Origin of the sequence: Clostridium sp. AF21-20LB, assembly GCF_003478795.1 — a bacterium.
GTDB lineage: Bacteria > Bacillota > Clostridia > Lachnospirales > Lachnospiraceae > Otoolea > Otoolea fessa.
The window spans coordinates 1-57,671 of the sequence record NZ_QUGD01000007.1; the positions used below are offsets into that span (position 1 = coordinate 1).

Here is a 57,671-nt window from a genome sequence, read left to right on the forward strand (position 1 = left end):
TTAAAGAAATTGATGAAAGCAGTAATGAAGCATTTATTATTAATGCACTGTTCGAACCGATGAAGAATATGTCATTTGGTGTAGGCATAGATAGAAGTAAGAGTATTAATGCACTGTTCGAACCGATGAAGAATATGTCATTTGGTGTAGGCATAGATAGAAGTAAGAGTATTATTACATCAGACAAGCCAATATATGTTTGCGGTAGTGATTTTCCATGTGAAGAGTATGATGAAATAATATTTCCAGTATCATCAGAACTATGTTTATTTTTATTTGGAAATGAAAATAAAGCAAAATATCGGAAAAATTTTTTGTTCCCCATTGGAGATGAAATCAAACAAGAAATTATAAAATCTATGGCTGCTTCTTCATTTGGGAAATTATATTCGAATCACATTTTAACTAAAATGGAACGAAAATATATAAAAGAAGTAATAAGTGAATCAAGTGCGAGAAGGTGAGTAAGATTTGGCGAAACTAATTATTGGAGAAAATGATTTAAAAACATGGTGCAAAAAGAACAATAGAGAAAATTTGTTAATAGAATGGGATTACAATGCTAATAATGGTTTGAAAAATAAATTTGGATGGGATGTTTCAACTCCTGATCTTGTTATGCCTAATTCAAATATTAAAGTTAGTTGGATATGTGAAAAAGGACATAAATATGAAGCAACTATAGGAAATAGAACCGTTAATGATCATGGCTGTCCATTTTGTTCGGGTAGCAAATTGTTAATAGGATATAATGATTTTGAAACATGGTGTAAGAATAATGGTAGAGAAGATTTGTTAAAAGAATGGAATTATGAAAAAAATAATGGGATGAAGCCATGTGATATTATTCAAGGTGGAGCAGGAAAGAAATATTGGTGGGTTGGTGCTTGTGGTCATGAATGGGATGCTGTTATTTCAAGTAGAATTACAGCTAGACAAGGGAAAACTCGATTTGTAAAAACGGCGGGATGTCCATATTGTAGTAATCCGCCTAAAAGAATTTTAGTTGGTTTTAATGATTTAGAGTCATGGTGCAAAAAAAATCAAAGAGATAATATTTTAAAGGAATGGAATTATGAAAAAAATGAAATTCTGCCTACAGAGGTAACCTTTGGAAGTGGAAAATATGTATGGTGGAAATGTAATAAAAATCATGAGTGGAGAACGCAAGTTCATAATAGGACTGAAGGTTCAAAAACAAATTGCCCTATCTGTGCTAGAACTCAGACTTCGTTTCCAGAACAGGCTGTTGCGTTCTATTTGAGAAAAGAATATGAAGTATTACAGAGATACAGAATAAAAGGATGTGAAGTGGATATATTTCTACCTCAATTTAATATTGCCATAGAATACGATGGTTCTATGTGGCATTCGGGTAAGGAGAAAGAAAAGAAAGATTTTGAAAAAACAAAGAAACTTGTTTCAGAAGGTATAAGATTAATTAGATTGCGAGAAACGAAGGACAATACTTCTGTCTATGAAACGGATGGACAAGTTGTCATTGAATTTATTGCAATGAATGGTAAATATGTCACCAATGAATTCGAATGGGCATTAACAGAACTATATAAAGTAATCAATTCTATTACCAATAGTAAAATGATTCCTAATATAGATATGAAACTAGATGAGTTATCGATAAGGGCATATTATATGAATGTTCTTAAAGAGAACAGTGTTGCTAGTATTTTTCCAGAACTGATAGAGGAATGGGACGTTGAAAAAAATGAAGGTATTACACCAGATGTTTATTCAGCAAGAAATAATAAAAAAATATGGTGGAAATGTAAAAATGGTCATTCTTGGCTAGCATCGATTAATACACGTGGTGAGCATAAATTGGGGTGCCCATATTGTGCTGGACAACGAGTAGTGACTGGAGAGAATGATTTTGAATCCTGGTGCAGAGATAATAACAGTATTTTATTAGATGAATGGGATTATAAAAAAAATACTGTAAAACCATATGAAGTTCCAAAAACATATAAAGAAAAAATGCATTGGAAGTGTTCAAAGGGGCATGAATGGGAAGCAACAGTGTATAACCGTGTAAATGGAACGGGGTGCCCAGTATGTAATAGTGGTAATAATGTTAAACGAAATAAAGTAACATTAGCTGAGTGGTGCAGAGAAAATAATTCTAATTTGTGCGATGAGTGGAATTATGAAAAAAATATGGATATAACACCACAATCAGTTACATATGGAAGTCATGCTAAAGTATGGTGGAAGTGTTCAAAAGGGCACGAGTGGGAAGCTCAGATTAAAAGTAGAACATATAATCATGGCTGTCCTTTTTGTTCAGGAACAAATAAAAAAAGCTATTAAGGGGATAAATGATTTAGAAACTTGGTGTAAGCAGAATGATAGAGAATATATATTGGAAGAATGGGATGCGCTTCAGAATGGAGAATTGACTCCAGATATGGTAACTTGGGGAAGTCATAAACGTATCCATTGGAAGTGTAAAAAAGGACATATGTGGGAAGCGGTTGTAAAGGAAAGAACTAAAATACGTGGCAATCGATGTCCTGAATGTCGAAAAGAACTATAGACTTTGGATTTGCCCCCCCTGGGTGCAAAAAGGCACCCCCTTTAGGATTCAAAGGTTTCAAATGCACCCACCAAAATTGGAGTAGTAACACACCTTATTTTGACTACGTTTCTACTACGAATGAGTGTATCGATTTGCCTTATTTTGCCATGATATGCCAAGATATGTACTAAAAATCAATGTCACGTGGCATTGTAACAATACTTTATACATTTTTGAAAGTGGCATAACACGGCAAATTACGGCAAAATAAGGCTTTTTAGGAGGAAAAAACATGAGTATACGCGTGCTATTCATCTGCCACGGCAACATCTGCCGTTCCACCCTAGCCCAAAGTGTCTTCACCCACAAAGTCGCATCCCAAGGGCTTTCCGCCCACTTCCTTATCGACAGCGCCGCCACAAGCACCGAAGAAATCGGCAATCCACCGCACCGGGGGACGGTGAATAAGCTGAGGGAGGTTGGGATTCCTCTGGTGCCGCACCGGGCGCGGCAGGTGACGTGGGCGGATTATGAGAAATTTGATTATATCATAGGCATGGACAGTGCCAATATCCGAAATTTAAACCGGATGCTGAAAGGCGATCCGGATAGGAAAATATATAAATTCCTCACATTTGCAGATTCAGACCGGGACATCGCGGATCCGTGGTATACGGGTGACTTTGACACGACGTATGAAGATGTTCTGGAGGGCTGTGTGGGTTTTCTGGCATATCTGAAAGAACAGGGACAGATATAACCAAAAGTTTGATGAGTATCCATTTCAGGTTAAGATGGAAGGAACGGACTGTTTCTGCTGCAATTTATCAGTGTGCTGGAGGAACATCCGGGCGATTCGTGGATTAAAAAATATATTTTCCCGGGCGTAATGGTTCTAAGTCTCTGGGAAATGATTTCTTGTGGTTCAGCAGATGGATTTTATATCCTGGATGTGGAAAATCTGCGTCTGCACCAGATTTTATTTACAAAAGGAATTGATAATGACTTGCCGATGACACGCTGGTATTAATAAGTGGAGTGCTTTTTTATTTCCAGCTGAATCCGTTCGCAGAGATCCTTGACCGTGACAAGCTCGATAAAATCCGTTTCCGGAATATCGATCTCGAAGCAGTCTTCGATCTCTGTGATAAAGTATACGATCAAAAATGAATCCAGCCCCAGATCGTCGATCAGGCGGTCAGCCGGTGTCAGCGGGCGGGTGATTTCTACGTATTCTAATAGAATGTCTTTTATTTCAACCAGGATTTCTTCCTGCGTCAGTTCGTGTTTCATGAGAAGTTCCTCCTAATATATGTGATTCATGCAGCTATTTTTATTGTAAATTTAACATAGAATCTGTGTTTGAGAGATGATTCTATCTGTGTGTTTATTTTATCATGAAACTGCCCGCTTGAGTAGATATATCCCTTAAAATAGGAGGAGCCGACAGGAACGGACTCCTGTCGGCGTAGGTATGAAAAAGTATATTATGAAAGGTCTTTTGCCTTTACGCGTATTACTATATCGAAAAAATGTGATAAAAGTATGTTCGGAATGTGAAGAAATCATAAATTTCGGAAAATATTTTGGAAGTGGATGGGGGAATAAAAATGACACGCAGATATAAGTTTGTGCAATTTTATTCATAAAAATGAAAATATATGCGTGAAATTTCTGAAAAAGATAGAATGTAAAAAGGTAATATGATATAATGAGCGCAAGTGAGCCAGAGAGCTGCTTGCAGATTTATGGCGAACGGCGAATGGCGATCACGATAGCTGCGTCAGCAGCGGTAAGCATCGAAGATGCGAATCGTGATATAATATGAACACTTACAGAGAACTTGTCAAATCTAGTGTGAATTATAGCTGAACATTTGATGAATCTGAGATAAAGGAGAAAAATAATCAAAATAAAGATTCAAAAAAACATATCTACAAAGAAGAAGGCAGAACATCAGGCGGATGCAAAAGCATTTGCCGGAACGGGTTCAGAAAGGACAGGGAACGATGCGGGCGTTTACATTTGAAAATGCGACAAAGATTTATTTTGGCGGAGGTTGTGTGAAAGAGCACCTGCTGGAGGCGGTGAAGCCGTATGGGGAAACGGTGATGCTGGCATATGGCGGCGGCTCGATCAAGACGAATGGCATTTATCAGGAAGTGATGGATGTCTTAAAGCTGGCTGGAAAACAGGTGATAGAATTTTCTGGCATCATGCCGAATCCGACCTACAGCAAGGTGATGGAAGGGAAAAAAGTCGTACAGGAAAATCAGGTAGATCTGATTCTGGCAGTGGGCGGCGGTTCGGTCATGGACTGCAGCAAGGCGATCTCAATGGCGGCTGCGACGGACAAGGACGTCTGGGAGGAATACTGGATCAAAAAGGGCGAGATTGATTTTGAGCCGGTTCCGGTGGGCGTGATTGTGACCGTGGTCGGCACTGGAAGCGAGGTCAACGGCGAGGGTGTAATCACCCATGAAGAACAGAAAATTAAGACGAGCCGGAATTATCCGCGCTGCAATCCGGTGTTTGCGATGATGGACCCGAAATATACCTACACGGTTTCTCCACTCCAGACGGCAGCGGGCGGTTTTGATATGCTCAGCCATGTGATGGAGACATATTTCAGTGCACCGGATGAGGATAATCTTTCGGATGCGATCTCGGAGGCGTTGATGCGGAGTATTATTGAGAACCTGCCGGTGGCGATCCGGGAACCGGAAAATTATGAGGCGCGCAGCAACCTGATGTGGGCGTCCACGATGGCGGAGATTGGCATTATCAAATTAGGAAAACAGTGTGATTTTGAGGCGCATATGATTGAACATCAGATGGGGGCTTACACGGACTGCAACCACGGCATGGGACTTGGCGTGATCCATCCGGCGTATTATCGTCGAATTTGCCGGGACGGCATCAAGAAATTTGTGAAATTTGCTGTAAATGTCTGGGGAATGTCACCAGATGGCGGCGATGAGGAAGAACTGGCATTTGGCGGAATTGACGCATTACAGGCGTTTATTCATGAGATTGGTTTGCCGGGGACGCTGCGGGAACTGGGAATCACAGATCAGAGCCTGCTGAAAACGATTGCTGATTCATGTATCCGCAATGACGGCGGGTATCGGCAGCTGACGCACGCGGAAATCTTGGATATTTTGGAAGAGTGCTATTAGTACAAAGGAGGAAAATCATGCCACACATTGCAATATCTATGTACCCGGGACGGAGCCGGGAAGAGAAGGCAGCGCTGGCTGAGAAGGTCAGAACGCTGGTATCAGAAGAATTAAAGAAGGATCCGAAGGTTGTGACGGTATCGGTTCATGATGTACCGGCTGAGAAATGGCAGGAATATTTGGATGCGATTCCGGGCGAGGATAGATTCTATTAGAAGTCTAAGTCGGGGTTGCAGAAAGAGGCAAAAGATCATCCGACGATGGATAATATAGCTCAAGCAGTGTCGAAAAAATAAACTGCAAAAGACATATAATAATGAATAAAAAAGAACGGACTGTTCATAAATAGACAAAAAAGCATAGGATGTAGAGAATAGATATTTGAACTGTGCCGGTTTACAGAGTATCATCTGTAAACCGGGCAGAAAGAAGCACATTTACGCGCATTACTTAGTGGATTTTGTCTGTATGAACAGTCTTTTTTGCAGCATTTTATAATTGAGAAAACATTTCATTTACTCCTTTTAAATTCCCACAAATATTTCTTGACATTTCCCAGTTACATTCATATAATGAACATATGAACAATGATTCATATAAATAAAAATATTTCAAAGAAATCTTGATAAAATCCTGCTTCACTGCTTTCACGAAAGAAGCAGTGAAGCAGGGCAGAAACGCGTAGCATGAAGGGAGAAATCGGATGGCAATTCATGATGTAGAGTGCTGTGAGGAGTGTGCTGTTCACGATGAGGTTGTGCAGTCGGTCCGGGGAATGCTGCCGGATGACGATGATTTGTATGATCTGGCGGAGCTGTTTAAGGTATTTGGTGATTCGACGCGGATCCGGATTTTGTTTGTGCTGTTTGAGTCGGAGATGTGTGTTTGCGACATTGCACAGCTGCTTAATATGACGCAGTCGGCGATTTCGCATCAGCTTCGGATTCTCAAGCAGTCGCAGCTCGTCAAGAGCCGCCGGGACGGAAAGTCGGTGTTCTATTCGCTGGCAGACGACCACGTTTACCGGATTATCAACCAGGGCTTTGAGCATATTAAAGAATAGCAAGTTCCTTGAATGATGATAATGGATTGAATGAATGTGAAAGCGGTGCTATCTGTAAAGAAAAAAATTGCAGGTCTCGGAAAGCAAACATTAAAAATTTATAACTCAATAAAAAGAGGAGGATTATCATGAAGAAGAAATTTAAATTAACTGATCTGGATTGTGCAAACTGTGCAGCAAAGATGGAGGATGCGATCAAGAAGCTGGATGGAGTCAATGATGCGAGTGTCAGCTTTATGATGCAGAAAATGACGATCGATGCGGATGACGCACGTTTCGACGAGATCATGAAAGAGGTTGTAGAAGTGTGCAAGAAGGTGGAACCGGACTGCATTATTAATATGTAAAATTGGAAAAGGCATAATCGGATCAAAAGCTGCTTTTTAAAAGAATAAAATCAGATTGTGTAATGCACAGAAGGGCAAAGTAAAAAGATATAGGCAAATGAGCTGTGCCGGCACATTTTCCTATATCTTTTTTTCTGGGAATGTGTTTCCAGAATGAAGGGAGGCTTTATGAATCAGAAGCAGAAAACGATGCTGAAGCGGATCGTTGCGGCGGCAATCGTATATATCGCGGCGGCAGCAGCGAAAAAAATGAATGTATTTGCCGGAATGCCGCAGCCGTGGACAGAGTTAGTCGTATTTTTAATTCCGTATCTGATTATTGGATGGGATATTGTATACAAGGCGTTCCGGGGGATTAAAAATGGTCAGGTGTTTGATGAGAATTTCCTCATGACAGTAGCGACGTTCGGAGCGTTCGGTGTGGGCGAGTTTTCTGAGGCGGTTGCGGTTATGCTGTTCTATCAGGTTGGCGAGCTGTTTCAGAGTTATGCGGTCAACCGTTCGCGCCAGTCGATCAGCGATCTCATGAATATCTGCCCGGAATATGCCAATATTGAAAAAGATGGACAGATAGAGCAGGTCGATCCGGATGATGTGGAAGTGGATGACATCATCGTGGTACAGCCGGGAGAGCGGATTCCGCTGGATGGCGTGGTGGTAGAGGGTGAATCGATGATCGATACCTCGGCGCTGACTGGTGAATCGGTACCGCGCCGTGCGGCAGCCGGGGATGAAATCATCAGCGGATGTGTCAATGGCAGCGGGCTTCTGCGGGTGCGCGTGACGAAAGAATTTGATGATTCGACGGTGGCGCGGATTCTGGAGCTGGTGGAGAATGCCAGTAGCAAGAAGGCGAAGGTGGAGAACTTTATCACCCGGTTTGCCAGATATTATACGCCGGTGGTCGTGATCGCGGCGGTTGCTTTGGCATTTGTGCCGCCGATTGTGCTGGGCGGAGAATTTGGCGAGTGGATTCAGAGAGCTTGTATTTTCCTGGTAATTTCCTGCCCGTGTGCGTTGGTGATTTCGGTTCCGCTTAGCTTCTTTGGCGGCATTGGTGCTGCATCCCGCATCGGTGTGTTAGTCAAGGGAAGCAATTATCTGGAGGCAGTTTCGGAGCTGGATACGGTTGTATTTGATAAGACAGGCACCCTGACGAAGGGCGAGTTTAAAGTGACGGAGCTGTATCCGGCGGGAATCAGTGAGGATGAGCTTCTGGAGCTGGCGGCGTATGCCGAGAATTATTCGACGCATCCGATCGCGGAATCGATACGGGAGGCGTATCGTGAGAGAAAAGGCAGTTTGGCAGAAGCAAAAACTCAAAAGGCGAATGCGGGAACAGCAGAAATCGTTCTGGATGCTGACAATGACACAATAAAAGAGGTGCAGTCCAAAGAGGGTGTGCAGGGAGTGGTACGCAAACCCCTGATCGACTTAACCCGCATCGGTGAAACCAACGAGATTTCCGGTCATGGTATCGAGACAACGATCGACGGTCACATAGTTCTGGCGGGTAATGGACGCCTGATGAAGAGTAAAAATATACCGTATCAGGAATGCGACGGCATCGGCACTGTGATTTATCTGGCAAAGGACGGAAAATTTGCCGGAAGTATCCTGATTGCCGATACGATCAAGCCGGAGACGGAGGATGCGATCCGTGGACTGAAGGCGGCTGGAATCCGCCGTACTGTTATGCTGACGGGCGACCGGAAAGCGGTCGGAGAGGCGGTGGCTGCGAAGGTTGGCATCGATCAGGCGTACACGGAGCTGCTTCCGGCGGATAAGGTGCAGAAGGTCGAGGAGATGCTGGCGGAGATGACCGGAAAGCGGAAGCTGGCATTTGTCGGCGACGGCATTAACGATGCACCGGTTCTCTCCCGCGCAGATGTCGGTATTGCAATGGGAAGCATGGGAAGTGACGCGGCGATCGAGGCGGCGGACATTGTCCTGATGGATGATAACCCGGCGAAGATTGCAGGTGTGGTTAAAATCGGACGCAAGACAATGGCAATCGCGCACCAGAATATCGTGTTTGCTCTGGCGGTTAAGGCGGTTGTGCTTCTGATGGGCGCGGCTGGAGTGGCTAATATGTGGGAAGCCGTGTTTGCGGACGTCGGTGTTTCCGTCATTGCAATTTTAAATGCGATGAGGGCATTAAGAACTAAATAATCGCTAATATCAAAAAGCTATGGCGGAAGGAATACTTGATGGTTCCGGAAACTGTAGCTTTTTAAACTTGCGGCTCTAAGGGATTTATATATAAAACCAATATTTGCAAGTGGTAAAAGAATAGGAATAAGAAAGAAATCAAGGCTTGGAAAAGATAAAATGCTGGGAATCATACAGGATTTCCAAAATAGTTGTAATAATCCTTAATAAAATAGTAATTGAATCTGACGGAAGAATGAAGTATGATCAAATACCATAGGATATTAGACGGAAAGGAAGGAACAGGATGAAAAAATGGATGAAAACGGCGCTTGTCCTAGCTGCAGCGGTTTGCCTGAGTGTGGCGGCTGCGTTTACAGCACTGGCGGCGCAGACGTTTCAGATAACCGCTTCGATCGGCTCCTGTCTGATTGGTTCGGGGCAGAATACAGTGGATATTTCACTTTCAAGCAACGGTGATACAACGGGGACGGACGGAAAGATTTATCTGTTTGAATTGCGGCCGTATGAGTCGGAGATTGGAAGCCGGACTGATTATGTCAGCAGCGTAGGCGCAGGGGAAACGAGGACCGTCTCGATTCCTTTAAACAAGGGAACTGCCCAGGACCGCCTTTACAGCCGGTTTGTTCCGGCAGTGTTTGACGGAACTGCATTTACGGCAGTTGGCGCGGCACATTATATCACAAATCCGGAGGTGGTTGCATCCAATCAGGATGCGTTTAAGACGCCGCTGACGAAAAAGGGCTTGAATATCCAGTTAAATATGCTCAACGATGCATTTACACTGGGCGTCAAACATGTGGCGGTCAATATCGCATTTTCCCAGTTTTTAGGAAGTGGCATTGATTATGAGTACGATGGAAAAACGTATCATTTTAATAAGTCGGTGGTTGAAAATTATGACAAGGTGATCAGTACATATATCGGAAAAGATATATCTGTGACGGCGATCGTTTTAAATGACTGGAATGACGCGCACCCGGAACTGGTTCATGCGGGAACTGCGAAATCTTCGAGCGCCAATTATTATATGTTTAACACGAAGACACAGGAAGGATTTGAGACAACGCGTGCGATCTTCGCGTTTTTGGCGGATCGTTACAGCGGCAAGAATCATAATTCAAATTATGCGAAGATTTCCAACTGGATTCTGGGCAATGAGATCAACAACCAGATTTGGAACTACATGGGACCGGCAGATTTGAATACATATGTATCCACGTATCAGCAGGCATTCCGCACGTTCTACACGGCGATCAAGAGCACAAGTGCGAATGACCGGGTTTATTTTTCACTTGATTTCTGGTGGGGAGCTCCGTATGAGAACCTGAACGATCAGGTGCATTATACGGGCAAAGGCATTGTTGATACGTTTAACGCCCTGGCAGTAACGGAAGGTCAGATGGACTGGGGCATTGCCTACCATCCGTATCCGTACCCGATGACGGAACCGGAATTCTGGGATGATCCGGCAACGGGGCTGGTAACCGAGAGGGCAGATTCACCGATTGTCAACTTTGCAAACCTGCATGTACTGACCGATTATCTGAATCAGGATTCGATGAAGACAGCATCTGGCGAGGTGCGCCATGTCATTCTGACGGAGGAAGGATTTACTGCACAGAGTCTGACGCGCGGCGATGTGTCGGATATCCAGGCGGCGGCATTTGCATATTCTTACTATATCGTGGACAGTAACCCGTATATCGACGCGTACATTCTGAGTCGTCAGGTCGATGCGCCGTCAGAGGTAAGGGCAGGCTTAAGCTTCGGTCTGTGGTCCTGTGATATGAATCAGGGCAATGAGATTGTAGCGGTAAAGGATCGAAAGCTCTGGAGAGTTTTCCACGACATTGATCAGAAGAGATACACGCTGGAAACTTCGAATTTTGCAAAATCAATCATCGGAATTAATAAGTGGTCGGATGTGATTCCGAACTTCCGGTGGAAGTCTCTGGAACAGTAGTGGATGGTAGACAGAGACTTGTAGAACAAAAACTATAAGAAAAAAGTATAAATAAAAAAGTGCCTTTCTTCTCGAAGAAAATTTCTTGAGAGGAAAAGCACTTTTTTTAGAAAATTGGATTTTGTCTCCGAATCCTGCCGATTTTATCAGATCTTGAGTTCTTATCAGATCTTATTGCTCTGTCTCCAGATATGCATCTTCTCAGCTTCCTTAATCAGCTGATCGCGGAACTGCGGATGTGCAACGGAGATGATAGCCTCGCATTTCTGCCAGGTTGCAAGACCCTTTAAGTTTACTTTACCGTATTCGGTTACCAGGTAGTGCAGGTTTGCACGTGTATCGGTTACGATGGAACCCTGATTTAAGGTCGGGAGAATACGGGACTGCAGCTCGCCAGCCTTGTTCTTGAAGGTGGAGGAGCAGCAGATGAAGCTCTTTCCGCCCTTGGACAGGTAAGCGCCCAGAACGAAGTCAAGCTGTCCGCCTGCACCGCTGATGTGCTTGATTCCTGCGGACTCTGCATTTACCTGACCGAAGAGGTCGAGGTCAACCGCGTTGTTGATGGACATGAAGTTGTCCAGGGCTGCGATGGTGCGGACGTCGTTGGTGTAATCAACCGGAGCACTCATGCAGGCCGGGTTGTTGTTTAAGTAGTCATACAGTTTCTTGGTACCAGCGCCGAATGCGTATACCTGACGGCCTTTGTCCAGTGCTTTGTGAGCGCCTGTGATCTTGCCGGCTGCGGCAATATCAACGAATGCGTCAACGTACATCTCGGTGTGAACACCCAGATCCTTTAAGTCAGATTTCGCAATCAGGGAACCAACTGCGTTCGGCATACCGCCGATACCTAACTGTAAGCAGGCACCATCCGGGATCTCGTCTACGATCAGTTTTGCAACTGCTTCATCGACATCAGTCGCTGCTGCACCGCCTCCCATCTCTGCGATGGTCGGGTTGCTGCCCTCTACGATCATGTCTACGTTGGAGATATGAACGCCGTTCTCAAATCCGCCGAGGCAGACCGGCATATTTTCATTGACCTCTACGATGACAACCTTGGAAGTCTCGCAGCAGGCTGCCATATGGGAAGCATTTGGTCCGAAGTTGAAATAACCGTGCTCGTCCATCGGAGCGACCTGGAATACAGCTACATCCGGTTTGGTTGCGGACTCACGATAGTATCTCGGAAGCTCGGAATAACGGATCGGAGCATAGAAGCTGAATCCCTGTGCGATTGCCTTTCTCTCGATACCGCTCATGTGCCAGGAGTTCCAGGTCATATGAGCTGCCGGGTTTTCGATCTTGAAGATCTCCGGTACCCACATCAGGATACCGCCGCGGAAGTGTACATTCTCCAGTTCCGGAAGACGTTTTGCGATAGCAGCATCGACTGCTACCGGAGTGCCGGTGGTCCAGCCATAGTCAACCCAGTCGCCAGATTTAACGACGGAAGCAGCTTTTTCAGCGGAAACCAGCTTTTCTGCATACAGTTTCTTGTAATCCATACTTATTCACCTTGTCCTTTTTAATAATATGAAGAAGTCCGTACAAATGCGTGATTCGGACATCCCCCGTTGTTTATCAGTGTATCATCTCCACTACCCCTTGTCAACGAAAGAGGCGGAGGACAAAATAGGGGAAAATGACGACATATTCATATTTGTGAATTACAGATATAAGTGTATGTAAATAGAAAGGAAATGACTTTGTCTATTAATTCACAAACAAAATACCACGTTGGTTATAATGCCAGAGAAGATCGCTTTTATTGAGAAAACGGAAGAAAAAAATTGTGCATTACGCCTAAAAGCAATCAAAACGATGTAGAAATAAGTGGATTGTACGCGGAAAAATGAGAATCTTAAATCTTTATAAATCCATTGATAATTATTTGACAGGAGCCGCGTGGGGTGTTAAGATACAAATACACTATCATATTTATCACTATTTTACTATTTACTGCAGTTGTGTTATTTACGTGGTGGATCATTTTCAAGGAGGATTTTTTCAATGTCTAAGAAAGTCGTAATTGCAAGTGCATGCCGTACCGCAGTAGGTTCTATGGGTGGCCAGCTCAGTACTGTTCCAGCAGCTGAGATGGGTGCCGTAGTTATCAAGGAGGCTCTGAAGAGAGCAGGCGTTGCTCCGGAGCAGGTTGATCACGTATACATGGGATGTGTTATCCAGGCTGGTCTTGGTCAGAACGTAGCACGTCAGATGTCTCTGAAAGCTGGTCTTCCGGTAGAAGTTCCGGCAGTTACCCTGAACGTGGTTTGCGGTTCTGGTCTGAATGCTGTAAACGCAGCAGCAGATATGATCCTTGCAGGCGATGCTGACATCGTAGTAGCTGGTGGTGCAGAGAACATGTCCGCAGCTCCGTATGCTCTGATGAAGGCTCGTTACGGATACCGTATGAACAATGCGACCATGATCGACACCATGGTAAATGACGCTCTGTGGGATGCATTCAACGATTACCACATGGGTATCACCGCTGAGAACATCTGCGATCAGTGGGGTATCACAAGAGAAGAACTCGATGAGTTTGCAGCAGCTAGCCAGCAGAAGGCTTGCGCAGCTATCGAGGCTGGACGTTTCAAAGACGAGATCGTTCCGATCGAAGTTAAGAAGAAAAAAGAGACTGTTATCGTAGATACCGATGAGGGTCCGCGTCCGGGTTCCACTGTAGAGATTCTTGGCAAGCTTCGTCCGGCATTCAAGAAAGACGGACGTGTAACAGCTGGTAACGCTTCCTCCATCAACGATGGTGCAGCAGCTGTAGTTGTTATGAGCGAAGAGAAAGCAAAAGAACTGGGTATCAAACCGATGGCTACATGGGTAGCAGGCGCTCTGGGCGGTGTAGATCCGAGCATCATGGGTATTGGACCGGTTGCAGCTACCAAGAAAGTTCTGAAGAAGACAGGCTGGAAGGTAGAAGACTTCGACCTGATCGAGGCAAACGAGGCATTCGCAGCTCAGTCTATCGCTGTAGCTCGTGACCTTGGCTTCAACAAAGACATCCTGAACGTAAACGGCGGTGCAATCGCTATCGGACATCCGGTAGGAGCATCTGGCTGCCGTATCCTGACAACTCTGTTATACGAGATGCAGAAACGTGACGCTAAGAAGGGTCTGGCTACTCTGTGTATCGGTGGCGGCATGGGCTGCGCAACGATCGTTGAGAGAGACTAATTTCTGACGCAGAACCGGAGTCGTCGGGGCTTATCCCCGGCGCTCCGGCTGTTTCTGATTTTACGTATTTCAATTCAAGAGCTTTTTAGGAGGAACTGGAAGTGGGATTTGTAGACTATGAGGTAGACGGACACGTCGCAGTCATAACTATTAATCGTCCGAAGGCACTGAACGCGTTAAACGAGGATGTGCTGAAGGATATTGAAGCTGCATTTGATGCAGTAGACCTTTCCGAAATTCGTGCAATTATCCTGACCGGCGCAGGAGAGAAATCTTTCGTAGCCGGTGCTGACATCGCTGCTATGAGCGTGATGACCAAGGAGCAGGGCGAGCACTTCGGTAAATTCGGCAACGATATTTTCCGCAAGATCGAAACCTTCCCGGTTCCGGTTATCGCGGCAGTAAACGGTTTCGCACTCGGCGGCGGCAACGAGCTTGCCATGAGCTGTGATATCCGTATCTGCTCGGACAATGCATTATTCGGACAGCCTGAAGTAGGTCTTGGTATCACACCAGGCTTCGGCGGTACACAGAGACTCGCACGTCTCATCGGACCGGGCAAGGCAAAAGAGATGGTATTTGCGTCCCGCAACATCAAAGCGGACGAGGCATACCGTGTCGGACTTGTAAATGCTGTTTATACACAGGAAGAGCTGATGCCGGCTGCGAAGAAGCTGGCAGGCGCTATCGCAAAGATGGCTCCGATCGCTGTCAGAAACAGCAAGAAGGCGATGAACGACGGACTTCAGACTGATATGGATCAGGCTATCGTGATCGAGGAAAAACTGTTTGGCGGATGCTTCGAGACAGAAGATCAGAAGAACGGTATGCAGGCATTCCTTGAGAAACGGAAAGTGGAGCAGTTTAACAATAGATAGTTAGTTAAATTATAGTTGTATAATTTCAGGAGGATTTGTCATGAAAGTTGGTATTATTGGTGCAGGAACCATGGGTTCCGGAATCGCTCAGGCATTTGCCCAGGTAGATGGATATGAAGTATGCCTGTGTGATATTAACGAAGAGTTTGCTTCCAACGGCAAACTGAAAATTTCCAAGAACTTTGAGAAGAGAGTAGCAAAAGGAAAGATGGCAAAAGAGGATGCAGACAAGATCCTTGCCAGAATCCATACCGGCGTTAAGACTATCTGCAGCGACTGCGATCTCGTAGTTGAGGCAGCAATCGAGAACATGGAGATCAAAAAACAGACCTTCAAAGAGCTGGGCGCTATCTGCAAGGCAGACTGCGTATTCGCTACCAACACATCTTCTCTGTCCATTACTGAGATCGGTGCAGGTCTTGACCGCCCGGTTATCGGTATGCACTTCTTCAACCCGGCTCCGGTTATGAAGCTGGTTGAGGTTATCGCAGGCTTAAACACTCCGGTAGAGATTGTTGACAAAGTTAAGAAGATCTCTGAAGAGATCGGCAAGATCCCGGTACAGGTAGAAGAGGGCGCTGGTTTCGTAGTAAACCGTATCCTCATCCCGATGATCAACGAGCTATCGGTATCTACGCTGAGGGCGAGGCTTCTGTAGAGGGTATCGATACCGCTATGAAGCTGGGTGCTAACCATCCGATGGGACCGCTTGAACTGGGCGACCTGGTAGGTCTGGACGTTGTTCTGGCTATCATGGAAGTACTTCAGTCTGAGACTGGTGACCCGAAGTACCGTCCGCAGCCGCTTCTTAGAAAGATGGTTCGCGGCGGCAAGCTTGGCCGTAAGTCTGGCGAAGGCTTCTACAAGTACAACTAATATGTACATAAGTCTGGCTTCTTGACCAGATGAAAACATAATAGAGTACCAGATTTTTAAGAACCGCAACGGGGCGGCGCTTAAAGCCGCCTCTTAAGCGTATATAAGAAAATGATGGAGGAATAGACACATGGATTTTACATTAAGTAAAGAGCATGAAATGGCGAGAAAGTTATTCCATGACTTCGCCGAGAACGAAGTAAAACCTTTGGCACAGGAAGTTGACGAGACAGAGCACTTCCCGGAGGAAACCGTTAAAAAGATGCAGAAGCTTGGCTTCATGGGCATCCCGGTTCCGAAGGAGTATGGCGGACAGGGCTGTGATCCGTTAACATACGCTATGTGCGTTGAGGAGCTTTCCAAAGTTTGTGGTACTACCGGCGTTATCGTATCTGCACACACATCTCTGTGCTGCGATCCGATCCAGACTTTCGGTACTGAAGAGCAGAAACAGAAATACCTGGTTCCGCTTGCTAAGGGCGAGAAGCTTGGTGCTTTCGGTCTTACTGAGCCGGGTGCTGGTACAGATGCTCAGGGTCAGCAGACCAAGGCTGTATTAGACGGCGACGAGTGGGTATTAAACGGCTCCAAAGTTTTCATTACCAATGGTAAAGAGGCTGACATTTACGTTATCATCGCTGTAACAGGCGTTGTTGAAGTAAAGGGCAGAAAGAAAAAAGAGATCTCTGCATTTATCGTAGAGAAAGGAACTCCGGGCTTCACCTTCGGTACCAAAGAGAAGAAGATGGGTATCCGTGGATCTGCTACATACGAGCTGATCTTCACAGATTGCCGTATCCCGAAAGAGAACCTGCTTGGCCAGAAGGGCAAAGGTTTCCACATCGCTATGCATACCCTGGATGGCGGACGTATCGGTATCGCTTCCCAGGCACTTGGTCTTGCAGAGGGCGCTCTTGAGAGAACTGTTGATTATGTAAAAGAGAGAAAACAGTTTGGTCGTGCTATCGGTCAGTTCCAGAACACTCAGTTCCAGCTGGCAGATATGGCTACCAAAGTTAAAGCAGCTCAGCTCCTTGTTTACAGAGCAGCCGTTGCTAAGAAGACACAGAAGACCTATTCTGTAGAAGCAGCTATGGCTAAACTGTATGCAGCAGAGGTTGCTATGGAAGTTACAACCAAGGCTGTACAGCTTCACGGTGGTTACGGTTACACGAGAGAGTACGACGTAGAGCGTATGATGCGTGATGCTAAGATCACTGAGATCTACGAGGGTACATCTGAGGTTCAGAGAATGGTTATCTCCGCTGATCTGTTAAAATAATTCAGTCTGCAGAGAAATCAGAACAATCTCAGTCCTATAGAGAAAAAAGAAAAAAATAAGGAGTGAAAATACCGTGAAAATTGTAGTTTGTGTAAAACAGGTTCCGGATACCAAAGGCGGAGTTAAATTTAACCCGGATGGTACTCTTGACAGAAGCGCAATGCTGGCAATCATGAACCCAGATGATAAAGCAGGTCTGGAGGCAGCGCTTCGCTTAAAAGATCAGTATGGTGCAGAAGTTACCGTAGTTACTATGGGTCTTCCGAAGGCTGAAGAGGTTCTTCGCGAGGCTATGGCTATGGGCGCAGACAATGGTGTTCTTGTAACTGACCGTGTACTTGGTGGTGCAGATACCTGGGCTACTTCCCAGACAATCGCAGGCGCACTTCGCAACCTGGATTATGACTTAATCATTACTGGCCGTCAGGCTATCGATGGCGATACCGCTCAGGTAGGTCCGCAGATCTCCGAGCACCTTGGCCTTCCGGTAATCAGCTACGCTCAGAAGATTCGTGAAGTAAACGAAGCTGAGAAATACATCGTAGTTGAGCGTCAGTATGATGATAGATATCATGTAGTTAAAGCACAGCTTCCGTGTCTTTTAACCGCTCTTGCAGAGTTAAACGAGCCGCGTTACATGACTCCGGGCGGAATCTTCGATGCATACGCAAAAGAGATCACCGTTTGGGGCAGAAAAGATCTGAAAGAGGTTGAGGATTCCAACCTCGGTCTGAAGGGTTCACCGACACAGATCGCAAAAGCTTCCGATAAGGTAAGAAAGGGTGCTGGCGAGAAGGTAGAACTGGATCCGGCAGCTTCCGCAGATTATATCGTTGGCAAACTGGCAGAGAAACACATTATCTAATTATTTTATAGAAAAGAGTGGTGAATAAGATGAACAACTTAGAAGCATATAAGGGCGTATTTGTCTTTGCACAGCAGGTGGATAATGTTATCAGCAATATCGCTTTTGAGCTGATTGGCAAAGGTAAAGAATTAGCAAAAGATTTAGGAGTAGAAGTAACCGCTGTTTTAGTTGGTTCTGACGTTAAGGGTCTTGCAGATCAGTTAGCAGAGTACGGTGCAGACAAGGTTATCGTTGTAGACGATCCGGAGTTAAAAGAGTACCGTACAGAGCCGTACACACATGCAATCGCATCTGTTATCGAAGAGTTCAAACCGGAAATCTTCCTGATCGGTGCTACTGCAATCGGTCGTGACCTTGGTCCGCGTGTTTGCGCTAGAATCCATACAGGTCTGACTGCAGACTGTACAAAACTTGATATCGGTGATTTCCCGATGAATCCGGTTCCGGGTAGAGAGACAAAGCACAATCAGCTGCTTATGACTCGTCCGGCATTCGGCGGCAACACCATCGCTACCATCGCTTGCCCGGATTTCCGTCCGCAGATGGCAACCGTTCGTCCGGGTGTTATGCAGAAGGCTCCGAAGGAAGCTGGCAAAAAAGCTGTTGTTACTGAGTTCAATCCGGGATTCACAAAGAACAACAAATATGTTGATATTCTGGAAGTTGTTAAGGCTGTATCCAACACCGTTGATATCATGGATGCTAAGATCCTTGTATCCGGCGGTCGTGGCGTAGGAAGCCCGGAGAACTTCAAGATTCTGGATGATCTGGCAGAGGCTATCGGCGGTACCGTAAGCTGCTCTCGTGCAGTTGTAGATGCTGGCTGGAAGCCGAAGGATCTTCAGGTAGGTCAGACAGGTAAGACTGTTCGCCCGAACGTATACTTTGCAATCGGTATCTCCGGTGCTATTCAGCATCTGGCAGGTATGGAAGAGTCTGACATCATCGTTGCTATCAACAAAGATGAGTCTGCTCCGATCTTCGATGTTGCTGACTACGGCGTAGTAGGTGACTTAAACAAGATCGTTCCGATGCTGACTGAGAAGATCAAAGAAGCTAAAGCAGCAGCTAAGAACAACTAATTAAAAGCAGGAAGAGATATCTTCTTACAATAAATAAGCAGTAGAGTTTTGTATATTTTTCTCTGATAAATATATGAGACAGCGCCGGCTGGACGGATTTACTCCACCCAGTACTCCGCAGTCCCGTGCCAGCGAGTAAAGAGAACCCTGTTTCCGAGGTGATGAACCTGGGAGGCAGGGTTTTTTTGTTTCATAGGAAATTGCGTCCTATGAAACAAAAAACGCTCCGCGAGGATGCGCACTCGCGCGAAGCAGAAATATGTCGCAAGCGACCGCGCTCGGCGCGAGAATGTGCCAAGGCACATTCTTTATTCTGGTCAAAAACACTTGACAGATTAAGGTGGATTGCCCGTATAATAGAGTGTCTGGAATATAGACATGATTTATCTGCTATATAAGAAAATACAGGTTACTGTTCACGGGTAGGCACTTTTGGAACCGAAAGTGCCGTAAGAAAACGTGGTGGCGGCAGGAATTTGCCGTATTTAAAAGAGAAGCCACGGCAAATTCCGTTACTGGGCACGTATGTGTGAACAGTAACAAATACAGGATGGTATGATTTATGTTATTTAGTTCCCTTGTGTTCCTATGGTATTTTTTGCCAGCGGTATTTTTGCTTTATTTTATAACGAAAAATCTGCATATCCGCAATGGCGTCCTTCTGGCTGCCAGCCTCTTTTTTTATGCGTGGGGCGAGCGAAGTATGTGATTCTGATGCTTGTTTCGATCGGGCTGAATTATTTCTTTGGATTGTGGATTGGGAGGATGCAGAGTAAACACAGAATGCGCCTTGCTGTTACAACCTGCGTGTTTTTAAACCTCCTTCTTCTGGGCTATTTCAAATATTTTAACTTCGCAGTCGAGATTGCAAATTCTCTGTTAAGCCGCTTTGCGGGCGGCGCACATACACTTTCTTTCCGCGAGATTGCTCTTCCGGTCGGAATATCCTTCTACACGTTTCAGGCGCTTTCCTACGTGGTGGATGTGTACCGGGGGACGATTCAGGCGCAAAAAAATATCTTTCATCTGGCGCTCTATATTTCTTTCTTTCCGCAGCTCATCGCGGGACCGATCGTCAAGTATCACGATGTCTGCGAACAGATTGGGAACCGGCAGTGTACGGCGGAGGGGATGGCGTATGGAATCAAGCGCTTTTCCTACGGACTGGCGAAAAAAATGTTGTTTGCTAATACCTTTGCGGCGACGGTGGACTGGATGATGGAGAAACCGCTGGCACAGCTGGGAACGGTCAATGCGTGGATGTTGGCGGTTTTGTACACACTTCAGATTTATTTTGATTTTTCAGGATATTCGGATATGGCGATCGGATTGGGAAAAATGTTTGGATTTGATTTTATGGAGAACTTCAATTATCCGTATATCTCTACCTCGATCCGCGAGTTCTGGAGACGCTGGCATATTTCACTCTCGACCTGGTTTAGGGAATATCTTTATATCCCGCTGGGCGGCAACCGGAAAGGGCAGGTGCGGACGTATGTTAATCTGCTGATTGTCTTTTTTGCGACCGGGCTCTGGCATGGCGCTGGGGCAACCTTTATCATCTGGGGATTGTACCATGGGCTGTTTCTGGTGGTGGAACGCATGGGACTTGGGAAGCTATTGGAGAAGAACTGCTTCCGGGGACTGAATCACATCTATACGGCGTTGGTTGTAGTGGTTGGCTGGGTGTTCTTCCGCGCCGATACGCTGGCGGATGCGAAAGTGATCCTGCATCAGATGTTTACCTGGGAGAACGGCATCTATCCGGCGTCGCTGTTCGTGAATCGGAAGGTGATTTTTCTTGCGGTGCTGGGCGTGCTGCTTTCGGGCATCGTGCAGAGTATATGCCCGAAGCTGCGGGAGCATTTGTATGAGAAAGAAGTGACAAAGACAGTGGATATTTTGATTATGGCTGTGCTGCTGTTTTTGTGTACCATGTATCTCGTCAGCAGCACGTATAATCCGTTTATTTATTTCAGGTTTTAGATCCAGCCGCCGTCTAATTGTATAACTTGTCCCGTCAGATAGGACTCCTCATTTCCCAGCTGGTATGCCAGTTTTCCGACTTCCTCGGCACGACCCATACGTCCGGCTGGGATCTCTTCCAGCAGGGCATTCCGTTCTTCTTCATCGAGAAATTGATTCATTTCGGTATCAATAGCGCCGCAGCGATCGCGTTGACCTGGATGTTGCTCGGCGCAAGTTCCTTCGCGAGGGCGCGCGTCATGGCGTTGATGCCGCCTTTGGTGGCGGAATAGGCGACTTCACAGGAAGCGCCGCAGACGCCCCAGACGGAGGAAATATTGAGAATGCGTCCCGATTTGCGTGACACCATCATCGGAACGGCGAGGCGGCAGCAGTTGAAGACGGAGGTCAGGTTGGTATTGAGAATGTGGTTCCACTCGTCCGGCGTCATATCCTGGAACAGACCGATGTAGGAAATCCCTGCATTGTTGACGAGGACATCCAGGGAACCGAAGCGCTCCCGGATCGCGTCAAACAGGCGGGAACAGCTCTCAAAATCGCCCGCATCGCCCATCCAGGCAAGGCAGGAAACGCCCAGCGCTTCGATCTCGCGCTGGGTCTTTTTTTAATTCTTCTTCCCGCCTCAGGCAGGTAATCACGACATCCCAGCCGTTCTTAGCGTAGGTTAATGCAATCGCTTTCCCGATTCCGCGGGAAGCGCCGGTTACGAGGATAGTTTTATGATTCATGGCAGTAAACTCCTTATATGCGTATATTTGATGATACCAGGGTCAAAAGGTCAGAAGTTCGACGCAAGCTTGCTTGCAGGAGAATTTTTGACCTTGGGACCCGCCAAAAACATGAGTAAGTAGCCATTTTTCAAAGAAAAATGAGCGAATTGCGAATGTTTTTGAGAATTGCGGGAGCACGCAGTGCAGAGCAATTCGGTATTAGAGGGGTCAAAAGCTTTTGACCCCAACATCATATTTGATTGAATTATAGCATGTATTTAAAATTCGTGAAATAGTTTCATTTTTCCGCCTGTCATAAAATCGTAAGAAATTTTCATCCATTTTTTGCTGTTCTGAGTGTTTTACAGCATTGTATGAAAGTGCCAAAATGTGTTATACTAAAACCAAATGGATCTGACACAGCGATAGAGCGGATCAATTACCGAACAGATTCGGAAGAAAGGAACTGTATACCATGTATGATATAATAATCATTGGTTCCGGACCAGCTGGCTTGAGTGCAGCGATTTATGCACAGCGGGCGTGTCTGGACACGATTGTGATAGAGAAGAATGGAATCAGCGGCGGACAGGTGCTGAATACCTGGGAGGTGGACAATTATCCGGGATTTCCGGGTGTGACCGGCTTTGAGCTTTCCAGACAGTTCCGGGAGCATGCAAACAAGCTGGGAGCAAGAGTTGTACAGGATGAGGTCGTGCAGGTCGAGCTTTCAGGAAATGTGAAGAAAGTAGTCTGCGAGGAAGAGACGTATGAGGCACGCTGTGTGATTCTGGCATCCGGAGCACATCACAGGACGTTGGAGGTGCCGGGAGAAGAGGAACTTCGCGGGGCAGGCGTTTCATACTGCGCGACCTGCGACGGGGCATTTTTCCGGGGAAGGACGGTTGCCGTTGTGGGCGGCGGCGACGCGGCGCTGGAAGATGCAATTTTTCTTGCACGGATGTGTGAAAAAGTATATATCGTCCACCGCAGAGACAAGCTTCGCGGGGCAAAACGGCTGCAGGAGCGCTTACAGGCGCTTGAAAATATTGAATTTGTCTGGAACAGCGAGACGGCTGCGATTGAAGGAAATGGTCAGGTGGAGGCATTGCGGCTGAGACAGACCAAAACCGGAGAAGAGAAGCGGCTGGACGTGGATGGCGTTTTTATTGCGGTCGGAATCGCACCGGAGAGTGAGCTGTATGCGGGTCAGTTAGAGCTTGATGAGCAGGGCTATATCCGGGCGGATGAGAGCGGTCAGACGAGCGTTCCGGGCGTATTTGCAGCCGGAGATGTCCGGACCAAGGCGCTGCGCCAGATTCTGACAGCGGCATCGGACGGTGCAAACTGCGTGGCATCTGCAGAGCGATATCTTCAGGCATAACTCATTTTTAATATAGAAGAAAACATGGGTCAGCAGGCAAAAATCCCATTGCCGTAGGCAATTTTTAATGGATTTTTGCGCGTGACTGTGAAGGTACTGAACAGTTACAGTTTGAGATAAAACGACGGAACAGAACGGACAGAAGAGTAGGAGGTTCTTATGAGAAAAACGCTGAAATTTCTGATAGCATCAGGGGCGTGCCTTGTGATGGCAGGGACGGGACAGATGAGCGCCCAGGCGGCGATGAATCTGGAGACGGATGCCCCGGTCGCTGGTGCGTCAGTGGCGATCAATAATTACTATGCGAGCAGCTTGAACCCGGAAAAAGAGCTGGCAGAGGCATTTGCTTCTAAAGAAGTTCTGGCAGTGGCGGGAGCCGGTCAGACGGGCGTGGCAGGCGGTGCGCAGACAGCCAAACCGGCACAGGTGCCAGCAGAGACGAAAGCCCAGCCAAAGGAGACAACTGGCGAGACTGAGGCGGTTGTCCGCGCGATGTCCAAGTCGATCTACGATAATATCGCGATTTCCCGTGTGACCAATTATGTCAATGTTCGCGCACAGGCCAGCACAGGCAGCGAGGTAGTTGGAAAGATTTACAATAACTGTGCGGCGACGATTCTGGACACGGTGGACGGCGAGGGCGGCAAATGGTACCATATCCAGTCGGGGTCCGTGACCGGTTATATTAAAGCACAGTATTTTGTGACTGGCGAGGAGGCGTCCAAGATTGCCAGGGAAGTCGGCACAACCTACGCGAAGGTTACAAATACCTCTACGCTTCGCCTGAGAGAGACGCCGAGCTTAGAGGGCAAGACGCTGGATCTTCTTTCTGCCGATGCAGAGTATGAGGTGATCGGAGAAGAGGGCGATTTTGCCAAGATTTCCGTCGATAATGATCTGGTCGGATATGTGTATAAAGATTATATTACGACACAGGTAGACTTTAAGCAGGCAGTTTCCGTAGCTGAGGAACAGCAGCAGAAAGCTGAAGAAGAAAAACTGAAACAGGAAGCGAATGCGGCGATCGAGAACCTGGAACAGGTAAAGAAGAAAGCCGAGGAAGAGTCGAGGGCAGCGGAAACCACGGCAGCGGCGAAGGAAACCACGGCAGCTGCCAAAGAGACGACCAAAGCATCGGAGACTTCCTACAGCGGAACAATAGAGGCGAATCCGAGCGAAAGCAAGGCAGCTGGGACGACAGCGGCAGCCAAGGAGACGACAAAGGCAGCTGAGACGAAAGCGCCGACTACCGCGGCAGCGACGAAAGCGACCACTGCAAGCGGCGTTGGACCGGGCGGCGGACCAGGCACAGGCGGTACGTCCTCTTCTGGAAATGAAGTAACAAATGCTACCCGTTCTGCGGTTGTGGCATATGCAAAGCAGTTCCTTGGAAATCCGTATGTATACGGCGGAACCAGTCTGACAAACGGCGCGGACTGTTCCGGATTTACAATGAGTGTATTTGCACATTTCGGTATTTCAACCGGACGAAGCTCGAGAGATCAGGCGGCAAAGGGCAAGGAGGTTGCGGTCAGCGCAGTACAGCCGGGCGATCTGCTTTTTTATGCGAGCGGCAATTATATTAATCACGTAGCACTTTACATAGGCAATGGACAGGTTATTCACGCAAGTACGGCAAAGAGCGGCATCAAGATTTCGCCGTCCAACTACCGAACACCGTGTAAGGCAGTTTCATTCTTAAATTAGTAAACGCAGATAAAGGAGTATATCGGTTCTTACGGGACGATTTCATATCCGTAGGGCGCGGTGGGAATACCGCAAAATTACGTTGCCAGCGGGGCAGAAGATTTCTGATCGGTGAGACAAGCAATTTTGCGGTATTTTTCATTTTCATAGGAAAATGTATGCACTCGCGCGAAGCAGAAACATGTCGCAAGCGACCGCGCTCGGCGCGAGAATGTGCCAAGGCACATTCTTTTTCATAAAAAAGGAGAAAAATCATGGCAGAATTAAGAGAACTTTCCGTAAACCAGTTCGTAGAAGAAACTGCTTCGAAGGCGTCTGTACCGGGCGGCGGAAGCGTGTCGGCGATGGTGGGGGCGCTGGGCGCGGCATTGATGGAAATGGTGGCAAATCTGACGATCGGAAAGGAAAAATATGCCGGGGTGCAGGAGGAAATGCAGGCGCTGGCAGCTGAGGGCGCTGCGCTGCATGAGGAGCTGCTGTCAGGGATCAAAAAGGACAGCGAATCGTTCAATGGATATATGAGAGCGCTGAAACTTCCGAAGGAGACGGAGGAGGAGAAAAAAATCCGCACTGCCGCCCTGCAGCAGGGGTTAAAAGAGGCGACCGAAGCGCCGCTTGCGATTGCGGAGTCAGCGGCAAAGATTTTTCCGATGGCGGAAGCGGTCGTAAAGAGGGGCAATAAAGGTGCCGTTTCCGACGGTCTGATTGCGGCGATGTTAGCCCGGACAGCGGTTGTGGGCGCACTCTTTAATGTGAAGATCAATCTGGCATCGATCAAGGACGAAAGTTATGTATCAGAACTTGAGAAAAGAGTAGAAAAACTGGAATCGGATGCAATTTTTTGTGAAAAATCAATTTTGTGTCTTTCCAAATTGTCAGACACAGTATATAATAGATAACATTCACAGCCTTTCCGGGAAATTCACAGGGGGATCTTTTTTACAGAAGATAAAGCAGATAACATTCACTGTGTGAAAACTTCCGGAACAGGCAAAACCGCAAAAACAGGGAGGTACAGGAGTAATGATGACAGATATTGAGATTGCACAGGCAGCGAATCCACTGAAAATCGGTGAGATTGCACAGGCGGCAGGCGTAGACGAGAAGTATCTGGAGCAGTATGGAAATTATAAGGCAAAGGTTGACTACAATCTTCTGAAAGAGACAGAGGGCAAGGATGGAAAATTGATTCTGGTGACCGCGATCAACCCGACTCCAGCCGGAGAAGGAAAGACCACGACCACGGTCGGTCTGGCAGACGGATTGAAACGTCTTGGCAAAAAGGTAACCGTAGCGCTTCGTGAGCCGTCATTGGGACCGGTCTTTGGTGTTAAAGGTGGTGCAGCTGGCGGCGGATATGCACAGGTCATTCCAATGGAGGATATCAACCTCCATTTTACCGGTGATTTCCACGCGATCGGCGCAGCAAACAACCTGCTGGCAGCGATGCTGGACAATCATATCTATCAGGCAATGCACTCCGCATCGATCCGAAGCGCATTACCTGGAAGCGTGTTGTCGATATGAATGACCGTCAGCTCCGCAACATCGTAGATGGTCTGGGACGCCGCGTGGATGGCGTGACCCGTGAGGACGGATATGACATCACGGTTGCCAGCGAGATCATGGCAGTTCTGTGCCTGGCACGCAATATTACGGATCTGAAAGAACGCCTTTCCAAGATTATCGTAGGTTATACCTATGACGAGGAACCGGTCACTGCCGGTGATCTGAAAGCAGCGGGCGCGATGACGGCTCTTTTAAAGGATGCCCTGAAACCAAACCTGGTACAGACCTTAGAGCATACACCGGCATTTATCCACGGCGGTCCGTTCGCGAACATCGCGCATGGATGTAACTCCGTCATTGCGACAAAGATGGCATTAAAGCTGGGTGATTACACGATCACAGAGGCTGGCTTCGGCGCTGACCTGGGTGCGGAGAAATTTCTGGATATCAAGTGCCGGATGGCAGAGCTGAAACCGTCGGCGGTCGTTGTAGTAGCGACGGTACGTGCACTGAAGCATCACGGCGGCGTGGCGAAGGCTGACTTAAACGCAGAGAATCTGGAAGCACTGGAGAAGGGACTTCCGAACCTGATGCAGCATGTAGAAAATATTACCAAGGTATATGGACTTCCGTGTGTTGTAGCGATCAACCGCTTCCCAATGGATACCGAGGCAGAATTAAAGCTGATCGAGGACAAGTGCCATGAGGTCGGTGTCAATGTAGCTCTGTCCGAGGTATGGGCGAAAGGCGGAGAAGGCGGCGAGGAGCTGGCAAAAGAAGTCATCCGCCTGTGCGAGACTGAGAGCGAGTTCCACTACTGCTACGAGACCGATACAACGATCGAGGAGAAACTGGATGCGATCGTGAAGAAGATCTACCACGGCGACGGCGTTGTACTCACGGATGCAGCAAAGAAGCAGGCAAAACGCCTGACTGAGCTTGGATTTGGTAACTATCCGATCTGTATGGCGAAGACGCAGTACAGCTTTTCGGACAATGCGAAGCTGCTCGGCGCACCGAAGAACTTTACAGTAACTGTTCGCAACCTGAAAGTATCCGCGGGCGCAGGCTTCATCGTAGCGCTGACCGGCGACATCATGACGATGCCAGGACTTCCGAAGGTGCCGGCGGCAGAGAAGATCGATGTCGATGAGAATGGACGGATCACGGGGCTGTTCTAAAAAAAGAAGTAACTGTTCAGTAGGTCTGCGCATTTACTGCGCGTGACTGTGAAGGTACTGAACAGTTACGAAAAGAAATAGAATATGAATGGAACTTAACACAATGCAAAAGGGGAACTGCCACATGGCAGCTCCCCTTTTTGCCAGGAAACTTGTCTACTTATAGTACGAAGCGATGAATTAAAATTCTGGTTCGATCAATCCGTAGGTGTTGCCTTTACGTTTGTAAACAACATTGACCTGCTCGGTCTCGGAATTCAGGAATACATAGAAACTATGTCCTAAGAGTTCCATCTGTACACAAGCCTCTTCCGGATCCATCGGCTTCATAGCGAATTTCTTTACTTTGACGATATCTACTTCGTCGTTGGAATCATATTCTTCGTTTATGAAGAGGTCAGAGAATGCAACGGCTGCCTGTTTCTTGTCTACGATTTTATTCTTATATTTTTTGAGCTGACGCTCGATGATTTCTTCTACCAAATCAATCGATACATACATATCGTTGCTTTCCTGTTCTGCACGGATGATGGTGCCTTTGACAGGGATGGTAACCTCGATCTTCTGACGATCTTTCTCAACCGTAAGTGTGATATTCACTTCAGTGTCCTGATTGAAGTATCGCTCTAACTTTCCGATCTTCTCCTCTACAGCTGCTTTTAACCCCGGGGTAACATTGATATTTCTTCCAGTAATCTTATAACGCATAATCATCGCTCCTTTTTATTGGGATGGCTATAGTATACCACTTTTGGATGTTAAATTCAACCTTTTTCGCAAAATTGTCAACACAATTAATTGAAAAACAGGTCGAAATACTGTGTCGTTTGATTTTTCACGAATTGCTGTTGTTTTATAAGGGATTTGCGCGCGGTTTGTGCGGCGGACAATGAAATATGAAAAAAGAGTCTTGCAGGATAGGGCAGAATGGGTGTGTTTTTGCAACAGAAAAAGGTCGAAAAAGCTAGAAAAAACGGGGGTTTGGAGGCAATGCAAGGGTTCTTCATTTGTCAATAGATCTGCTTGTATTTTTGGAAGAAATATGCAAGTTTATGAGATCTGAACAAAAAAGAAATCAAAATGCGCCGGGGACAATGGGGGCTTCGTGAACAGACGAAAATTGTGGATAATGTGGATAAGTCGGTGCAAAACTCCATTTTCCCTAAAAAAGGGAAAAAATGGGTGTGCAAAACTTATCCACAAAACTGGGGACAAAATGTGGATAATGTGGACAACAAGAAAGTCGAACATATATTTTGTGCAACTTGTCTGGTTTACCATAAAGTTGGCGGGATGGCAGAAGAAAAAACGTTTTACCTGGATAGGCAGGGAGGCGGCGTTTTACAGCAGGTTCCTTTGTTCGTGTATGGAGGGTCTTGTTTTATGGCTGGGATTTTCCGGGTACGGCAGGTTCGGCTTATCTCAGCCGGGCGCGTGCGCAGAATAAATGTAAAAAAATCATGAAATCATTGAATAAAATCCCTGTTAGTGTTAGAATAAATAAGATTGTATAACTATACCTATACGATCTTTTCGATCTAAAACATATCATACATTGAGCTATAAAAACGAAAAAAGAATGAGAAAGCAAGAAATAGGAGAGAAAAGCATGAATCTGATAGAGAAAGTGTTTGGTACCCACAGCGAACGCGAGCTGAAGCTGATCCGCCCGATTGTGGATAAGATTTTAGGTATGCGCGAGCAGATGGTTGCCTTATCGGATGACGAACTGCGCGACAATACGCGCAAGTTCAAAGAGCGCCTTGCAAACGGCGAGACGCTGGACGACCTCCTGCCGGAGGCATTTGCAACCGTGCGTGAGGCGGCGAGACGGGTATTAAATATGGAGCATTACCCGGTTCAGCTGATCGGTGGTATCGTCCTGCATCAGGGACGTATCGCAGAGATGCGTACTGGTGAGGGTAAAACCCTGGTTTCCACCGCACCGGCGTACTTAAATGCGTTGGCTGGAAAGGGCGTATTTATCGTTACCGTCAATGACTACCTGGCAAAACGAGATGCAGAGTGGATGGGCGAGGTTCACAGATTCCTCGGTCTGACGGTCGGCGTGGTTTTAAACTCGATGAATTCCGACGAGCGCCGGGAAGCTTACAACTGTGATATTACCTACGTTACCAACAATGAGCTTGGTTTCGATTACCTGCGTGACAACATGGCGATCTACAAAGAGCAGATGGTTATGCGGAATCTGGACTATGCGATCATCGATGAGGTCGACTCCGTCCTGATCGATGAGGCGAGAACCCCGCTTATCATTTCCGGACAGAGCGGCAAGTCCACGAAGCTCTATGAGGTCTGCGATATTCTGGCACGTCAGTTGGAAAAGGGCGAGGAATCAGCAGAATTTTCCAAGATGGCAGCCATCATGGGCGAGGAGATCGAGGAGACAGGCGATTTCGTAGTCAATGAGAAAGATAAAGTAGTCAACCTGACCGAGGCTGGTGTGAAGAAGGTTGAAGATTTCTTCCACATCGAGAACCTGGCGGATCCGGAGAACCTGGAGATCCAGCACAACATCATCCTGGCACTGCGTGCCAACTACCTGATGTTCCGCGATAAGGACTACGTGGTAAAAGATGACGAGGTTCTGATCGTCGATGAGTTTACCGGACGTATCATGCCGGGACGCCGTTATTCCGATGGTCTCCATCAGGCGATTGAGGCGAAGGAGCACGTACATGTGCGCCGTGAGAGCCGCACGCTGGCAACCATTACCTTCCAGAACTTCTTCAACAAGTTCAACAAGAAGGCTGGTATGACCGGTACGGCACAGACCGAGGAGAAGGAGTTCCGTAACATTTACCAGATGGACGTTATCTCCATCCCGACGAACCGCCCGGTACAGCGTATTGATTACGAGGATGCGGTTTATAAGACGAAAAAAGAGAAATTCCATGCGGTTGTCGAGGAAGTGGCAGCAGCCCATGAAAAGGGACAGCCGGTTCTGGTTGGTACCATTACGATCGAGACTTCCGAGCTTCTGAGCAAGATGCTGACAAGACGCGGCATTCCGCATAAGGTATTAAATGCGAAGTTCCATGAGCTGGAGGCTGAGATCGTAGCAGATGCAGGTATCCACGGTGCCGTTACGATCGCGACTAATATGGCAGGTCGTGGTACGGATATTAAGCTGGATGAGATTTCCAGAGAACTGGGCGGCTTAAAGATTATCGGTACAGAGCGTCATGAGTCCAGACGTATTGATAACCAGCTGCGCGGTCGTGCCGGACGTCAGGGCGATCCGGGTGAATCACGTTTCTACCTGTCCCTGGAGGATGACCTGATGCGTCTCTTCGGTTCAGAGCGTCTGATGAATATGTTCAACGCCATGGGCGTACCGGAGAATGAGCAGATCGAGCACAAGATGCTTTCCAAGGCGATTGAGAAAGCACAGATGAAGATTGAGACCAACAACTACGGTATCCGCGAGAACCTGTTAAAATACGACGAGGTTATGAACGAGCAGCGTGAGGCAATCTACGCAGAGCGCCGCCGTGTACTGGATGGCGAGAATATGCGTTCCGTTATCATGAAGATGATCACGGATATCGTAGAAAACGCCGTAGATATGTCCATCTCTGATGAGCAGGAACCGGCTGAGTGGGATCTGTCCGAGTTAAATTCCCTGCTGCTTCCGGTTATCCCGTTAGAGCCGATTCAGCTGACGGAAGACCAGCAGCATATGAAGAAAAATGAGCTGAAACATATGCTCAAAGAGGCGGCAACGAAGCTTTATGAGACACGCGAGGCAGAGTTTACAAGCGCGGAACAGGTACGCGAGATGGAGCGCGTGATCCTTCTGAAAGTGGTTGATGCAAAGTGGATGGCTCATATCGACGATATGGATCAGCTGCGCGAAGGCATCGGTCTGCAGGCGTATGGTCAGAGAGACCCGCTGGTTGAGTATAAGATGAGCGGCTATGAGATGTTCGACAGCATGACGGCAGCGATCCGTGAGGATACCGTCCGTATTCTGTTCCACATCCGTGCAGAGCAGAAGGTCGAGCGTGAACCGGCTGCCAAGGTAACGGGAACCAACCGTGACGACAGCACCGTGCAGGCACCGAAGAAGCGTGAGGAGAAGAAGATTTACCCGAACGATCCGTGCCCATGCGGTTCCGGCAAGAAGTACAAACAGTGCTGTGGACGGAAGCTGTACGCGAAGAATTAATAGATGAAAGAAGGCAGGCTGCCGTGATTTTGCAGCAGTCTGTGCAGAAAATTCCCGAAACTATGGCGAAATACCTGGTTCCGGGAATTTTTCCAAATATAAAAAAGAGTTACGGTCTATATGTGTGTGATCCGTAACAAAATATAACTGAAAGAATGCTGAACCGTTGAGGAAAATGGCAGCAGATAGATGAGAATGGAGAAGGTGAGAGCATGGTTGAATTAGATCAGTTTAAGTATACATTATCAACCTACGATGAGACGCTGAAAGAGGTCAAGGATTCCCTGGATCTGGAAAATAAGGAGCGCCGCATCACGGAGCTTGACAAATCAATGGAAGAACCGGGCTTCTGGGATGATCCGGAGCGCTCGACCAAGACGGTCCGTGAGGCGAAAAATCTCAAAGATACCGTGGATGGCTACAAGCACCTTGAACAGCAGTATGAGGATATCCAGGTCATGATCGAGATGGGCTATGAGGAAAATGACCCGGCGATGATTCCGGAGATTCAGGAGATGTTAGATGAGTTCGTCAAAGAGCTGGAAGAACTCCGCACAAAGACACTCCTGTCCGGCGAGTACGACGGCTGCAACGCGATCCTTAAGCTGAACGCGGGCGCGGGCGGTACCGAAGCGATGGACTGGTGCAGTATGCTGTATCGTATGTACCAGCGTTGGGCGGACAAAAAGGGCTTTACGACCGAGGTGCTTGATTTCCTGGACGGCGACGAGGCGGGACTTAAGTCCATCACACTGCAGGTCAACGGCGAAAATGCCTACGGCTACCTGAAATCGGAGAAAGGCGTCCATCGTCTGGTCCGTATTTCCCCGTTCAACGCGGCTGGCAAGCGTCAGACCTCATTCGTTTCCTGTGATGTCATGCCGGATATTGAAGAAGATCTGGATGTGGAGATTAATCCGGACGATCTGCGGATCGATACTTATCGCTCGAGTGGTGCCGGTGGACAGCATATCAACAAGACGTCCTCCGCGATCCGTATCACGCATCTGCCGACCGGTATCGTCGTACAGTGCCAGAATGAGCGTTCCCAGTTCCAGAATAAGGACAAGGCGATGCAGATGTTAAAGGCAAAGCTGTACCTGCTCAAACAACAGGAAAATGCCGAGAAGTTGTCCGACATCCGCGGCGATGTCAAGGACATCAACTTCGGAAATCAGATTCGTTCCTACGTTATGCAGCCGTACACGCTCGTCAAGGATCACCGGACAAACGCGGAAAACGGCAATGTGAACGCGGTGATGGACGGTGATATTGATCTGTTTATCAGTGCGTATTTAAAGTGGATCAGCCTGAAAAACCAGAAGACAGAAGAAGCATAAAAGAAGATAAAACAGCCTGAATTGGCGGCACAAAAGTTTGACGGAGAAGAAAGCGCTCTGTCGAGTGCCGTCAGTTTGGGCTGTTTTTTTACAGATACAATTCGACTATAATGAAAGAAATAGATTGCAGAGTGTCAATAAATGTGATAATATCTTTCTGGTAAACACAAATGTATTTCTGGTGCGTACACAAGCGGAGATGGAATGGAAGAAAAAACAAAGTATTATCTGTTAAAGCAGAAAGCAGTGCCGGAAGTCCTTTTGAAGGTGGCGGAAGCGAAGAAGCTCATTGCGTCAGAAAAAGCGATGACGATTCAGGAGGCGACCGACCAGCTGGGGATCAGCCGGAGTTCCTTTTACAAGTATAAGGACGATATTTTTCCATTTTATGACAACGCCAAGGGCAAGACGATTACCATGGTGCTGCAGATGGATGATGAACAGGGACTTTTATCGGATCTTCTTCATATCGTAGCGATTTACAAGGCAAATATTCTGACGATTCATCAGAGTATTCCGGTCAACAATGTGGCGACGCTGACACTCAGCGTGGAAGTCCGTTCGGATACCGGAAATATATCGCATATGGTCGAAGAGATGGAAGAAAATTCGGGAGTACACAACGTAAAAATTATAGCCAGGGAGTAAAGATTATGATTCAGGTAGCAGTGATGGGCTATGGAACAATTGGTTCCGGAGTCGTAGAAGTATTAGAAACCAACAAAGACAAAATCACAGAAAAAACCGGCAAAGAGATTGCAGTAAAATATATTCTGGATCTGCGTGAATTTCTGGGTGATCCGCACGAAGCGCAGATTGTTCATGATTTTGAGATCATTGAAAAAGACGAAGAAGTAGAGATTGTTGTGGAGGCGATGGGCGGCGTCAATCCGGCATACAAGTTTGCAAAAGCGTGCCTGTTAGCCGGTAAGCACGTTGTGACCTCCAACAAGGCACTTGTAGCGGCACACGGCACCGAGCTTCTGGCGATTGCACGCGAGAAGAACTTAAACTTCCTCTTTGAAGCCAGCGTAGGCGGCGGCATCCCGCTTCTGCGTCCGCTGACCCAGTCTCTTGCAGGCGAGAAGATCGAGGAAATCAGCGGTATCTTAAACGGTACAACCAATTACATCCTTACCAAGATGGCAAGAGAAGGTCAGACCTTTGAGGAAGCCTTGAAGAAAGCGCAGGAACTCGGATATGCAGAGCGCAACCCGGAGGCAGACGTAGAAGGCTACGATACCTGCCGCAAGATCACGATTCTTACCTCACTGGCAACTGGAAAAGAAGTAAATTACGAAGATGTGCCGACCGAGGGCGTCACAAAGATTACCGATACTGATTTCAAATATGCGGCAAAGCTGGGAACTTCGATTAAACTGTTTGGAACCAGCCGCATGGAAGGCAATAAAGCCAGCGTCTATGTATGCCCGATGATGATCGGACCGGATCATCCGCTCTTTGCAGTCAATGACGTATACAATGCAGTCATGGTTCGCGGCAATACACTTGGAACCGTCATGTTCTACGGCAGCGGCGCCGGAAAACTCCCGACCGCCAGCGCAGTCGTCAGCGACATCGTAGAGATCGCCGGACACATGGAAGACAACATCCCGACCGGCTGGACCGACGAAAAACAGCCAGTTGCACCGATGGGCGAAGTAACCTTCAGCTACTTCCTCCGACTGGCAGGCAAATCAGCCGACAAACTTGCCGATGTGCGTGCAGCCTTCGGTGAGGCAGAAACCATCGAACTCCCGGAGATGGACGAATTTGCGGTCGTAACCGGAGAAATGACCGAAGCACGCTTCCGGAAACTGGCAGCGGCATTCGAGGAAGATATCCGCCAGACGATTCGCTATACAAAATAGGATATAAAGTAAAAAGCACGCCAAAGTCATTCATGACGCGGTGTGCTTTTTAACGCAAGAAATACACAGAAAAAGGTCCCCTTGCCAATCATTTTATTGTAACGGACCAATCAAACTCTCATACAACTCCATTGCCTGATCAAAAAACGGCGCATATTGCGGATCCGTAATCATATGGTACACCTGGATCAGGCAGAAAAACTCAACTACTCCAAAGATGGTAGACATAACTCCCAGTATCAGCCCGACCACTGCGCTGCCGCGCCGCGGCTGTCCTTCCTCCTTGGATAGGACAAACAGTACATTCGCCGACATTCCGAGCAGAATCGCGGCGGAAAAACTCAAAAACAGGGAGAAAAATGCGAAGATGCCGCACATCATTGACATCGTGGCATAGCGGCGCGAACGATTGCGCCGGGTTTCATTTGTATCTGAATGTTCATTCGGAGAAGGTGTTTCATCGTAATAACTCATCGTATATCTAATCCTTTCATAACTGTGAAAAAAGAAAACAGCTACATCCTTTTCTGAAAATTAGAGACAGCCGCCAAATAGGGCAAAACAAAATCTATGCCCATCTGGCGGATTGAATCCGATAAAAGTGTATCATGAATAAAGCCGCTTGTCCAGTTAGGCATTGACTTGCGAAATATGCGCTGGAATGGTATGATTAAACAGCGTATTGATATTGAAGGAGAGTTTTTGCATGGATATTATACAGGCATTGAAAGAAGAGCTTCAGATAGGGAGAAATCAGGTCGAAGCGGCGGTAAAGCTGATCGATGAGGGAAACACGATCCCGTTCATCGCGCGCTACCGCAAGGAGGCGACCGGTTCCCTGAATGATGAGGTGCTGCGCCAGCTAGATGAGCGACTGCGCTATCTTCGGAATCTGGAGGATAAAAAGGAGCAGGTGATCGGTGCGATCCGCGCCCAGGAGAAGCTGACTCCGGCGCTGGAGAAACAGATCCGCGATGCGGCGACGCTGGTTGCGGTGGAAGATCTTTATCTTCCGTACCGCCCGAAACGGCGCACCCGTGCCGGAATTGCCCGTGAGAAAGGGCTGGAACCGTTAGCAGTCTGGATTTACAAGCAGGAAGCGGGCGGCAGCCTGGAGGCGGAGGCGGCGAAGTATGTGTCGGAAGAAAAGGGTGTTGCAGATGTTTCAGAGGCAATAGACGGCGCGCGTGATATTCTGGCTGAGCAGATCAGCGAGATGGCAAAATACCGCAACTACGCACGTAAAAAGACGATGCAGGACGGTCTTTTGGAGGCATCCGCAAAGGATGAGAAGATACAGTCGGTGTACGAGATGTACTATCATTTCTCCGAACCAGTCAAAAAGCTGGCGGGACACCGTGTGCTGGCGATCAACCGCGGTGAGAAAGAGAAGATTCTGAGCGTGAAGCTTATAGCGCCGGAGGAGCAGATTGTCCGGTATATGGAGAAACAGCTGATTATCCGCCGGATGGGGATGCGGCGCGCGTGATGGAAGAAGTGATTCTGGACAGCTACCGCCGCCTGATCGAACCGGCGATCGAGCGCGAGATCCGCGCAGGGCTGACAGAAACGGCAGAGAACGGCGCGATTCAGGTATTTGGCAAGAACCTGGAACAGCTCCTGATGCAGCCGCCGATCGCAGGATGCGTGGTGCTCGGCTGGGATCCGGCATTCCGGACGGGCTGCAAGCTGGCAGTTGTGGATGAGACGGGAAAAGTGCTCGATACGACGGTCATTTACCCGACTGCGCCGCAGAACCGCGTGGAAGAGTCGAAGGAGATCGTGAAAAAGCTGATCCGCAAGTACGGCATTTCCCTGATCTCAGTGGGGAATGGTACGGCAAGCCGAGAATCTGAGCAGATCATCGTGGAACTCTTAAAAGAAATTCCGGAGAAAGTTCAGTATGTCATCGTCAATGAGGCGGGCGCGTCGGTTTATTCGGCGAGCAAGCTGGCGACGGAGGAATTTCCGCAGTTTGACGTCGGACAGAGAAGTGCGGCATCGATCGCGAGACGCCTGCAGGATCCACTGGCGGAGCTGGTAAAAATTGATCCGAAATCCATTGGAGTCGGTCAGTACCAGCATGATATGAACCAGAAAAATTTAAGCGAGGCGCTGCAGGGCGTGGTGGAAACGTGCGTAAATAAGGTCGGCGTGGATCTGAATACGGCATCGGCGCCGCTGCTCGCCTATATTTCCGGCATTAACAAGACGATTGCGAAAAATATCGTGGCATATCGGGAGGAGAATGGCGCATTTTCAACGCGCCGTGAGCTTTTGAAGGTGGCGAAGCTGGGACCGAAGGCGTATGAACAGTGCGCCGGATTTATGCGGATCCAGGGCGGCAAGAATCCGCTCGATGCGACGAGTGTGCACCCGGAGAGCTATAAAGCAGCGGAGGCACTTTTAAAGCAGCTTGGACATGATCCGAAGGAGATTGCGGCGGGCGGCATCCGCAATATCCGCAAGGAGATCGCGGATACGGCAAAGCTGGCAAAAGAGCTTTCGATCGGCGAGCCGACCTTGCTCGATATCGTGAGCGAGTTGGAAAAACCGGCGCGCGACCCGCGTGAGGAGATGCCGAAGCCGATTCTCCGCACGGATGTGCTGGAAATGAAGGATTTGAAGCCGGGCATGATTTTAAAAGGAACCGTGCGGAATGTCATTGATTTCGGTGCGTTTGTGGATATCGGCGTGCATCAGGATGGTCTGGTTCACGTGTCCCAGATGACAGACCGCTATATCAAGCATCCGCTGGAGGCGGTCAGCGTCGGGGATATCGTGGAGGTCAAGGTGCTGGCGGTTGATGTGGCGAAGAAGCGCATTTCGCTGACGATGAAAATCCGGGAGACGAAGTAAACCACGGCAGATTCAGCCGTTGGTTATAGGATGCAGGAGCGCTGACTGGAATGGGGCGGCGGATAAGGCATAGAAAATTAGGGAGAAGATGAAATGGACTTACGTGTAAAAATACAGCCAAAAGAGATTTTTATTTATTCGATGTACAATTTCTGGGCGGGACTGCGTGGAATCGGATGCATCATACTGACGGTGCTCGTTATTATTGCAGCGGCAGCCAGCGAGGAACGTCTGGGAACGCAGGTGACGAATCTGGTAATTCTGGGAGTGGTTGCTTGACAGGCTTTCAGATTTTTGCAATCTGGAAACAGGCAGAGCGCACCGCCGGGGATGCGAAAACGGGAGCTGAGATTGTATTTCACATTGGAGACGAGGGCATCCGTGCCCGCCAGGCGAACGGCAAGGGTGAGATCAGCTGGGATAAGCTGGTAAAAGTGAAAAAGATCGCGGGAATATATGTGCTTTACCTGGGTCGAGACAAGGCGTACCTGATGCCGAAGCGCGTGTTCAGAGGTTCGGAGGAGCAGATTTTTCTCAGTAGCTTACAAGAAATCTGCCGCAGGAAAAGAGAAGAGGAATTCGAGCATGATGATAGAAACAAACAGCCCGGAAGAGACGTATGCGTTTGGAAAAAAGCTTGGAATGGAAGCGCAGGCAGGGCAGGTGTATTGTTTGAATGGTGATCTGGGCGTAGGAAAGACGGTTTTTACGCAGGGGTTTGCCGCGGGACTTGGAATTCAGGAACCGGTCAACAGCCCGACTTTCACGATCGTGCAGGAATACGACGATGGGCGCCTGCCGCTCTACCATTTTGATGTATATCGTCTCGGCGATGTGGACGAGATGGATGAGATTGGCTATGAGGACTATTTCTACGGCGAGGGCATCTGTCTGATCGAATGGTCGGAGCGCATCCGCGAGATCCTGCCGGAACATCCGATCCAGATCACGATTGAAAAGGATCTGGAAAAGGGCTTTGATTACCGGAAAATTTCAGTAAACGAGCAGTAGCCGGCGACAGGAGGAAAGAGAAAATGAGAATTTTGGGAATCGAAAGCGCATCCCTGGTGGCATCGGTTGCTATTGTTACGGATGATGTGATCACGGCGGAATATACGGTGAATCTGAAAAAAACGCATTCACAGACACTTCTTCCGATGATTGATGAGATTGTGAAAATGCTGGAAGTGCCGTTGGAAAGCATCGATGCAATCGCAGTATCCGGCGGTCCGGGATCTTTTACGGGGCTTCGGATTGGCTCTGCGACAGCGAAAGGGCTGGGACTGGCGCTTGGGAAGCCGCTGATCCATGTGCCGACGATGGATGCGATGGGATATTGTCTGTACGGAGCTTCGGCGCTCATCTGCCCGATGCTGGATGCGAGACGGCAGCAGGTGTACACGGGACTCTATCGGTATGAAGAGAAGTTCGAGATTGTGAAAGAACAGTACATTACGGATATCCATGCGTTGATTGCTGAGTTAAATGAGCGCGGCGAGCGCGTGATTTTCCTGGGGGACGGTGTGCCGGTCAACCGGGCGGTGATCGAGGAAGAGATGAAGGTGCCGTATTCGTTTGCACCGGCACAGGCGAGCCGTCAGCGAGCTTCGGCGGTGGCAGCGCTTGGCGCAGTGTATCTGGCAGAGGGAAAGACCGAGACGGCAGCCGAGCACAAGCCGGATTATCTGCGGAAATCGCAGGCGGAGCGCGAGCGCGAGGTCGCAGAGCGCCAGGGCGAGATGGATAAGCTGGCAGCCGGTATTGTGGTTGTGGAGAAGAAATAATGGCGGCAGGAACGGGAACGCAAAAAAAGCTTCGTGTTCAGATAGTGGATTTTCAGCCGGGGGATCTTCCTGCTGTCCGGGCACTGGAACTGGAATGCTTTTCGGATGCATGGTCGGAGAAGCTTTTACAGGATCTGCTGACGAGCAGCTGGGATAAAAACTGGGTGCTGAAAGAGGATGAAACCGTCCGTGGCTACTGCAATTTCCGCGTCATTGCCGGGGAAGGCGAGCTGATGCGGATCGCGGTTCACGGCGCGTGCCGGGGGCGCGGCTATGGGCGGCTTCTGATGGAACGGCTGTTAAGGGAAGCAGAGGAAGAAAACGTCGAGGATATCACCTTGGAGGTGCGTGCATCCAATGCCCCGGCGATTGCGCTGTATGAGGCGTATGGCTTTCAGAAAGAGGCGGTTCGGAAGAATTATTACAGCGGGCCGACGGAAGATGCGCTGATTTATTGGAAAAGAAGCGGAAAAAGCATTGACAGATGAAATGGAAATGAGTATACTGTTTAACAGATAAAAGCGTAACACTTTACAGTGTTAAATTAAAAGAAAAGAACGGTAGGAGGTTCATATGCTGAGTCAGGTATCTATTTTTGCAGAGAATAAGAAAGGACGTTTACAGAATATTACATCCCTTCTTCAGAAGGAGAATATTAACATCTGGGGTTCGATCACGAATGACAGTGCGGAGTACGGTATTATCCGTATGGTTGTTTCTAATCCAGAGCACGCGGAGAAAGTGCTGGCGGAAGCTGGTTATCTCTGTCGTCTGACAGAGGTGCTTGGCGTCGAACTGGATGACGAGGTCGGAGCACTCAACCGTCTGTTAATTTCCCTCGAAGAGAGCAATATCAATGTAGATTACCTGTATCTCTCCTTCAATCGTGATTCTGGCAAGCCGGTTATGGTGCTTCACACGGACGATGTGAGGGAGGTCAGCATCTGCCTGACATCGAAGGGATATAAGGTACTGTAAGTATTTCCAGCACTTTCCGCTTAAAAACCGGTATAAAAAACAGTATAATGATGGAGAAGCTGTGGAGGACATGGCTTCTCCATTTTGCGTATATAGAAGAGAAAGGCGAGGAGAGCATGAGAAAATATGGAGAGAGCGGCATTCTTCTGTCGGTTGTCTGCAACCGGTGCGGGAAGAAGCTGGCGGTGAAAGAAGGCATTCTGCGCGAAGGAGCGGCGCATTTTGATGTGGCATGGGACTATTTTTCGGAGAAAGATGGGGAGGTGCATCATTTTGATCTGTGCGAGGAGTGTTATGATGGAGTGGCGCGGGAATTTCTGATTGAGGCAGATAAGGAGGAGGGGACGGAACTATTGTAGAGTCGTGAGGGGGACGGAGAAACGCGGGACAGGCGGTGCGCCATCTGCGTCTCTCCAGTGAATTGGATTGCTGAATTTCTGGCTTGCAACATAGTATTTCTTTATGATATTATTAAATGATATGGGAGTTAGGAGAAAAGGTGTTTTGACAGCTTTTTGCGTGACTTTTAATTAAAAAGATTTATTATGAATCATTTATTTAATAGAAAAGAGGATGTTTCATGTTAGATGTATGTTTGCTGGGAACGGGCGGGATGATGCCGCTGCCGTATCGGTGGCTGACGGCTTTGATGGTCCGCTGCTCGGGCAGCAATTTGCTGATAGACTGCGGGGAAGGCACGCAGATTGCGTTGAAAGAAAAGGGCTGGAGCCCGAAGCCGGTGGATGTGATTTGTTTTACACATTATCACGCGGATCATATCAGCGGTCTGCCGGGACTTTTGTTGACGATGGGAAATGCGGAGCGGACGGAGCCGATCACGATGATTGGACCGAAGGGACTGGAACGCGTGGTGACGGCACTGCGGACGATCGCGCCGGAATTGCCGTTTCCGCTTGAGTTTATCGAGCTGACGGAGCCGAGACAGCAGCTTCAGATTGGACCGTATGTGATCGATGCGTACCGGGTCAACCATAATGTGACCTGTTATGGGTACTCGATTTCGATTCCGAGAAAGGGACGGTTCGATGTGGAACGCGCGCGGGCGCAGGAGATTCCGCAGAAGTTCTGGAGCCGCCTGCAGAAGGGGGAGACGATCGAGGAGGAAGGCAGAACGCTGACACCGGATATGGTGCTCGGAGGTGACCGGAAGGGAATCAAGGTGGCATACTGTACCGATACGAGACCGCTTCCGGTAATTGCGGAGTACGCGAAGGATGCGGATCTGTTTATCTGTGAAGGCATGTACGGCGAGGACGGGAAAGAAGCCAAGGCGAGAGAATACAAGCATATGACATTCCAGGAGGCGGCACACCTGGCGAAGGAGGCCCAGCCGAAGGAAATGTGGCTGACTCATTACAGCCCGTCGCTCATCCGTCCGGATGATTATATGGATAAAGTGCGTGAGATATTCCCGAGAGCGAAGGCCGCCCGCGATGGCTGGACGGCAGAGCTGGGATTTGATGAGGAGTAAGGGCGATGCAGACGGAAGAAAAGAGAGAGAATATAGAAGAAAAGAAGGAAGAACGGATGGAAATGCCAGTTTCAGGAGCATTGGAACGGGGACCAGGGAAAGCTCCGGTATCGGGGGCAGAGATTTCCGTGCAAGATACAGAAAACGGACACCCATCAGAAGATGTTTACATTCTTGCAATCGAGAGTTCCTGTGATGAGACGGCAGCTTCAGTCGTGAAAAACGGACGTACCGTTCTTTCCAATATCATATCTTCCCAGATCGATCTTCACACGCTGTTTGGCGGCGTTGTGCCGGAGATTGCGTCGAGAAAGCATATCGAGAAGATCAACCAGGTTATTGAAGAGGCGCTGACAGAGGCACATATGAGTCTGGAGGAGATGACGGCGATTGCAGTTACCTACGGTCCAGGGCTGGTTGGCGCGCTTTTGGTCGGTGTGGCGGAAGCCAAAGCACTCGCGTATGCGGCGAAGAAACCGCTGGTCGGCGTACACCATATCGAGGGGCACGTATCGGCAAATTTCATCGAAAATCCGGATCTGGAACCGCCGTTCATGTGCCTGATCGTGTCAGGCGGACATACACATCTGGTGATTGTGAAAGATTATGGCGAATTTGAGATTCTGGGACGCACCCGAGACGATGCAGCAGGCGAGGCGTTTGACAAGGTGGCACGCGCGGTCGGGCTCGGTTATCCGGGCGGCCCGAAGGTCGATAAGGCGGCAAAAGAGGGGAATCCACATGCGATTGAGTTTCCACGGGCAAAAGTGGGCGACAATCCATATGATTTCAGCTTCAGCGGCTTAAAATCGGCGGTCTTAAATTATATTAACCATGCGAAAATGATGGGCGAGGAGATCAATGTGCCGGATCTGGCGGCTTCGTTCCAGAATGCGGTTGTGGAAGTATTGGTATCGCGCACGATCGAGGCGGCGAAACAGCACGGCTATAAGCGCGTGGCGATCGCCGGTGGTGTGGCATCCAACTCCGCTCTCCGGGCGGGCATGGAGAAGGCCTGTAAAGAGGCGGGCATCCGGTTCTTCCATCCGTCACCGATCTTCTGTACGGACAATGCGGCGATGATCGGCGCGGCGGCGTACTATGAATATAAGAAGGGCGCGCGCGCAGGCTGGGATCTGAATGCGGTGCCGAATTTGAAGCTGGGCGAGAGATAATACAAATTTTTTCAGGAAGAATTGTTTTGCGGTTAGTTTTTTTTTAAAATATTGATTTGACAAAAAGTGGAAAAAGAGTGTTTTAAGAGATCGTTCTGGCATGGAGGAGAAACGAGATGGAACATACATTGGATCAATTTGGGAAAGAGAAAATTACACCGCATCCGACCCGCACCGCCGCTATCGTTCTGGCAGCCGGACAGGGAAAACGGATGAAAAGCAAGATTCAGAAGCAGTTTCTCCTTCTGGAGGAAAAGCCGGTCATCTGGTATGCACTTCACGCGTTTGAGGAGAGCCGGGTCGATGATGTGATTCTGGTGACCGGGGCGGATGAGATCGCGTACTGCCGGGACGAGATTGTAGGAAAATATGGATTTTCCAAGGTGCGCGCTATCGTTGCGGGCGGAAAAGAGCGCTACCATTCGGTCTACGAGGGTTTAAAGGCGCTCGGCAGCCAGCTTTCCTATGGGGAGGGGGACTGCGTCCTGATTCATGACGGGGCGCGTCCGTTTGTGGACGAGCCGATGATTGAACGTATCGTATCAGATATACGAAGTTATAGCGCAGCAGTGGCAGGCATGCCGTCAAAGGATACGGTCAAGCTGGCGGATGCGGACGGATTTGCCTCTGTGACGCCGGAACGGGCGCATGTCTGGATGATTCAGACACCGCAGGGATTTACTTACCCGCTGATCCGCGCGGCGTATGACAAGATGATGAGTCGGGAAGAGTACCAGCAGGGAGTGACGGATGATGCGATGGTGGTCGAGACGATGACCGATCACAAGGTACGCCTGACCGAAGGTTCTTACCGGAATATCAAGGTGACAACGCCGGAGGATATGGAGGTTGCGGCTGCATTTTTAAAAAATAAAAAAAGTTAATAGGTCTATTGACAACCCTTGACTTCTATGTTATAGTACTTATCGTGTTTAACTGCCGAAGACAGCAGGTGCCGAAAGGCATAAGGTTAATACGCCTGCCGAGGGAACTGATATCGTTGTATATTTCTATCCCCCTGTCCTGCGAGTGACGGAGGGATTTTATTTTACAGAAAACGTTTACCAGGCGGTTATAGAAATAAAACAGGAGGTAAACCAATCATGGCAAAAGTTGAATTAAAGCAGCCGGTTGTTGCTGAAATCGCAGAATTATTCAACGGCGCTAAGGGCGCAGTAGTAGTTGACTACCGTGGACTGACAGTTGAGCAGGACACACAGCTCCGTAAGCAGTTAAGAGAAGCTGGTGTTACTTATAAAGTATATAAGAACACCATGATTCGTTTCGCTGCTAAGGGTACCGCGTTCGAGGCTCTGGAGCCGAATCTGGAGGGTCCGACCGCTCTGGCTGTATCCAAAGAGGATGCTACAGCTCCGGCAAGAATTTTAGCTGAGTTCGCTAAAAAAGCAGACAAGCTTGAGATCAAGGGCGGCGTTGTAGAGGATACTTACTACGATGCAAAGGGCATGCAGGTTATCGCAACCATCCCGTCCAGAGAAGTTCTTCTTGGAAAACTTCTTGGAAGCATGCAGTCTCCGATCACAAACTTCGCTCGTGTTATCAAACAGATCGCAGAGCAGCAGGAGGCATAAGACCCTTACCTGCAAAGCAGGGTGTAAGGTGCGTGAGAGCCGCATAGTAAAGCAAGAGGCCGCATAAGGCCGATTTAAAATTCAATTACAGGAGGAATATTAAAATGGCAAAGTTAACAACAGCTGAGTTCATTGAGGCAATCAAAGAATTATCCGTATTAGAGTTAAACGATTTAGTAAAAGCTTGCGAGGAAGAGTTCGGTGTATCCGCAGCAGCAGGCGTTGTTGTAGCAGCAGCAGGTGCAGCTGAGGCAGCAGAAGAGAAGACTGAGTTCGACGTAGAGCTGACAGAGGTTGGCCCGAACAAAGTTAAAGTTATCAAGGTAGTTCGTGAAGCTACAGGTCTTGGTCTGAAAGAGGCTAAGGAAGTAGTTGACGGTGCTCCGAAGGTAGTTAAGGCTGGCGCTTCCAAGGAAGAGGCTGAGGACATCAAGACTAAATTAGAGGCTGAAGGCGCTAAAGTTACCTTAAAGTAATTTAAGTAATTTCGCATAGAGCTAATTGCATTACAGATGGAGAGTCTGGCGTGTGCGTGAGCGCATGCCGGGCTCTTTTTATTTCATGGGAAATTGCGTCCTATGAAATAAAAAACGCTCCGCGAAGATGCAGACTCTTTTTTAAACGGGGGAATCAAATCAAGATGGCAGAGAAGACAAGAAATGAAACGGCAGCAGATGAGGAACTTAAAACGCTTCGGGAACGGCTTAAGGCGTGCGAATTTCTGCTGATTGGGCTTGGAAGCGAATGGGAGAAGGCGGGAGGCGCGGAGGTACAGGAGGCATACCGGGCGCTGGCATCGATGACAGAGGGGAAGGATTATTTTATCGTGACAACCGCAAAGGATGCGCGCATCTTTGAAAGTTCGTTGGATGAAGCGAAAATCACGGCGCCGTGCGGTAATGTGAACTGGCTTCAGTGTTCGAAAGGCTGTACGAAGGATATCTGGGAGCGCGGCGAGGTGGCGGATGGTATCTGCCCGCACTGTGGGGCGCCGCTGACAGAAAACACAGTTCTGGCGAATCCGTATATCGAGGAAGGTTATTTGAAAAGCTGGAATCTCTACCGGGAATGGCTGGCTGGAACCTTAAACCATGCGCTTCTGATTCTCGAGCTGGGAGTGGATTTCAAGACGCCGACCGTCATCCGCTGGCCCTTTGAAAAGACGGTCTTTTTTAACCGCAAATCGCATATGTATCGGATAAACCAGAAGTTTTACCAGATTGTCGGAGATATTCAGGAGAGGACCGTATCGATTCCGCAGAATTCGGTCGGCTTTATCCGCAATTTTCCTTCCTGCGATTGAGAGTCCACTTAGTTACTGGGCACGTATGCGTGAACAGTAACGTCCACTTATCTGCGGAGGGGACATTTGGGAAGCAAAACTTGAGAAACCGCTTCGATTGTGCTAAAATGGAACCATCGTTTGACAGAAAACGACAGAAAATGACATGGACGAGAGGATAGGGCAATGGGAGCAATCAGTAATGACTGGCTGGCTCCGCTCAGCGGAGAGTTTAAAAAGCCATATTACAGAAAGTTATACGATACTGTGAAACGGGAATATGAGACGCATGTTGTATATCCGGATGCGAATGATATTTTCAATGCATTTGATTTTACCCCTCTTTCCGAGGTAAAGGTGGTTATTTTAGGTCAGGATCCCTACCATGGTCCGGGACAGGCGCATGGGCTTTGCTTTTCGGTAAAGCCGGATGTGGAAATTCCGCCGTCCCTGGTGAATATTTATCAGGAATTGCACGATGATCTCGGCTGCTACATCCCGAACAATGGCTATCTGACGAAATGGGCGAAGCAGGGAGTCATGCTGCTGAACACTGTTCTGACCGTTCGCGCGCATCAGGCAAATTCCCACCGTGGAATCGGCTGGGAGGAGTTTACGGACGCTGCGATCAAGATCTTAAATGAGCAGGACCGTCCGATGGTATTTATTCTGTGGGGACGTCCGGCACAAGCGAAGAAATCGATGCTTAATAATCCAAAGCATCTGATTCTCGAAGCACCGCATCCGAGCCCGCTGTCTGCGTACCGCGGATTTTTCGGCAGCCGGCCATTCAGCAAGACCAATGAATTTTTAAAAGAACATGGTGTTGCCCCGATCGACTGGCAGATAGAAAACGTGTAGGAAGGAGCAGACATGAGTTTTGTTGAGATTTTAAAGGTAATTGTACTGGGAATCGTGGAAGGTTTCACGGAATGGCTTCCGATCAGCAGTACCGGGCATATGATTCTGGTGGATGAGATCATCCATCTGGATGTCAGCGAGGCGTACCGGGAAGTGTTTATGGTTGTCATCCAGCTGGGTGCGATTCTGGCGGTTATGGTGCTGTATTTCAATAAATTGAATCCGTTTTCACCGCACAAATCGATGGCGCAGAAGCGCGGTACAATTCGTTTGTGGATAAAAATTATTATAGCCTGCATTCCGGCAGCGGTGATTGGGCTTCCGCTTGACCATTTCATGGATAAGCTGATGAACGGCTATGTCGTAGCAGCGATGCTGATTCTCTACGGCGTTTTGTTTATCGTACTGGAAAATCGAAACGTGCACCGTCATTTTCCGATTGAGCGCGTGACGCAGATTTCGTTCCAGACAGCGGCGCTGATCGGCTGTTTCCAGGTGCTGGCGATGATTCCGGGTACTTCCCGTTCGGGCGCGACGATTCTGGGCGCGATGCTGATCGGCTGTTCACGTCCGGCGGCGGCAGAATTTTCATTCTTCCTTGGGATTCCGGTTATGTTCGGTGCGAGTTTTTTAAAGATTGTGAAATTTTTCATTCAGGGCGGCGGATTTTCTTTCGCGGAGTTTATTTATCTGGTTCTTGGTATGGTGGTCGCATTTGGCGTGTCCGTGTACTCGATCAAGTTCCTGATGGGATATGTCCGCAAGCATGATTTCAAGTTTTTCGGATATTATCGGATTGTGCTTGGTATCGTGGTGCTGTCCTACTTTGGTATTTCGGCGCTAGTAGGTTAAAATGTACGCTCGGAGTCTTTCCTGCACTTGCTTTTGCGGCTGGCGGAAAGATTCTGAGAGTACATTAAATAGAAAAAGAGGATTCAGACCTGACAGAAATGCGGAGGTCTGGATCCTTTTTTACGTTCATATAATACATGGAAGCGGGAGCGCAAATATAAAGGGGATGTCCTGTCACAGTTCAGGGCTGACACATCTAAAATGGTAAATCGGATCATTCAAAATAAGGGTTCCATGAGGAAAAAACTGCTCTGCCTGTGCGCGGCAGTGCTGCTGGATCTGTGTTTTTTGGGAATCGTGTGCAGGCTGGCAGTGGGGATGCAGTGGGAAGATTTGGCAAAAGTGGAGCAGGCGGACCAAACGGTTTTCTCACCAGAATCTCTTTTCGGCGGGGAGTTGGCGCTGACCTTCGACGACGGGCCGCACAGGGTGTACACGAAAAAGCTGCTGGACGGCTTGCGCGAGAGGGGCGTGAAAGCCTCTTTTTTTCTGGTCGGGGAAAATATTCCGGGTAATGAAGAACTGGTGCGCCAGATGGCTAAAGATGGTCATCTCATCGGGGTTCACTGCATGGCGCATGTGGATCTGGCACGCCAGCCGATTGAAAAGAGCGTGGAGGAGATTCGGGAGACGGCCGATCGGATCGAGGCGGTCACGGGAAAACGTCCGGAATACATACGTCCGCCGTATGGTTCATGGAGTACGGAGCTTCAGGAGAAGGTGTCGATGACGCCGGTGTTCTGGGACGTCGATACGCTGGACTGGAAAAACCGGAATACGGCGCGGATTGTGAAGCATATCTGCAAAAATGCGGCGGTGCACACGGTGGTGCTGATGCATGATGCATATCAGACTTCGGTTGATGCTGCGCTTGAGACGATTGACACATTGACGGCGGAGGGATATACTTTTGTTACAATAGAAGAATGTCTGATTGATTGAGAGGATACGATGGATTTATTTGATTATATGCGGAAAAATACGATCGAGCAGGAGGCACCGCTGGCATCCAGGCTGCGCCCGTCCACGCTTGACGAGGTGGTGGGACAGAAGCATATCATAGGAAAGGATAAGCTTTTGTACCGGGCGATCAAGGCGGATAAGCTCGGATCGCTGATTTTTTACGGACCGCCCGGAACGGGCAAAACGACGCTGGCGCGCGTGATTGCCAACACGACGAGCGCGCGTTTTGAGCAGCTCAACGCGACGGTGGCGGGGAAAAAAGATATGGAACAGGTCGTGCAGGATGCCAAGGATGCGTTGGGGATGTACGGAAAGCGCACGATCCTGTTTATCGATGAGATTCACCGCTTTAATAAGGGGCAGCAGGACTATCTTCTGCCGTTTGTTGAGGATGGTACGATTCTGCTCATTGGTGCGACGACGGAGAATCCGTATTTTGAGGTCAACGGGGCGCTGATTTCCCGATCCCGTATTTTTGAGCTGAAACCGTTGGAAAATGCGGATATCCGCGAGCTTTTAGAGCGGGCGCTCCATGACAAGGAAAAGGGTATGGGAAGCTATCGCGCGGAGGCGACGGACGAGGCGCTCGATTTTCTGGCCGATATGGCAGGCGGAGACGCGCGCGCGGCGCTCAATGCGATCGAGCTTGGTATTCTCACAACGGAACGGAGTGAAGATGGTCTGATTCACATCACACTCGATGTAGCCCAGGAGTGCATCCAGCGCCGTGCCGTGAACTATGATAAGACGGGGGACAACCATTACGATACGATCTCAGCGTTTATCAAGAGTATGCGCGGTACCGATCCGGATGCGGCAGTTTATTATCTGGCGAAGATGCTGGATGCAGGCGAGGATATCAAATTTATTGCGCGGCGTATCATGATCTGTGCATCGGAGGATGTCGGCAATGCGGATCCGCAGGCGATTCAGGTTGCGGTCAGCGCGGCGCTGGCAGTGGAGCGGATTGGTCTGCCGGAGGCGCGGATTATCCTGTCGCAGGCGGCTACCTATGTGGCGAGCGCGCCGAAGAGCAACGCGGCGTATATGGCGGTCGATGAGCACAGGAGGCGGTTAGGTTAAAGGGCAACTTTACGGTGCCGTCCCATCTGCGTGATCGCCATTACAGCGGGGCGGAGAAGCTGGGGCATGGCGACGGGTACAAGTATGCACACGATTATCCGAATCATTATGTGAAGCAGCAGTACCTGCCGGATGGACTGGAGGGCAGCACATTTTACCGCCCGTCAGAAAATGGGTATGAGAAGAAGATTGGGGAGTGGCTGCACTTTCTGAAGGGCTCTGAATGAGAAAAAGCTTCCCATATGTTCCTGAATTGATATGTATGAAGAAAATGTTTACTTGAATTTTTATGAAAACCGTTTATAATAAAACCAAGGTGGCTGCAGGATAAAGAGCAGTCACAGCATAAAAGGCTATGTTAAAAAGGTATGCCGGGCAGGTATCTGCCTGTCCGGTTTCGTGTAAGTACCTGGAAGACATCCACACGTTTCTTATTTCTGATTTTTGAATCCCAGAGAATATGACACAATTAAACAGGGCAAGGAGAATTATATGAGAGAAAAATTAAAGACACTCCCTCTGGTGCAGCTTCGGGAAATGGCGAAGGCACAGGGGTTAAAGGGGATCAGCACCCTGAAAAAGGCGGAGATCATAGACAGGCTGTGCGAACTTGAGAAGCCGGCGGAAGGGGGACAGAAAGAAGAAACGCCCCAGGCTTCTGTCAGTGAGCATCCGGCTGGATCGGCGGAACCGGCAGAGAGAACGGAAATGCACGTGCAGCCGCGCAGAACTGATGCAGGGCAGAATACATCGGCACAGACGTATTCGCAGCCGCGGAGATCTGCCAACGGAGAACGGGCTGCGGGAGGGCAGAATTCCAGCTATGAGCGCCGCAGCGAAGGCGGATACCGCCGGAATGAATACGGCTCCTATACACGCCGTGAGAATAATAATACCCGTTATCAGGATAACCGCAGACGCGAGTACACGCAGCGAGAGGGGTATCAGAGAAATTCCTATGTGCCGCGTAACAATTACAACGAAGCGATGAGCGCAAGAACCGAGTATAGCCAGCCGGAACATACCGCACCGGCACCGCAGATGGCAGAAGCAGCCTCCGAGTACAGTCAGCCGGAACGTACCGCGCCGGTGCAGCAGATGGAAAGCACCCGTACCGAGGTGGAAAATGCACGCATGGAGGATCTGAAAAATGAATTTCAGGAGTTGGACAGCGGCATCGAGGCGAACGGAATCCTGGAGGTTATGCCGGATGGATTCGGATTTATCCGTTGTGAAAACTTCCTGCCGGGTGAAAATGACGTCTATGTGGCGCCGTCCCAGATCCGCCGTTTTAATCTGAAAACTGGTGATATCGTGCGCGGAAGCCGTCGTGTGAAGTCGGCGACGGAGAAATTTGCCGCATTATTATATATTAATTCGGTCAATGGATACCCGACCAGCGTGGTGGAAAAACGTCCGAATTTTGAAAATCTGACGCCAATTTTCCCAAATGAACGTCTGCACCTGGAATATCCGGGGGTTAAGGCTTCCATGGCGATGCGCGTGATGGATCTGCTGTCCCCGATCGGAAAAGGACAGCGAGGCATGATCGTATCCCCGCCAAAAGCCGGAAAGACCACCCTGTTAAAGCAGGTGGCGACAACCATCACAAAGAACCATCCAGAAATGCACCTGATCATCCTTCTGATCGATGAGCGTCCGGAGGAGGTGACAGATATCCGTGAGACGGTAACGGGAGAAAATGTCGAGGTCATCTATTCGACGTTTGACGAGCTGCCGGAGCGTCATAAACGTGTGTCGGAGATGGTAGTAGAACGGGCGAAGCGCCTTGTCGAGCACGGAAGGGACGTTATGATTCTTTTAGACAGTATCACCCGTCTGGCGAGGGCTTACAACCTGGTGGTTCCGCCGAGTGGACGAACTCTTTCAGGTGGTTTGGATCCGGCAGCGCTGCATATGCCAAAGCGCTTCTTCGGTGCGGCGAGAAATATACGCGAGGGCGGCAGCCTGACGATTCTGGCGACCGCGCTGATTGAGACGGGCAGCCGTATGGACGATGTTATTTACGAGGAATTTAAGGGAACCGGCAACATGGAGCTGGTGCTTGACCGCAAACTTTCCGAGAAGCGCATCTTCCCGGCGCTCGATATCCTGCGTTCCGGTACGCGAAGAGATGATCTGCTTCTTTCGTCTGCCGAGGCGGAAGCGGTCGATATCGTCCACAAGGCGACCAACACGCAGAAACCGGAGGATACCGTTGAGCGGATCCTGGATCTGTTTGCCAAGACGAAGAACAATACGGAATTTGTGGAGATCACGCGGAAAAAGGGGTCATTTTACTAAAAATCATGTTTCACCAATAGCGCATCTGTGAGGACTTTCTTCCAGGCAAGAAAACAGGACTGTAAGAAGAAAAATAGTATTGAAAAATAGATAAAATTGCTTGCTAAAAAGTACACACCATGATATAATTATAAGGCTGTATTAACAGACGGTAGTTCTGACATCTGCGTGAGTCGTCCTTACGAGTGGAAGGAACGCTTAAATGATGGAATAGCGTGCCTGGATGTGCGGAGCTTTATATAGAGCCGTTTTAAGACGGCTTGCAATTAAAAAAGCGGTCGGAAATCGCAATGAAAAATTCAGAGAGGTGAAAGAAATGAGAGAAGGAATCCATCCAGCCTATTATCAGGCAAAAGTAGTTTGCAACTGTGGTAACGAGTTCGTAACTGGTTCTACCAAGAAAGACATCCACGTAGAGGTTTGCTCCAAGTGTCATTCATTCTACACAGGCCAGCAGAAAGCAGCCGCTGCCCGCGGACGTATCGATAAGTTCAACCGCAAGTACGGCATCAACGCAGGCAAATAAGTTTGAACCATGTAAAGGTTGGGTTTTAGTGGCGACATTAAACTCAGCCTTTTTGTTTTCTTCGTAACTGTTCAGTACCTTCACAGTCACGCGCAAAAATCCATTAAAAATTGCCTGCGGCAATGGGATTTTTGCCTGCTGGCTCATGTATTCGTACGGTCAGCGCAGTAAATGCGCAGACCTGCTGAACAGTTACTTTTCTTCTTTTTTTATTTTATTTTGAAAGGACAGCATGAAGTATTCAGGAATTGGCGGTCAGGCGGTAATTGAAGGAATCATGATGATGAAAGGCGAGGACTATGCAGTGGCAGTCCGCCGGCCTGACAAAGAGATAGAAGTAAAAAAAGACATATACCAGAGTATCACGAAAAAAGCGAAGATTTTACAGCTCCCGTTTGTGCGCGGCGTGTTCCGGTTTGCAGATTCGATGATCATCGGCATGCGGAGTCTGTCGTATTCCGCCAGCTTTTTTGAGGATGATGAGGATGCAGAGCCGGGAAAATTCGAACAGCTTTTAGACCGTGTGTTCGGCGAGAAGCTGGAGAGTGCGATCATGGCAGCAGTGCTGGTAATTTCGTTTATCCTGGCAATTGGTATTTTTATGCTCCTGCCGCTGGGGATTGCGAACTTGTTTAAGGGAGTTATCACATCGGATCATCTGATGGCAGTGCTGGAAGGTGTGATCCGGATCGCGATTTTTATTATCTATATTAAACTCGTTTCGCGGATGGAGGACATCCGGCGGACATTTATGTACCACGGGGCGGAGCACAAGTGCATCAACTGTGTGGAACACGGACATCCGCTGACGGTAAAATATGTGCGCGAGAGCTCGAAGGAGCACAAGCGCTGTGGTACCAGTTTCATATTGATTGTCATGGTGATCAGTATTCTGATGTTTATGGTGATCCGGGTCGATACGATCTGGATGCGGATTCTGAGCCGTATTATTCTGGTTCCGGTCATTGCAGGTATATCATATGAGGTATTGCAGTGCGCCGGACGGAGCAATTCGAAGTTTATGGATCTGGTGAGCCGTCCGGGTATGTGGATGCAGGGTCTGACGACGAAGGAGCCGGATGACTCGATGATTGAGGTGGCGATCGCGGCGACCGAGGCAGTTTTTGACTGGAGAGAATACCTGACGGAGAATTTCCCAGGCTGGGAAAAGCAGCTGGAAGAGTCATAAATAGAACACGGTACGACAGAGGGGATGAGTCGATGAGCGAGGAAAACGGAAGAACAGACCTGACCTGGAGAGAACTGTTGGATGAGGGCGGCGCGCGCTTAAGTGAGGCGGGTGTACCGGACGCAGGGACGGATGCCTGGTATCTGATGGAAGCGGCGTTCGGGATTGACCGGGTGCATTATTATCTGGATCAGAACCGTCCGATCCATGCGGAACGCCTGGAAAAGGGCTATGGGCGCTATCAGGAAATGCTTCAGAAACGGGCAGAGCGCATTCCACTGCAGCAGATTCTGGGAATGCAGGATTTTATGGGAATGACATTTTCTGTCGATGAAAATGTCCTGATTCCGCGCCAGGATACGGAGACGTTAGTTGAGCGGGTTCTTCGGGATTACCCGGAAAAGGATCTGAAACTTTTGGATATGTGTACCGGATCCGGCTGTATCGCGATCAGCCTTGCCGTGCTTGGCGGCTACCAGAACGTGACGGCGGTGGATATTTCCGAGGCGGCGCTGCGCGTGGCAAAGAAAAATGCGAGACGTCTCTTTTTGATTCAGAAGGGAACTGCGCGGTCAGAATCGTTTCAGGTATCGGAGGATCCGTGGTGCATCCGCCTGAAAACGTGGCTGGCAAAGGGACCGCGCCTGCAGGCAGAGATCGAGGAACACAGCCTGACACTTTTGCAGAGCAATCTGTTTCAGGCGGTGGAGGCGGATGTCATGTACGATGTGATTGTGTCGAATCCGCCATATATCCCATCGGCGGTGATCGACGGTCTGGAACCGGAGGTACGCGACCATGAGCCTCGGCTGGCGCTGGACGGCAGCGAGGACGGTCTGTATTTTTACCGGGTTCTGGCGCTGGAGTGCAGCAAACATCTGAACAAGGGCGGCTGCGTATATTTTGAGATAGGATATGACCAGGCGGAGGCGGTCAGCCGGATACTGACCATCGCCGGGTATCGGGAGATAGAAGTGATAAAGGATGAGCCGGGGCTTAACCGCGTGGTAAAGGCACGGTGGAACCGTTAGACGATAGAGGAGGATATCATGTTTGACAGATTGGATGATTTGCTGATCCGTTATGAAGAGCTGATGGAAGAGCTCGGCAGCCCGGAAGTGGCAAGCGATACAAATCGTTTCCGCAAGCTGATGAAGGAGCAGTCGGATCTGGCTCCGATTGTGGAGGCATATAAAGAGTATAAGAAGGCAAAACAGGACGTAGAGGACAGTCTGGCGCTTCTGGATGAGGAATCCGACGAGGAGATGCGCGAGATGGCGAAGGAAGAGTTAAATACTGCGAAAAAGCGCATTGAAGAGCTGGAGCAGGAATTAAAAATTCTGCTTCTTCCGAAGGATCCGAACGATGAAAAGAACGTTATCGTTGAGATCCGTGCAGGTGCAGGCGGCGATGAGGCGGCATTATTTGCGTCCGAACTGTACCGTATGTATGTGCGCTTTGCAGAGCGCAACCGCTGGAAAACTGAGCTTGTCAGCGTCAGTGAAAATGGAATCGGCGGCTTCAAGGAGGTCGTTTTCATGATTACCGGCCAGGGCGCTTACTCCAAGATGAAGTACGAGAGCGGTGTCCACCGTGTACAGCGTGTGCCGGAGACCGAGTCCGGCGGACGTATCCATACCTCGACCGCGACGGTTGCCGTGATGCCGGAGGCAGAGGATGTGGACGTTGTCATCGATGATAAAGATATCCGTATTGACGTTATGCGTGCGTCCGGAAACGGTGGACAGTGTGTCAACACGACTGACTCCGCGGTACGTCTGACCCATATTCCGACCGGTATCGTGATCTACAGCCAGACTGAGAAATCGCAGTTACAGAACAAGGAAAAGGCGTTCCGTCTTCTGCGTTCCAAGCTATATGATCTGGAGCTGGAGAGACGCCAGAACGAGGAAGCGGCAGAACGCCGCAGCCAGATTGGTACCGGTGACCGTTCCGAGAAGATCCGTACCTATAACTTCCCGCAGGGACGTGTGACCGAGCACCGCATCAAACTGACCTTGTATAAGATCGATTCGATCATGGACGGCGATCTGTATGAGATCATTGACAGCTTAATTGCAGCCGATCAGGCGGCGAAGCTGGCGAAGATGAATGAGGGCATCTAAAGAATTAGAGAAAACGGAAGGGGGATCCTATATGGAAAGAAGAGATAAAGTCAATTATTATTTGGATCTGGCGGAAATGGTTTCGCAGCGGAGTACCTGTCTGCGAAAGCACTACGGGGCAGTGATTGTGAATAACGATGAGGTTATCTCGACCGGCTATGTGGGCGCCCCGCGCGGACGGAAAAACTGTTCCGATATCGGTCGCTGCATCCGCGAGGAGCTTCATGTGCCGCGCGGCGAGCGGTACGAGTTGTGCCGCAGTGTCCATGCCGAGGCCAACGCCCTGATCAGTGCCTCCAGAGAGCGCATGATCGGCGCGTCGCTGTATCTGACCGGTGTCGATGCGAGAACCGGCGGGTATGTGGAAAAATCGAGCTGCTGTTCGATGTGCAAGCGCATGGTAATCAATGCCGGAATTGAACATGTCTATATCCGTGATACGAAAAATGAGTACCGAAAAGTTGATGTAGAAGATTGGATCCGCGAAGATGAATCGCTGGAAGGAAAATTTGGGTACTAAGAAGCGCACAGGAGACGGCGCTGCCCGCTGGGCACGCCGCATCTTCTGTGCTTTTTTGATCGTGATTGGATGTCTGGTTCTGGCGGATGGTGTGGGGGATGCGGTTAGAAGGGCGGAAAACAGAGATTCCCAATCTGAAGGAAATGTAGAGCAGAATTTATCTGGAAAATCTGATTCAGATGCGTCAGAGCCGATATGGCAGCCAGATTTCGCAGCCTTAAAATGCCAGAATGCCGACGCCATCGCCTGGATTCGCATTCCCGGTACTCACATCGATGAACCGATTGTCCAGACAACCGACAATGAATCGTACCGCAGCATCGGGCTGGGTGGAAAACCAGATCCAGCCGGGACTGTCTTTCTGGACTGCGAGAGTGCACCGGATGCATCGGATTTTCATTCGATTTTTTACGGGCATCATATGAAGGACGGAAGCCGGTTTTCCGAGCTGATCCGCCTGAAAGACGAAGATTTCTTCCAGAAGCATCGGACGGCTTATCTCTATTTCCCAGATGGGAAAAGGCGGACACTCCGTCTGATTGCAGCGCTCACTGCGGGCAGTCAGGGGGAACGGCGTAGGACGGAATTTGCGGATCAGTCGGAGATGCATTCTTATATAGAAGAAATGACGGAGGGATGTCGGTTTCGCGAACTGCCAGACGAGGAGGTTTCCCACTTGTATTCCTTTGTGACGTGCAGTTATGAATTTGCGGATGCGCGGACGATTGTGTATGCAGTGGATGAGTGATGCTCATAGATTG

The 57,671-nt window shown here is 48.7% G+C and carries 50 protein-coding genes, 6 pseudogenes and 1 other annotated feature; of the genes and pseudogenes, 51 read left to right on the plus strand and 5 right to left on the minus strand.

From position 1 onward, the window contains the following. From DWX76_RS13910 to DWX76_RS05415, 4 genes and pseudogenes are all read left to right on the plus strand, one after another. A partial coding sequence (locus DWX76_RS13910; protein ID WP_182429734.1) for a hypothetical protein occupies nt 1-464 on the plus strand: 464 nt, incomplete at its 5' end. Between the two features lie 7 nt (nt 465-471). Beyond that, nucleotides 472-2,328 carry a zinc-ribbon domain-containing protein gene (locus DWX76_RS05400; protein WP_118570251.1) on the plus strand — a complete coding sequence of 619 codons (1,857 nt, stop codon included), beginning with the start codon at nt 472-474 and terminating at the stop codon, nt 2,326-2,328. A gap of 500 nt (nt 2,329-2,828) precedes the next feature. Further along, complete coding sequence (locus DWX76_RS05410; RefSeq protein ID WP_118570253.1) at nt 2,829-3,296, plus strand: low molecular weight protein-tyrosine-phosphatase; 468 nt, start codon at nt 2,829-2,831, stop codon at nt 3,294-3,296. 45 nt (nt 3,297-3,341) lie between these two features. After that, a pseudogene (locus DWX76_RS05415) lies at nt 3,342-3,566 on the plus strand (SAM-dependent methyltransferase); the annotation flags it as partial. Here the strand turns inward: DWX76_RS05415 and DWX76_RS05420 are convergent. Further along, nucleotides 3,563-3,829: an acyl carrier protein gene (locus DWX76_RS05420; protein ID WP_118570254.1), complete on the minus strand. Its 267-nt coding sequence runs from the start codon at nt 3,827-3,829 to the stop codon at nt 3,563-3,565. The pseudogene DWX76_RS05415 and the gene DWX76_RS05420 overlap by 4 nt on opposite strands. Before the next feature lie 716 nt (nt 3,830-4,545). Between DWX76_RS05420 and DWX76_RS05425 the strand changes: the two genes are divergently transcribed. The 6 genes from DWX76_RS05425 (at nt 4,546) to DWX76_RS05450 (ending at nt 11,263) form a co-directional block, all read left to right on the plus strand. Beyond that, nucleotides 4,546-5,715: an iron-containing alcohol dehydrogenase gene (locus DWX76_RS05425; protein ID WP_022358593.1), complete on the plus strand. Its 1,170-nt coding sequence runs from the start codon at nt 4,546-4,548 to the stop codon at nt 5,713-5,715. A 17-nt stretch (nt 5,716-5,732) separates the two neighbouring features. Further along, a complete protein-coding gene (locus tag DWX76_RS05430; protein WP_118570255.1) occupies nt 5,733-5,930 on the plus strand; it encodes a tautomerase family protein in 198 nt (65 codons plus the stop codon). Between the two features lie 488 nt (nt 5,931-6,418). After that, on the plus strand, nt 6,419-6,778 hold the full coding sequence (locus DWX76_RS05435; RefSeq protein WP_022358591.1) for an ArsR/SmtB family transcription factor: 360 nt from the start codon (nt 6,419-6,421) through the stop codon (nt 6,776-6,778). A gap of 128 nt (nt 6,779-6,906) precedes the next feature. Further along, a complete protein-coding gene (locus DWX76_RS05440) occupies nt 6,907-7,125 on the plus strand; it encodes a cation transporter (protein ID WP_022358590.1) in 219 nt (72 codons plus the stop codon). 168 nt (nt 7,126-7,293) lie between these two features. Further along, complete coding sequence (locus tag DWX76_RS05445) at nt 7,294-9,297, plus strand: heavy metal translocating P-type ATPase (RefSeq protein WP_118570256.1); 2,004 nt, start codon at nt 7,294-7,296, stop codon at nt 9,295-9,297. A 286-nt stretch (nt 9,298-9,583) separates the two neighbouring features. Further along, entirely contained in the window at nt 9,584-11,263 is a 1,680-nt protein-coding gene (locus tag DWX76_RS05450) for a DUF5722 domain-containing protein (RefSeq protein ID WP_118570257.1), read from the plus strand. Nucleotides 11,264-11,427: 164 nt separating this feature from the next. Here DWX76_RS05450 and DWX76_RS05455 read toward each other — a convergent pair whose 3' ends face one another. Beyond that, nucleotides 11,428-12,771, minus strand: a complete 1,344-nt coding sequence (locus DWX76_RS05455; RefSeq protein ID WP_118570258.1) for a butyryl-CoA:acetate CoA-transferase — start codon at nt 12,769-12,771, stop codon at nt 11,428-11,430. A gap of 505 nt (nt 12,772-13,276) precedes the next feature. On the opposite strand from DWX76_RS05455, the gene DWX76_RS05460 reads away from it, so the two are divergent. The 7 genes and pseudogenes from DWX76_RS05460 to DWX76_RS05490 all read left to right on the plus strand — a co-directional run bounded on the left by DWX76_RS05460 (nt 13,277) and on the right by DWX76_RS05490 (nt 21,430). Continuing rightward, the gene (locus DWX76_RS05460; protein WP_022358586.1) at nt 13,277-14,458 is read left to right on the plus strand and encodes an acetyl-CoA C-acetyltransferase; all 1,182 of its coding nucleotides are present in this window, start codon (nt 13,277-13,279) and stop codon (nt 14,456-14,458) included. A gap of 101 nt (nt 14,459-14,559) precedes the next feature. Beyond that, nucleotides 14,560-15,336, plus strand: coding sequence for an enoyl-CoA hydratase-related protein (locus DWX76_RS05465; RefSeq protein ID WP_022358585.1), 777 nt, complete (start codon nt 14,560-14,562; stop codon nt 15,334-15,336). A 40-nt stretch (nt 15,337-15,376) separates the two neighbouring features. Further along, nucleotides 15,377-16,212: pseudogene (locus DWX76_RS05470) on the plus strand (3-hydroxyacyl-CoA dehydrogenase NAD-binding domain-containing protein). A gap of 130 nt (nt 16,213-16,342) precedes the next feature. Beyond that, entirely contained in the window at nt 16,343-17,494 is a 1,152-nt protein-coding gene (locus DWX76_RS05475; RefSeq protein WP_107001362.1) for an acyl-CoA dehydrogenase, read from the plus strand. 73 nt (nt 17,495-17,567) lie between these two features. Continuing rightward, nucleotides 17,568-18,359: an electron transfer flavoprotein subunit beta/FixA family protein gene (locus tag DWX76_RS05480; protein ID WP_107001363.1), complete on the plus strand. Its 792-nt coding sequence runs from the start codon at nt 17,568-17,570 to the stop codon at nt 18,357-18,359. Between the two features lie 29 nt (nt 18,360-18,388). Continuing rightward, on the plus strand, nt 18,389-19,444 hold the full coding sequence (locus DWX76_RS05485; RefSeq protein WP_117796101.1) for an electron transfer flavoprotein subunit alpha/FixB family protein: 1,056 nt from the start codon (nt 18,389-18,391) through the stop codon (nt 19,442-19,444). 765 nt (nt 19,445-20,209) lie between these two features. After that, nucleotides 20,210-21,430: an MBOAT family O-acyltransferase gene (locus DWX76_RS05490; protein WP_412693993.1), complete on the plus strand. Its 1,221-nt coding sequence runs from the start codon at nt 20,210-20,212 to the stop codon at nt 21,428-21,430. Here the strand turns inward: DWX76_RS05490 and DWX76_RS05495 are convergent. After that, nucleotides 21,427-22,158 (minus strand): annotated as a pseudogene (locus DWX76_RS05495) (SDR family oxidoreductase). The gene DWX76_RS05490 and the pseudogene DWX76_RS05495 sit on opposite strands and share 4 nt — an antisense overlap. A gap of 448 nt (nt 22,159-22,606) precedes the next feature. Between DWX76_RS05495 and trxB the strand changes: the two are divergent. The 4 genes and pseudogenes from trxB to DWX76_RS05515 all read left to right on the plus strand — a co-directional run bounded on the left by trxB (nt 22,607) and on the right by DWX76_RS05515 (nt 27,921). Continuing rightward, complete coding sequence (trxB, locus tag DWX76_RS05500) at nt 22,607-23,524, plus strand: thioredoxin-disulfide reductase (RefSeq protein ID WP_118468434.1); 918 nt, start codon at nt 22,607-22,609, stop codon at nt 23,522-23,524. 159 nt (nt 23,525-23,683) lie between these two features. Then, nucleotides 23,684-25,231, plus strand: a complete 1,548-nt coding sequence (locus DWX76_RS05505) for an SH3 domain-containing C40 family peptidase (RefSeq protein WP_118570259.1) — start codon at nt 23,684-23,686, stop codon at nt 25,229-25,231. 254 nt (nt 25,232-25,485) lie between these two features. Beyond that, nucleotides 25,486-26,130 carry a cyclodeaminase/cyclohydrolase family protein gene (locus tag DWX76_RS05510; protein ID WP_107001368.1) on the plus strand — a complete coding sequence of 215 codons (645 nt, stop codon included), beginning with the start codon at nt 25,486-25,488 and terminating at the stop codon, nt 26,128-26,130. 124 nt (nt 26,131-26,254) lie between these two features. After that, nucleotides 26,255-27,921 (plus strand): annotated as a pseudogene (locus tag DWX76_RS05515) (formate--tetrahydrofolate ligase). A 180-nt stretch (nt 27,922-28,101) separates the two neighbouring features. On the opposite strand, the gene raiA reads toward DWX76_RS05515, so the two are convergent. After that, nucleotides 28,102-28,629 (minus strand): ribosome hibernation-promoting factor, HPF/YfiA family, encoded by a 528-nt coding sequence (raiA, locus tag DWX76_RS05520; protein WP_022360630.1) that lies wholly within the window; start codon nt 28,627-28,629, stop codon nt 28,102-28,104. A gap of 372 nt (nt 28,630-29,001) precedes the next feature. Here raiA and DWX76_RS05525 point away from each other — a divergent pair, with 372 nt between their 5' ends. From DWX76_RS05525 to DWX76_RS05545, 5 genes are all read left to right on the plus strand, one after another. Continuing rightward, a complete protein-coding gene (locus tag DWX76_RS05525; RefSeq protein WP_118570260.1) occupies nt 29,002-29,385 on the plus strand; it encodes a hypothetical protein in 384 nt (127 codons plus the stop codon). Nucleotides 29,386-29,530: 145 nt separating this feature from the next. Continuing rightward, entirely contained in the window at nt 29,531-32,113 is a 2,583-nt protein-coding gene (secA, locus tag DWX76_RS05530; RefSeq protein ID WP_022360628.1) for a preprotein translocase subunit SecA, read from the plus strand. A gap of 212 nt (nt 32,114-32,325) precedes the next feature. Next, nucleotides 32,326-33,453: a peptide chain release factor 2 gene (prfB, locus tag DWX76_RS05535; protein ID WP_117796089.1), complete on the plus strand. Its 1,128-nt coding sequence runs from the start codon at nt 32,326-32,328 to the stop codon at nt 33,451-33,453. A 204-nt stretch (nt 33,454-33,657) separates the two neighbouring features. Continuing rightward, the gene (locus tag DWX76_RS05540) at nt 33,658-34,101 is read left to right on the plus strand and encodes an ACT domain-containing protein (RefSeq protein ID WP_107001373.1); all 444 of its coding nucleotides are present in this window, start codon (nt 33,658-33,660) and stop codon (nt 34,099-34,101) included. Nucleotides 34,102-34,106: 5 nt separating this feature from the next. Then, nucleotides 34,107-35,324 carry a homoserine dehydrogenase gene (locus DWX76_RS05545; RefSeq protein WP_118570261.1) on the plus strand — a complete coding sequence of 406 codons (1,218 nt, stop codon included), beginning with the start codon at nt 34,107-34,109 and terminating at the stop codon, nt 35,322-35,324. Between the two features lie 93 nt (nt 35,325-35,417). Here DWX76_RS05545 and DWX76_RS05550 read toward each other — a convergent pair whose 3' ends face one another. Continuing rightward, nucleotides 35,418-35,798, minus strand: coding sequence for a hypothetical protein (locus DWX76_RS05550; RefSeq protein WP_118570262.1), 381 nt, complete (start codon nt 35,796-35,798; stop codon nt 35,418-35,420). A 232-nt stretch (nt 35,799-36,030) separates the two neighbouring features. On the opposite strand from DWX76_RS05550, the pseudogene DWX76_RS05555 reads away from it, so the two are divergent. The 25 genes and pseudogenes from DWX76_RS05555 to DWX76_RS05670 all read left to right on the plus strand — a co-directional run bounded on the left by DWX76_RS05555 (nt 36,031) and on the right by DWX76_RS05670 (nt 57,658). Then, nucleotides 36,031-38,183: pseudogene (locus DWX76_RS05555) on the plus strand (Tex family protein). Nucleotides 38,184-38,276: 93 nt separating this feature from the next. Continuing rightward, the gene (locus tag DWX76_RS13915) at nt 38,277-38,462 is read left to right on the plus strand and encodes a hypothetical protein (RefSeq protein WP_182429736.1); all 186 of its coding nucleotides are present in this window, start codon (nt 38,277-38,279) and stop codon (nt 38,460-38,462) included. Continuing rightward, a complete protein-coding gene (locus DWX76_RS05560) occupies nt 38,459-38,866 on the plus strand; it encodes a YcxB family protein (RefSeq protein WP_182429737.1) in 408 nt (135 codons plus the stop codon). Before DWX76_RS13915 ends, DWX76_RS05560 begins: the two co-directional genes overlap by 4 nt. After that, on the plus strand, nt 38,769-39,194 hold the full coding sequence (tsaE, locus tag DWX76_RS05565; protein ID WP_022360622.1) for a tRNA (adenosine(37)-N6)-threonylcarbamoyltransferase complex ATPase subunit type 1 TsaE: 426 nt from the start codon (nt 38,769-38,771) through the stop codon (nt 39,192-39,194). The genes DWX76_RS05560 and tsaE overlap by 98 nt, the downstream gene beginning before the upstream one ends. A 23-nt stretch (nt 39,195-39,217) precedes the next feature. Then, nucleotides 39,218-39,967 (plus strand): tRNA (adenosine(37)-N6)-threonylcarbamoyltransferase complex dimerization subunit type 1 TsaB, encoded by a 750-nt coding sequence (gene tsaB, locus DWX76_RS05570; RefSeq protein WP_118492422.1) that lies wholly within the window; start codon nt 39,218-39,220, stop codon nt 39,965-39,967. Beyond that, entirely contained in the window at nt 39,967-40,455 is a 489-nt protein-coding gene (rimI, locus tag DWX76_RS05575; RefSeq protein WP_118570264.1) for a ribosomal protein S18-alanine N-acetyltransferase, read from the plus strand. Before tsaB ends, rimI begins: the two co-directional genes overlap by 1 nt. A gap of 85 nt (nt 40,456-40,540) precedes the next feature. Continuing rightward, nucleotides 40,541-40,945, plus strand: coding sequence for an ACT domain protein (locus DWX76_RS05580; protein ID WP_022360619.1), 405 nt, complete (start codon nt 40,541-40,543; stop codon nt 40,943-40,945). Between the two features lie 116 nt (nt 40,946-41,061). Beyond that, nucleotides 41,062-41,304, plus strand: coding sequence for a hypothetical protein (locus DWX76_RS05585; protein ID WP_182429738.1), 243 nt, complete (start codon nt 41,062-41,064; stop codon nt 41,302-41,304). 221 nt (nt 41,305-41,525) lie between these two features. Further along, entirely contained in the window at nt 41,526-42,437 is a 912-nt protein-coding gene (locus tag DWX76_RS05590; protein ID WP_022360617.1) for a ribonuclease Z, read from the plus strand. A gap of 5 nt (nt 42,438-42,442) precedes the next feature. Continuing rightward, on the plus strand, nt 42,443-43,612 hold the full coding sequence (gene tsaD / locus DWX76_RS05595) for a tRNA (adenosine(37)-N6)-threonylcarbamoyltransferase complex transferase subunit TsaD (protein WP_243022462.1): 1,170 nt from the start codon (nt 42,443-42,445) through the stop codon (nt 43,610-43,612). Nucleotides 43,613-43,728: 116 nt separating this feature from the next. Continuing rightward, nucleotides 43,729-44,496, plus strand: a complete 768-nt coding sequence (gene ispD, locus DWX76_RS05600; RefSeq protein WP_118538567.1) for a 2-C-methyl-D-erythritol 4-phosphate cytidylyltransferase — start codon at nt 43,729-43,731, stop codon at nt 44,494-44,496. A 37-nt stretch (nt 44,497-44,533) separates the two neighbouring features. After that, nucleotides 44,534-44,668 (plus strand) — a sequence feature (ribosomal protein L10 leader region). 47 nt (nt 44,669-44,715) lie between these two features. Continuing rightward, on the plus strand, nt 44,716-45,204 hold the full coding sequence (gene rplJ / locus DWX76_RS05605) for a 50S ribosomal protein L10 (protein ID WP_022360614.1): 489 nt from the start codon (nt 44,716-44,718) through the stop codon (nt 45,202-45,204). A gap of 104 nt (nt 45,205-45,308) precedes the next feature. Further along, nucleotides 45,309-45,680, plus strand: coding sequence for a 50S ribosomal protein L7/L12 (gene rplL / locus DWX76_RS05610; protein WP_107001383.1), 372 nt, complete (start codon nt 45,309-45,311; stop codon nt 45,678-45,680). A 164-nt stretch (nt 45,681-45,844) separates the two neighbouring features. After that, nucleotides 45,845-46,507, plus strand: coding sequence for a hypothetical protein (locus DWX76_RS05615; RefSeq protein WP_118293362.1), 663 nt, complete (start codon nt 45,845-45,847; stop codon nt 46,505-46,507). Between the two features lie 165 nt (nt 46,508-46,672). Next, nucleotides 46,673-47,347 (plus strand): uracil-DNA glycosylase, encoded by a 675-nt coding sequence (locus DWX76_RS05620; RefSeq protein ID WP_022360612.1) that lies wholly within the window; start codon nt 46,673-46,675, stop codon nt 47,345-47,347. A 12-nt stretch (nt 47,348-47,359) separates the two neighbouring features. Further along, complete coding sequence (locus DWX76_RS05625) at nt 47,360-48,199, plus strand: undecaprenyl-diphosphate phosphatase (RefSeq protein WP_022360611.1); 840 nt, start codon at nt 47,360-47,362, stop codon at nt 48,197-48,199. 234 nt (nt 48,200-48,433) lie between these two features. Further along, nucleotides 48,434-49,141 (plus strand): polysaccharide deacetylase family protein, encoded by a 708-nt coding sequence (locus DWX76_RS05630; protein ID WP_182429739.1) that lies wholly within the window; start codon nt 48,434-48,436, stop codon nt 49,139-49,141. A 9-nt stretch (nt 49,142-49,150) separates the two neighbouring features. Beyond that, nucleotides 49,151-50,472, plus strand: a pseudogene (locus DWX76_RS05635) (replication-associated recombination protein A). Between the two features lie 265 nt (nt 50,473-50,737). Continuing rightward, a complete protein-coding gene (gene rho / locus DWX76_RS05640) occupies nt 50,738-52,549 on the plus strand; it encodes a transcription termination factor Rho (protein ID WP_118570266.1) in 1,812 nt (603 codons plus the stop codon). Between the two features lie 316 nt (nt 52,550-52,865). Beyond that, the gene (gene rpmE, locus DWX76_RS05645) at nt 52,866-53,075 is read left to right on the plus strand and encodes a 50S ribosomal protein L31 (RefSeq protein ID WP_022360607.1); all 210 of its coding nucleotides are present in this window, start codon (nt 52,866-52,868) and stop codon (nt 53,073-53,075) included. A gap of 232 nt (nt 53,076-53,307) precedes the next feature. Further along, nucleotides 53,308-54,264: a DUF1385 domain-containing protein gene (locus DWX76_RS05650; RefSeq protein WP_118570267.1), complete on the plus strand. Its 957-nt coding sequence runs from the start codon at nt 53,308-53,310 to the stop codon at nt 54,262-54,264. 32 nt (nt 54,265-54,296) lie between these two features. Next, nucleotides 54,297-55,295, plus strand: a complete 999-nt coding sequence (locus tag DWX76_RS05655) for a N5-glutamine methyltransferase family protein (protein WP_118472589.1) — start codon at nt 54,297-54,299, stop codon at nt 55,293-55,295. Between the two features lie 18 nt (nt 55,296-55,313). Beyond that, nucleotides 55,314-56,390 carry a peptide chain release factor 1 gene (gene prfA, locus DWX76_RS05660; protein ID WP_118472590.1) on the plus strand — a complete coding sequence of 359 codons (1,077 nt, stop codon included), beginning with the start codon at nt 55,314-55,316 and terminating at the stop codon, nt 56,388-56,390. A 31-nt stretch (nt 56,391-56,421) separates the two neighbouring features. Next, the gene (locus DWX76_RS05665; RefSeq protein WP_022360603.1) at nt 56,422-56,910 is read left to right on the plus strand and encodes a deoxycytidylate deaminase; all 489 of its coding nucleotides are present in this window, start codon (nt 56,422-56,424) and stop codon (nt 56,908-56,910) included. Beyond that, on the plus strand, nt 56,879-57,658 hold the full coding sequence (locus DWX76_RS05670) for a class B sortase (RefSeq protein ID WP_118570268.1): 780 nt from the start codon (nt 56,879-56,881) through the stop codon (nt 57,656-57,658). The genes DWX76_RS05665 and DWX76_RS05670 overlap by 32 nt, the downstream gene beginning before the upstream one ends. Nucleotides 57,659-57,671: the final 13 nt, after the last annotated feature.

Excerpts from the sequence above, each read along its gene's own strand:
- DWX76_RS05410 (WP_118570253.1), top strand. The coding sequence starts at position 2,829 with ATGAGTATACGCGTGCTATTCATCTGCCACGGCAACATCTGCCGTTCC.
- tsaB (WP_118492422.1), top strand. The coding sequence starts at position 39,218 with ATGAGAATTTTGGGAATCGAAAGCGCATCCCTGGTGGCATCGGTTGCT.
- DWX76_RS05425 (WP_022358593.1), top strand. The coding sequence starts at position 4,546 with ATGCGGGCGTTTACATTTGAAAATGCGACAAAGATTTATTTTGGCGGA.
- DWX76_RS05445 (WP_118570256.1), top strand. The coding sequence starts at position 7,294 with ATGAATCAGAAGCAGAAAACGATGCTGAAGCGGATCGTTGCGGCGGCA.
- DWX76_RS05485 (WP_117796101.1), top strand. The coding sequence starts at position 18,389 with ATGAACAACTTAGAAGCATATAAGGGCGTATTTGTCTTTGCACAGCAG.
- DWX76_RS05620 (WP_022360612.1), top strand. The coding sequence starts at position 46,673 with ATGGGAGCAATCAGTAATGACTGGCTGGCTCCGCTCAGCGGAGAGTTT.
- DWX76_RS05585 (WP_182429738.1), top strand. The coding sequence starts at position 41,062 with ATGAGAAAATATGGAGAGAGCGGCATTCTTCTGTCGGTTGTCTGCAAC.
- DWX76_RS05665 (WP_022360603.1), top strand. The coding sequence starts at position 56,422 with ATGGAAAGAAGAGATAAAGTCAATTATTATTTGGATCTGGCGGAAATG.
- DWX76_RS13915 (WP_182429736.1), top strand. The coding sequence starts at position 38,277 with ATGGACTTACGTGTAAAAATACAGCCAAAAGAGATTTTTATTTATTCG.
- DWX76_RS05540 (WP_107001373.1), top strand. The coding sequence starts at position 33,658 with ATGGAAGAAAAAACAAAGTATTATCTGTTAAAGCAGAAAGCAGTGCCG.
- rpmE (WP_022360607.1), top strand. The coding sequence starts at position 52,866 with ATGAGAGAAGGAATCCATCCAGCCTATTATCAGGCAAAAGTAGTTTGC.
- DWX76_RS05435 (WP_022358591.1), top strand. The coding sequence starts at position 6,419 with ATGGCAATTCATGATGTAGAGTGCTGTGAGGAGTGTGCTGTTCACGAT.
- DWX76_RS05460 (WP_022358586.1), top strand. The coding sequence starts at position 13,277 with ATGTCTAAGAAAGTCGTAATTGCAAGTGCATGCCGTACCGCAGTAGGT.
- DWX76_RS05545 (WP_118570261.1), top strand. The coding sequence starts at position 34,107 with ATGATTCAGGTAGCAGTGATGGGCTATGGAACAATTGGTTCCGGAGTC.
- DWX76_RS05630 (WP_182429739.1), top strand. The coding sequence starts at position 48,434 with ATGAGGAAAAAACTGCTCTGCCTGTGCGCGGCAGTGCTGCTGGATCTG.
- DWX76_RS05440 (WP_022358590.1), top strand. The coding sequence starts at position 6,907 with ATGAAGAAGAAATTTAAATTAACTGATCTGGATTGTGCAAACTGTGCA.
- DWX76_RS05455 (WP_118570258.1), bottom strand. The coding sequence starts at position 12,771 with ATGGATTACAAGAAACTGTATGCAGAAAAGCTGGTTTCCGCTGAAAAA.
- DWX76_RS05505 (WP_118570259.1), top strand. The coding sequence starts at position 23,684 with ATGAGAAAAACGCTGAAATTTCTGATAGCATCAGGGGCGTGCCTTGTG.
- DWX76_RS05580 (WP_022360619.1), top strand. The coding sequence starts at position 40,541 with ATGCTGAGTCAGGTATCTATTTTTGCAGAGAATAAGAAAGGACGTTTA.
- DWX76_RS05590 (WP_022360617.1), top strand. The coding sequence starts at position 41,526 with ATGTTAGATGTATGTTTGCTGGGAACGGGCGGGATGATGCCGCTGCCG.
- DWX76_RS05490 (WP_412693993.1), top strand. The coding sequence starts at position 20,210 with ATGCAGAGTAAACACAGAATGCGCCTTGCTGTTACAACCTGCGTGTTT.
- DWX76_RS05615 (WP_118293362.1), top strand. The coding sequence starts at position 45,845 with ATGGCAGAGAAGACAAGAAATGAAACGGCAGCAGATGAGGAACTTAAA.
- DWX76_RS05420 (WP_118570254.1), bottom strand. The coding sequence starts at position 3,829 with ATGAAACACGAACTGACGCAGGAAGAAATCCTGGTTGAAATAAAAGAC.
- DWX76_RS05655 (WP_118472589.1), top strand. The coding sequence starts at position 54,297 with ATGAGCGAGGAAAACGGAAGAACAGACCTGACCTGGAGAGAACTGTTG.
- DWX76_RS05510 (WP_107001368.1), top strand. The coding sequence starts at position 25,486 with ATGGCAGAATTAAGAGAACTTTCCGTAAACCAGTTCGTAGAAGAAACT.
- DWX76_RS05550 (WP_118570262.1), bottom strand. The coding sequence starts at position 35,798 with ATGAGTTATTACGATGAAACACCTTCTCCGAATGAACATTCAGATACA.
- DWX76_RS05450 (WP_118570257.1), top strand. The coding sequence starts at position 9,584 with ATGAAAAAATGGATGAAAACGGCGCTTGTCCTAGCTGCAGCGGTTTGC.
- prfA (WP_118472590.1), top strand. The coding sequence starts at position 55,314 with ATGTTTGACAGATTGGATGATTTGCTGATCCGTTATGAAGAGCTGATG.
- DWX76_RS05670 (WP_118570268.1), top strand. The coding sequence starts at position 56,879 with ATGAATCGCTGGAAGGAAAATTTGGGTACTAAGAAGCGCACAGGAGAC.
- tsaE (WP_022360622.1), top strand. The coding sequence starts at position 38,769 with ATGATGATAGAAACAAACAGCCCGGAAGAGACGTATGCGTTTGGAAAA.
- ispD (WP_118538567.1), top strand. The coding sequence starts at position 43,729 with ATGGAACATACATTGGATCAATTTGGGAAAGAGAAAATTACACCGCAT.
- rplJ (WP_022360614.1), top strand. The coding sequence starts at position 44,716 with ATGGCAAAAGTTGAATTAAAGCAGCCGGTTGTTGCTGAAATCGCAGAA.
- raiA (WP_022360630.1), bottom strand. The coding sequence starts at position 28,629 with ATGCGTTATAAGATTACTGGAAGAAATATCAATGTTACCCCGGGGTTA.
- DWX76_RS05650 (WP_118570267.1), top strand. The coding sequence starts at position 53,308 with ATGAAGTATTCAGGAATTGGCGGTCAGGCGGTAATTGAAGGAATCATG.
- prfB (WP_117796089.1), top strand. The coding sequence starts at position 32,326 with ATGGTTGAATTAGATCAGTTTAAGTATACATTATCAACCTACGATGAG.
- rimI (WP_118570264.1), top strand. The coding sequence starts at position 39,967 with ATGGCGGCAGGAACGGGAACGCAAAAAAAGCTTCGTGTTCAGATAGTG.
- DWX76_RS05475 (WP_107001362.1), top strand. The coding sequence starts at position 16,343 with ATGGATTTTACATTAAGTAAAGAGCATGAAATGGCGAGAAAGTTATTC.
- tsaD (WP_243022462.1), top strand. The coding sequence starts at position 42,443 with ATGCAGACGGAAGAAAAGAGAGAGAATATAGAAGAAAAGAAGGAAGAA.
- DWX76_RS05625 (WP_022360611.1), top strand. The coding sequence starts at position 47,360 with ATGAGTTTTGTTGAGATTTTAAAGGTAATTGTACTGGGAATCGTGGAA.
- rplL (WP_107001383.1), top strand. The coding sequence starts at position 45,309 with ATGGCAAAGTTAACAACAGCTGAGTTCATTGAGGCAATCAAAGAATTA.
- DWX76_RS05525 (WP_118570260.1), top strand. The coding sequence starts at position 29,002 with ATGCGCCGGGGACAATGGGGGCTTCGTGAACAGACGAAAATTGTGGAT.
- rho (WP_118570266.1), top strand. The coding sequence starts at position 50,738 with ATGAGAGAAAAATTAAAGACACTCCCTCTGGTGCAGCTTCGGGAAATG.
- secA (WP_022360628.1), top strand. The coding sequence starts at position 29,531 with ATGAATCTGATAGAGAAAGTGTTTGGTACCCACAGCGAACGCGAGCTG.
- DWX76_RS05430 (WP_118570255.1), top strand. The coding sequence starts at position 5,733 with ATGCCACACATTGCAATATCTATGTACCCGGGACGGAGCCGGGAAGAG.